Below are 45719 nucleotides of genomic sequence, written 5' to 3'. Positions count from 1 at the left end.
AGTCGCCATCGAAAACTAAGTAACTCATTGAATTTCAAGGAGTTTTCCGTTTCGACTGCGCCGGAAGTGGGGCGAATTATAGACACCTGAAATCTGCCGTCAACCCTTAATTACGCTTTTGTTGCAGAAGATACTTTCCTGCCCTTTAAACGCGGGATCCGCCGGGCAATTGGCGGGAGCCGCAACACTAATAGCGCAGCACCTATAAACGCATATATCGCCCACTCCTGTAGATCCGCCCGCACAATCCACAGCATATGCAGCAACCCGAGACCCAGTATCAGATACACCAGGCGATGCAATTTCTTCCAGCGTCCGCCCAAGCGACGCTGGCTATAACGATTGGACGTGAGCGCCAAAGCCAGTAATCCTAGAAACCCCAGCGCTCCGACAATGATATAAGGTCGCTTGCTCAGCTCTACACCCAATTGCGACCAATCGAACCCCAATATGAAAGCGGTATACCCACTCAGGTGCAGGACCACATAGGCAAAACACCACAATCCCAACTGGCGCCTGACCGCGATCCATCCCGCCCACCCCGTCAATTTCTGTAGCGGTGTCATGCTCAACGTGATCAGCAACAGGATCAGCGTTCCCAACCCAAGCCGATCCACGAGCACCTTGCCAGGGTCAGGTCCCAGCGCGTTCGTCAGCGCCTGATAGAGCCAGAGCATCGGCCAGATTGCTGCGGCAATGAAGACGCCAATCCGCCACAGAGGAAAACGCATCAGTAATCCTTCCTCAAATCCATTCCCGCATATAAGGAAGCGACTTCATCCTGGTACCCGTTGAACATCAGGGTATCGCGGACATTGGGGCTGAACAGGCCGCTTGGCAAACGACGTTCATGGGCCTGGGTCCAGCGCGGATGATCGACTGTTGGATTGACGTTGGCATAAAAGCCGTACTCATCAGCTGCAATGCTCTGCCAGGTGGTTCTCGGCTGTTCGCTGACCAGGCTGATACGCACGATGGACTTCACGCTCTTGAACCCGTATTTCCACGGCACCACCAGTCGCAACGGCGCGCCGTTCTGGTTCGGCAGCTCGCGCCCGTACATGCCTACCGCCAGAATCGCCAAGGGATTCATTGCCTCGTCCAATCGCAGGCCCTCTACATAAGGCCAGTCGATCAAGGCGAACCCCGAGCGCTGTCCCGGCATGACCTTGGGATCCTGTAAGGTTTCAAAACGAATGTATTTGGCCTTCGAGGTGGGTTCGACGTGTTTGAGCAGCGCGGAGACAGGAAAACCGATCCAGGGGACGACCATCGACCAGGCTTCAACACAGCGCAGTCGGTAAATTCGCTCTTCCAACTGATAAGGCTTCATGAAGTCTTCCAGGCCGTAGCGTCCCGGCTTACTCACTTCACCATCGACCACTACGCTCCAGGGTTCGGTTTTCAGGGAGCCGGCATTCGCGGCCGGATCCCCCTTGTCAGTCCCGAATTCATAGAAGTTGTTGTAGTGGGTGGCGTCCTTGAACGGTGTAATGGGCTCATTAACCGTAATAGCGCCCCATTGAGTCGATGGTAGCTTCTCGGTAAACCAGGACGGCGCCTTGCCCGGCTCGACATCGGCGTACCGCGCTGCATCGGCAGCACCGGCCCAGCGCGGCAGGCTACTGATCGCCACTCCAGCCACGCTGGCGCCAAGCAGCTGACGACGAGAGAAATAGAGGGACTCAGGCGTGACGTCCGATTCTGAGCAGTCGGACGACTTGGGGATCTTGATCAGCATGACAACTCCGCAGCATTGGAGGGCAGATGCACCAATAGACTGCGGAGTATGGGGGAAATTACATTAAGGCAACATTTAGCGGCGACGAAGACGCAGCAAATATTGCACCGGTCCGGAAGCGGCATACGCGAGGAACACCAGCAGCAGGATACGTGGCGGATCGCTGAACACCACTGCAAATACCAGCACCACCGCCAGGATCGCAACGAACGGCACTCGCCCTTTCAAGTCCAGCTCCTTGAAGCTGTTGTACTTGATATTGCTGACCATCAACATCCCGGCTGCCGCCACCAGCAGCGCCACCAGGAACGACATCTTCGAACCCTGGATACCGTAGTCACTGAACGCCCAGACGACCCCGGCCACGACACCCGCCGCAGCCGGACTGGCCAAGCCGATGAAGTAGCGCTTGTCCGCCTTGCCGACCTGGGTATTGAAACGCGCCAGGCGCAACGCCGCACCTGCGACATAGATAAAGGCAACCATCCAGCCAACCTTGCCCATATCCCCCAGTGCCCAACCGAACGCCAACAAGGCAGGCGCCACGCCGAAGGCGACCATATCGGACAACGAATCGTATTCGGCACCGAATGCGCTCTGGGTGTTGGTCATGCGGGCAACGCGCCCGTCCAGGCCGTCGAGCACCATGGCGACGAAGATTGCAATGGCGGCGAAGGCAAAGTAACGACTCGCTCCTGCGCTATCGCCGGCACTCAATGCAGCCTGGGCACTCATGGAACTGATGATGGAATAGAAGCCGGCGAACAGGTTCGCGGTGGTGAACAGGTTTGGCAGCAGATAAATGCCACGATGCCGGACCTTACGGCCTTCAGCGTCATGACCTTCTTCGACATGCTCATCGATGGGCAGCAGGCTTTCGGCGTCAGGAGCCTGATTCGGCTCTTCGGGACGTTCGCTCATGGACAGTACCTTGCAACGGTGTGAAAAAATTCGACAGACGCCTGGGACGACGGTTCGGCCGCAAACGATGCAGCTTTATACCAGAAGCCGCCCACCAAACGAAAAAACGCGGCCAGGGCCGCGTTTTTCGATCAAGCTTGCGACTCAGTTCTTGGCCTTGTCGACAATCTTGTTGGCGCTGATCCAAGGCATCATGGAGCGCAGTTGCTCACCGATGATTTCGATGCCGTGGGCAGCGTTATTACGACGCTTGGCGGTCATCGAAGGATAGCCGGTGGCGCCTTCGCTGATGAACATCTTGGCGTATTCACCGTCCTGAATACGTTTCAGGGCGTTGCGCATGGCCTGACGGGATTCGGCGTTGATCACTTCCGGGCCGGTCACGTATTCGCCGTACTCAGCGTTGTTGGAGATCGAGTAGTTCATGTTGGCGATACCGCCTTCGTACATGAGGTCAACGATCAGTTTCAGTTCGTGCAGGCATTCGAAGTAAGCCATTTCTGGCGCGTAGCCGGCTTCAACCAGGGTTTCGAAACCGGCTTTCACCAGTTCGACGGTACCGCCGCACAGAACAGCTTGCTCGCCGAACAGGTCGGTTTCGGTCTCGTCCTTGAAGGTGGTTTCGATGATGCCGGTACGACCGCCGCCAACACCGGCAGCGTAGGACAGGGCCACGTTCTTGGCGTTGCCCGATGCGTCCTGGTAGATCGCGATCAGGTCAGGGATACCGCCGCCCTTGACGAATTCGGAACGCACGGTGTGGCCTGGAGCCTTGGGCGCGATCATGATCACGTCCAGGTCAGCACGTGGCACGACCTGATTGTAGTGGATCGAGAAGCCGTGGGAGAAAGCCAGGGTTGCGCCCTTCTTGATGTTCGGCTCGATCTCGTCGCGGTACAGAGCACCCTGGAATTCGTCCGGAGTCAGGATCATGACCAGGTCGGCTGCGGCAACAGCGGAAGCCACGTCAGCCACTTTCAGGCCATGGGCTTCTGCCTTGGCAACGGTGGACGAGCCTTTACGCAGACCGACGGTCACGTCAACGCCGGAGTCTTTCAGGTTGCACGCCTGGGCGTGACCTTGGGAGCCGTAGCCAATGATGGCGACTTTCTTGCCCTGGATGATCGACAGGTCGCAGTCTTTATCGTAGAAAACTTTCATGAATTACCCCTATATCCGGCCGTTCAGGCCATTCGCTAATTTGATTTAGATGCTCAGTACTTTGTCGCCACGGGCAATGCCGGTGACGCCACTGCGTACGGTTTCCAGGATCGAGGCAGTACCGATCGATTGGATGAAGCTGTCGAGCTTGTCGCTGGTACCGGTCAGCTGAACGGTATAGACGCTGGCGCTGACATCGACGATCTGCCCACGATAAATATCGGTAGTACGTTTGATCTCGGCGCGCTGGGCGCCGGTGGCCTTGACCTTGACCAGCATCAGTTCACGCTCGATATGAGCGCTTTCCGACAGGTCCACCAGCTTGACCACCTCGATCAGCTTGTTCAGGTTCTTGGTGATCTGCTCGATGATTTCATCGTGACCTACCGTGGTCAGCGTCAGACGCGACAGGGTCGGGTCCTCGGTTGGCGCCACGGTCAGGCTTTCGATGTTGTAGTTACGCTGCGAGAACAGGCCTACAACACGAGACAGAGCGCCCGGTTCGTTTTCCAGAAGCAAGGAAATAATATGTCGCATGATTAGGTACGCTCCGTCTTGCTCAGCCACATATCGCGCATGGAGCCGTCTTTGATCTGCATCGGATAGACGTGCTCGCTGGTGTCAACCGCAATGTCGATTACCACCAGGCGATCCTTCATGGCGAACGCCTCCTCCATCTTCGACTTCAAATCCTTCGATTCGGTGATGCGCACGCCCACGTGACCGTAGGCTTCGGCCAGCTTGACGAAATCAGGCAGGGATTCCATGTAGGAATGCGAGTGGCGACTGCCGTAGCTCATGTCCTGCCACTGGCGAACCATCCCCAGCACACCGTTGTTCAGGATCACGATCTTCACCGGCAGACCGTACTGCAGGCAGGTGGACAGCTCCTGGATGTTCATCTGGATGCTGCCCTCGCCCGTAACGCAGGCGACGTCGGCATCCGGGAAGTTCAACTGGATGCCCATGGCCGCCGGCAGACCGAAGCCCATGGTGCCCAGGCCACCGGAATTGATCCAGCGGTTGGGCTTGTTGAACTTGTAGTACTGCGCGGCGAACATCTGGTGCTGACCCACATCGGAGGTCACGAAGGCATCGCCTTTGGTCACTTCGCACAAGGTTTCGATCACGGTCTGCGGCTTGATCATGCTGCCGTCACCCTTGTCGTAAGGGAACAGGCCGCGATCGCCACGCCATTCATCCACCTGTTTCCACCAACTGGTCACCGCGTCCTTGTTCGGGGTTTCTCCGATCTCCTTGAGGATGGCGACCATTTCGGTCAGCACGCTCTCGACAGGACCGACAATCGGCACGTCTGCCTTGATCGTCTTGGAGATGGAAGCCGGGTCGATGTCGATATGGATGATCTTGGCGTTCGGGCAGAATTTCGCCGCACCGTTGATCACACGATCGTCGAAACGTGCGCCGACTGCCAGTATCACGTCCGCATGGTGCATCGCCAGGTTGGCCGTGTAGCTGCCGTGCATGCCGAGCATGCCGATGAACTGACGGTCGGTACCCGGATAGGCACCCAGGCCCATCAGGGTATTGGTGACCGGCAGGTTAAGCATTCTCGCCAGTTCGGTCAGTTGCGCGGAGCCGCCACCGAGGATCACGCCACCGCCCGAGTACAGCACCGGGCGCTTGGCGGCCAGCAGCATTTCGGCGGCCTTGCGGATTTGTCCCGAATGACCGCGTACAGCCGGACTGTAGGAACGCAGCTTGGCTTTTTTCGGGAAGATGTATTCGAACTTCTCGGCCGGGTTGGTCATGTCTTTCGGGACGTCGACCACGACCGGGCCCGGACGACCGGATTCAGCCAGGTAAAAGGCCTTCTTCATCACTTCCGGGATTTCCGACGCGTGCTTGATCATGAAGCTGTGCTTCACGATCGGCCGGGAGATACCGATCATGTCGGTTTCCTGGAACGCATCGGTACCGACCATGGTGCTGGGCACCTGACCAGAAATGATCACCATCGGGATCGAGTCCATGTACGCGGTGGCGATACCGGTGATGGCGTTCGTGGCGCCCGGGCCGGATGTCACCAGCACCACGCCGGCCTTGCCGGTGGCGCGGGCATAGCCGTCAGCCATGTGGGTCGCGGCCTGTTCGTGACGAACCAGGATGTGGGTCACTTCCGGTTCTTTGAACAGGGCATCATAGACATGAAGAAGAGCACCACCTGGGTACCCATAGATATATTTGACGCCTTCGTCACGCAAAAAGCGGACGAGCATCTCACCGCCAGATAAAAGCTCCACGTTGTTCACCTCTAAAACGCCAGAATACCGACCCACGAAAGGGGACGGGTCTTAATAGGTTTACTTCTCGGCAGAGCATGAGCGACGGTGGTCGCCGACTACGTCAGCACTGACTGAGCAAGTATTGGGATCGTCCCAAGTGTTGCGGGCCTTTCCCACCCAGCGCGAGGTAACGCGTTGCGGGTGTAACAGGTCGGCGCGGATATGCGCCTCATGATCTGCCGAGTGGGCCTGCTTCTGGCAGTCCCTCTACAGCGGACTTTGGATTCTTCTGTTTCGCCTTCTGCAAGTCAAGTCGTCAATGTGCTTTATTGAAGTAAGCGCAGGAGAACGCAAGAAAAAACCTTTAAAGCCCAACTGTGTTAGCTTCAATTGCGCAACCCAGGACAAGGAAACAGCATGCGAATGTTCTTATTGACGGCCAGCCTGCTCGTTGGCCTGAGCCCGATGTGCATGGCCGGCCAGGTCTACAAATGGGTGGACGCCCAGGGCGTTACCCACTTCGGCGCCCAGCCGCCGCAAGGTGCAGAAGCCACGACCGTGATCAAATCCGCCTCGCCCCCGACAAAGCCACAGGCACTGCCGTCCGGCAAGGCCGTTGGCGATCAGAAGGCAATCGATCAACAGGTCAAGAAGCAGGTGGCCGAGCAGGAAGCTCAGCTCAAGGCGTTCTGCGAACAGGCCCGGACCAACCTGGCCCAACTGCAGAACAACCCGCGAGTCCGCGAGGATGTGGAGGGAGAAATGCGCCGCCTCACTGACGAACAGCGGCGCCAGCGGATCGATGAGACCCGCAAGCAGATCGAGGAAAACTGCCAGTGAAGGCCGTCACCCGGCTTCGCTGATCAGCTGGTCGAACTGCGCCAGCAGCCGCTGCAACCCGATGCCCTGCCCTGGCCGTTGTGCATAGACCATTTCGGCCATGGCAAGGATACCCGAGGCATTGGGCAGCGGCAGATCGTTTTCCAGGATCGACTTCATCCGTGGCAGGAAAATCCATTGCAGCCATTGCTCGAAGTCCAGGGTATCGACCGCGAACGGCTCGACGCTGGCCAGCGCTTCTGCCGATGGCGAAACGCTGCTCCACCAGCCCTGGACTCGCAACTCGCGCTCGATCAGCAGCAATTGATCGGCAATCTGAGGAAACCGCGTGTCCATCAGAGCGCAACCTTGGCTTTCTGACGGGCCAGTGCCGCGCCGGCAGCGTCGCCTTGTTTCTCACGGGCCTGGGCGATCAATTCCCACAGGCTGGCCTGAAGTGCCGGACGCCCGCTGGTGAAAGTCAGGCCGCGACGGGCGAGCTGTTCGGCTTGCGGCGCGTCGCCCTGGGCCATGCGCACCTGGGCCAGGCGATAAAGCACCTGCGGCTCGCGCGGTGCGACACGCTGGGCACGCTCCAGGCTGGAGGACGCACCATTGAGGTCGCCACCGGCCTGTTGCTGTTGGGCCGTGGTCAGTAACGCCAGGACCGGGCCATCGAGTTGCTCATCGGCGGACAAGCCACCCGAACTGGCGGGCGGGATACTGCTCGGCGTCGATGGCATGCTGTAGCTGCCTTGATCGATCGGCGAGGTCTCGATCGGTCCCGGGGTGATCGGGCCAGGCGTGATCGGGCCCGGAGTAATCGGTGTGCTGCTGATCGGTGCCGACGTCGCGGCACCGCCGCCAGGCACCATCACCACTACACCGCTGTCGCCCTGCGGGATCGCCTGGGCCTGGTTTTGCGCCGGGCGTTTCACGGTCGTCTGGCGGAAACCGCCATTGGCCGAGATCCACTCGCTATTGGAAACCGCGGTACCGGAATCAACGACCGGAATCGACCCGCGCTGTACGGTAGAGCAGCCACTGAGCAAAGCCACGGCCGTTACCGCTGGAATCAACCACTTGTTCACGTGAAACCCTCTTTGCTTAATTCATCCAGTCCTTGACCCAATCCATCACCGACTCGGCGGGATTCTGGCCCCCGCAGGCTGCGCCGGGAGGTGGCTCGCTGCCGCGAATATACGGCATCTGCACGGCGCCCGGGCAGTTGGCGTCGGAACCTTGTCCGGTGCGCGAGTCGACCCAGGCCTGGACGATGTTGTCCGGTTGCGGCATGTCCAGTGGCAACGGGTCGGCCTTGCGCATGAAACTGGTCCAGACCTGCAGCGCTCCGGTGGCGCCGGTGAACGGGGTCTTGCCATTGTCATCACGTCCAAGCCAGACCACCGCCAGCAGATCCTGGCTGAAACCGGCGAACCAGCTGTCGCGCGAGTCGTTACTGGTACCGGTCTTGCCCGCCAGGGTCAGGGTCCGGGGCAGCACGTTATAGACCGAGCTGCCGGTGCCCTCACGCATGACGCGCTGCATGGCACTCTGGATCAAATAGATGGAGCCAGGATCGAAACGCTGCTGGATCTGGAACGGGTAACGCTTGAGCGGCTCGCCGTCGGCAGTGAGCACGCTACGGATCCCGCGCATCGGCGTATTGAATCCGCCGTTGGCCAGGGTCTGGTACATGGCCGCCACTTCAATCGGCGTAAGGCCTCCGGCCCCCAGGAGCATTGATGGGAACGCCGGCAGCTCGCGGCTTACCCCCAGGCGCGCCACGGTCTTGAGCACATTCGGCACGCCGACTTCCAGCCCGAGGCGGGCCGTTGAGAGGTTGTAGGAATGCGCCAACCCCTGGTACAGGAACACCGTGCCGTGGGAGCGACGATCATAGTTCTGCGGCTTCCACACCTGGCCGTCCGCGCCCTTGACCGAGAACATCTCGTCCGAAAGCCAACTGGTCAGTGTGTACTGGCTGGGTTTTTCCAGTGCGGTGAGGTACACCGCCGGCTTGATCAGCGAGCCGATCGGGCGGACGGCATCCAGGGCCCGGTTGAAGCCGGCGAAACTGGCCTGGCGACTGCCGATCATGGCCTGGACTTCACCGGTTTCGGGATTGGTCACCACCATGGCGGCTTCGACTTCATCGGCGCCTTTGCGTGCGCCGAGGCGCTTGAAAGTGTCCTCGACCGAGGCCTCGGCCTTCATTTGCAGGATCGGATCGAAGCTGGTGAAGATCCGCAGGCCTTCTTCGGTCAAGTCTTCGTCGCGATAGTCTTCACGCAACTGGCGCTTGACCAGGTCCATGAAACCCGGAAACGAGCTGTCCGCCAGGCTGCCCCGCTTGGTCACGCCCAGCGGCATCTTCTTCGCCGCTTCGACTTGCTCGGCAGTCGCCACGCCTTGCTGTTGCAGCAGGTCGAGCACCAGATTGCGCCGTTCGAGGGCACGCTCCGGATAACGCCGTGGATTATAGGAAGACGGCCCCTTGACCATGCCCACCAGCAACGCCACTTGATGCAGCTTGAGTTCCGACAGCGGCTGGCTGAAGAAGAACTGGCTGGCGAGGCCGAAACCGTGCACGGCGCGCTGGCCGTCCTGGCCGATAAAGACCTCGTTGAGGTACGCCTCCAGGATCTCCTGCTTGTCGTAGTGCAGTTCCAGCAGCAGCGCCATCATGGCTTCGGTGAGCTTGCGGGTGAGGCTGCGTTCGTTGGTCAGGTAGAAGTTCTTGACCAACTGTTGGGTCAGGGTACTGCCGCCCTGGCGCATATGACCGGAGGACGTATTGACCCAGACCGCCCGGGCAATCGACTTGGGCGAAACACCGAAGTGATGATAGAAGTCGCGGTCTTCGACGGTGATTAGCGTATCGAGCAGGAACGGCGGTACCTGGTCGATCTTGATCAGGATCCGGTCCTCGAGGTTCTTGGGGTACAGGCCACCGATCAACAGTGGTTCGAGGCGCACCACCGACAGGCTGGCGTTGTTGGCGCCCGTCAGCGCCGCCACGTAATCACCGGAAAAACGCACTCGCACCTGCTGCGCCTGTTCCATGCCTTCATAGAACTGGAAGCCGCGGGTATTGAGATCGACGGTATTGCCATTGACCGAAGCTGCACCGGGACCATTGGCCACGCTTTCACGGCGATAGCCCAAGGCATCGAGTTCGGTCAGGAAATCGTCGCGGCTCAGCTTTTGTCCGACGAACAGCTCCAACGGCCTGGCATAGACCTTGGCCGGAATCGTCCAGCGCTTGCCGGAGAATTTTTCCTGGACCACCGCATCGAGGTAGACCGCAAATCCGGCGAGCACGACAAGGCCAACCAGGCTCAGTTTAAGGGCCCAGCCCAACCAGGGCCGCAGGCGGCTGGCGGGTGGTTTCTTGGGGGTACGGGGGGATCGGGTACGAGTCATGGCGGCGGATTATACGCACTTTGTCGTGGTTCAACATGAGGCGGGCAAGGTTTGCGTTAACCTCGCTTGTCGCCATAATGACCGCCTCGAATTCTCCAGACTCTGAAGGACCGCCCGTGAGCCAATCCCTGATCGCTGCCCTGCAAAACCCGGCCCTCTACCCGCATCCCGTAGAAGGGTTCCAGGTCATCGAAACCCATATTTCCTGGGTGGTGCTCACCGGACCCTACGCTTATAAAATCAAGAAGCCGGCCAACTTCGGCTTTCTCGATTTCACCAGTCTGGAGGCGCGCCGGCATTTCTGTGGCGAAGAGCTGCGCCTGAACCAGCGCCTGACCCAGGACCTGTATCTGGAGGTGTTACCGATCACCGGCAGTGTCGAAGCGCCGCAACTGGGTGGCGACGGGCCGGCCATCGAATACGCGCTGAAGATGCGGCAATTTCCGCAGAGCCAGATGCTCAGCACGCTTCAGGCTAATGGCGAGCTGACCACCGCGCATGTCGACGAGATGGCCGAGCAGATCGCCCGATTCCACCTCGCCACGCCCCAGGTACCCGCCGAGCATGCCGCCGGCACGCCGCAAAGCGTGATGGCGCCGGTGCTGCAGAACTTCGAACAGATTCTTCCGTTTCTCAGCGACAAGGCCGACCTGTTGCAGCTCGAAGCGCTGCAAGCCTGGGCCGAGAGCAGTTTTGAACGCCTCAAGCCACTCTTCAACCAACGCAAGGCTGAAGGATTTATCCGCGAATGCCACGGCGATATCCACTTGGGCAATATCACCGTGATCGACGGCAAGGTGGTCATTTTTGACTGCATCGAGTTCAACGAACCGTTCCGCTTCACCGACGTCTACGCCGATACCGCATTCCTGGCGATGGACCTGGAAGACCGTGGCCTCAAATCCCTGGCCCGGCGCTTCGTCAGCCAGTACCTGGAACTGACCGGGGACTACCAGGGCCTGGAACTGCTGAACTTCTATAAAGCCTATCGCGCCCTCGTCCGCGCCAAGATCGCGCTGTTCAGCATGCCCGCCGAGGCCGATCCGGTGCAGCGCGCCACGACCCTGCGCCAGTACCGCAACTACGCCAACCTCGCGGAAAGCTACAGCACCATCCCTTCACGCCTGCTGGCGATCACCCACGGCGTTTCGGCCGTCGGTAAAAGCCATGTCGCGATGCGCCTGGTGGAAGCACTGGGCGCAATCCGCCTGCGTTCGGACGTGGAACGCAAGCGCCTGTTCGGTGAACAACAGGTGGCTAACGAGCCACAAGCCGGCATTTATAGCAACGATGCCAGCAGCGCCACCTACGCTCGCCTGCATGAAGTCGCCGAGGTGATTCTGCGCGCCGGGTTTCCGGTGGTGATCGATGCCACCTACCTCAAGCGAGACCAACGCGACGCCGCCGCGAAGATCGCCGAAGCCACGGGGGCTCCGTTCCTTATCCTGGATTGCGACGCTCCACAAGCCGTCATCGAAAGCCGTCTCGCGCAGCGCCAGGCTGATCAGAAAGACCCGTCCGATGCGAATCTGGCTGTGATCGCCGCCCAACAGTCCAGCCGCGAAGCCCTCACGCCGGCGGAGATCCTTTGCAGTAAACGTGTGCAGACCAATGAAAGCGGGACTCTCGACGTGGTCGTCGCGCAAATCCGTCAACGCCTGCCGGGCCTGTAGATAAATATCTCGACCGTGAAGCGACGCCCGGCTTCACGGTCGCCAAATAGTGGCACTATACTGGCGTCATAAAACCAACAGGTGCTATGACATGAGCCATCCCAAGAATCTCAACACTCCGCTTTACGCCTTGCTGCGCAAAGACGATATCGCAGGCTTCAACAGTGAACGCCCCCAAGGCCCGGTCGACCTGAGCGGCGGCGATTTCCGTGGCCTCGATCTGCGGGAACTGAACGCAGACGATGTCGATTTCAGCGACGCCTACTTCCGTTCCGCCGACCTGCGTGGCATCGATTTTCGCAAGTCATCCCTGGAAGGCGCGAGTCTGGCCCATGCACAGATCTCCGGCGCTTACTTCCCGCCGGAGCTATCGGCCGACGAGATCCTGATGTCGATGAACTTCGGCACCCGGCTGCGCTACCGCACCCGCTAACGTCACACGGGACCACCCAAGGCTGACTTGGCGTCGTACACACCGATCTCCAGCGCCCCCGCCTGCGCTGGATGATGAGTGCTGTCGCCCTCTGCTTCTCCATCGTGCGTAATGCATTAGAAGCTTTTGCGTTAAATCCCACCAAAGAATCACGCTTTTCCTACTGACCGCTACACTGCTCAGAGGCTTGCCCATTGCACCAGTCGGCCGTCGCAAGGAGGCTCGATGAATGATGAACTGCAACACCTGAAAAACCTGGGCAAGACGTCGGCCCAGTGGCTGCACGCCGTGGGTATCCACAGCGCTTCGGATTTGCGCCGCCTCGGTGCCGTTGACGCCTACCGCGCCGTGCGTACCCGCGGTTTCCGGGCGTCCAAGGTTTTGCTGTACGCAATCGAAGGCGCGTTGATGGATGTGCACTGGAACGACATTCCCGCTGAACGCAAGGAAGCCTTGAACAAACAGTTGGAAGCTATTTCAACGCGGCACAAAGCCTGACACAGCGGGTTGCGCCGCTGATGTTTCGAATAAATCACCAAACAATGTTTGACATGGAAATGAGAATCGCTATGATTACCACATCCGGTCGCGAGACTGGTCGATATTTGAACAGGCCTTGGTTCGGACTTTCAGATATCTCCTCATCAGGCTAATCACGGTTATTCGACCCGGCTCTTGCCGGGTCTTTTTTTGCTTGCAGGAAATCTTTGTAAGAAACCTTTGTAAGAAACCAGGGGGGGGCACGGAATCGCCAGGACGGATATCCTCCACCAGCGTATCCATTTTTTTGACCTTCAGGCCTGCCTCTGGGGGGCGAGCCTGCTCGCGCCATAGCGCAGTTCCAATCACTGTGTTGTCGGTTGCCCCACCGCCTTCGCGAGCCGGCTCGCTCCCGGAGAGGGTTCATTCAACATAAGCACGAGACACCTATGAAATTTCTGTGCACCAGCGCCGAACTGCCCGACAACAAAAGTCGCGGTTTCGACTTGGATGGGCGCAAGGTGCTGGCCGTACGGCGCGCAGGCCAGGCCTACGTCTATCTCAATCGCTGCCCGCACCGTGGCGTACCGCTGGAGTGGCAGCCCGACCAATTCCTCGACCCCAGCGCCAGCCTGATCCAGTGCGCTACCCATGGCGCCCTGTTTTTGATCGGAAACGGTGAATGCGTGGCCGGCCCCTGTGCCGGTCAGTTTTTGGCTGTGCTAGACAGTCGGGAGGACGAGCAAGGCATCTGGGTCGAGCTGTAGCGGTTCGAGCAGCACTGGCAGCGGACGGTCCACCCGCATTTGCTCGGGCGTCAACGTCACCCCGTAGGCCAGCACCTCAACGCCCGCCGCCACCGCTTCGCGCAGCGCGGCCGCGTACATCGGGTCGATCTCTTCTGCCGGGCGAACCGCGTCGATGCCGCTCAGATTCACACAGTACAACTGCACTGCCCGCACGCCCTCCCGCGCCAGGCAGGCAAGCTCCCTCAGATGCCTGGCGCCGCGCAGAGTCACCGCATCAGGAAACGCCGCCACGTTGGTGCCATCAAAGCCCAGGGTGACGCTTTTGACTTCGACCCAGGCCGACCCATGCGGGTAATCCAGGCGAAAATCGATACGACTGTTTTCCTGACCGTAAGCCACTTCTCGCTTGAGCAAGGTGAACCCGTTCAGCTCACTGATGACCCCATTGCGCAACGCTTCCTCGACCAGCGCATTAGCCCGTGCGGTGTTGATGCACGCCAGGCGCCCTTGAGGGGTCTGGCCTATTTCCCAGGTGCCGGGCAACTTGCGCTTGGGGTCGTTGGAGCGGCTGAACCAGACGCGTGCGCCCTCTGCCATGCAATTGAGCATCGAACCGGTGTTCGGACAGTGAATAGTGAGCAATTCGCCATGAACGGTCTCGATATCCGCTAGAAAACGCTTGTAACGGCGAATCAGGCGGCCTTCCTCCAACTCGGGTGAGAAACGCATCAGCCTTTCCAACTCCGCAGCCCGCGCTCGATTCGCCCCACCGCTTCCTGTAGCCGCGCCAGGTTCTGGGTATAGGCGAAACGCACATGATGGCTGGCCTGATGGCGGCCAAAGTCCAGGCCTGGGGTGAAGGCCACATGTTCGGTTTCCAGGAAATGCTGGCAAAACGCAAAGGCGTCGCCGCCGAACGCACTGATGTCGGCATACAGGTAGAACGCCCCTTCCGGCTCCACCGCGATGCCGAAGCCCAACTCACGCAACGCCGGCAGCAGAAAATCGCGACGCAGGGCGAACTCGGCCCGGCGCTGCTCGAAGATTTCAATGGTGGCGGGTTCGAAACAGGCCAATGCCGCATGCTGGGCCATGCTCGGTGCGCTGATATAAAGGTTCTGCGCCAGCTTCTCCAGCTCGCCGACGGCGGCCGAAGGGGCCACCAGCCAGCCAAGCCGCCAGCCGGTCATGCCGAAATATTTGGAAAAGCTGTTGAGGACAAAGGCGTCGTTATCGACCTCCAGCACGCTGGTGGCGTCGGTGCCGTAGGTCAGGCCATGGTAGATCTCATCCACCACCAGGTGGCCGTTGTGCCCCCTGATGGCCCTGGACAGGCCCGCCAGCTCGTCCCGGCTCAGAATCGTCCCGGTCGGGTTGGCCGGCGACGCCACCAGCGCGCCGACGGTGTCCTGGTCCCAGTAGCGGTTCACCAAGTCCGGCGTCAGTTGATAGCGCACGTCCGGCCCCACTGGCACCAGTTGCGCCGCGCCTTCCACCAGGCGCAGGAAATGTCGGTTGCATGGGTAACCGGGGTCGGCCAGTAGCCAATGTTTGCCCGGGTCCACCAGCAGCGCACTGGCCAGCAGCAGTGCACCGGAACCGCCGGGCGTCACCAGAATGCGCCGGGGATCGATGTCGACGCCATAGCGTTGCTGGTAGAAGCCGGCGATGGCCTCGCGCAGCTCCGGAATGCCGCGAGCCGCGGTGTAACGGGTCTTGCCCGCTGCCAGCGCCGCCTGGCCGGCCCGGATGATCGGCTCGGCGGTGGTGAAGTCCGGCTCGCCGATCTCTAGGTGGATGACGTCATGCCCCGCCGCCTGCAGTTCATTGGCCCGGGCCAGCAGCGCCATCACATGGAAAGGTTCGATGGCGCGGCTACGCGCGCTGTAGGGCTGAGCCATTGGCCTTCCTTCAACATAAAAAGAATCGATTCTACCCAACTCAGTGGCCGGTGCGGGAACGAGCGCGAACCTTGGGAGGTCTGAGCCGGTGGATTACTGGAAATGACTCCGGCGATTGACCCAGGCTTGACTAGAATCAAGCATTGAGCACGGTTGCATCCACACCGAACCAGACCCGGCCATGTGTCACAAAGCCCCGCCCGCCGCAGGCTCGACAACCGGGAGTAGCGCGGCCCGATTTGATCTGGTAAGTTCGCCCGCTTGCAGCCGCAGGGCCGGCAGGTGTCGGTGATGGAGCAATCCTGCGTTGGATTACAAGAGTAGAGGCGGTCCATTCATGCCCACCCAAGCAAAGCAGAATCAAAATCAGTCGCTCAGCGGGTTTGAGCCTTACGTCCCGCAAGCCGGCGAAGAATACATGGGCGCCCCCATGCGCGCGCACTTCACCAAGATCCTGAACAAGTGGAAACAGGACTTGATGCAGGAAGTCGACCGCACCGTGGATCACATGAAAGACGAAGCGGCCAACTTCCCTGACCCGGCCGACCGTGCCAGCCAGGAAGAGGAGTTCAGCCTCGAACTGCGCGCCCGTGACCGTGAGCGCAAGCTCATCAAGAAAATCGACAAGACCCTGCAACTGATCGAAGACGAAGAATACGGTTGGTGCGAGTCCTGCGGCATCGAAATCGGCATCCGCCGCCTCGAAGCCCGTCCAACCTCCGACCTGTGCATCGACTGCAAGACCCTGGCGGAAATCAAGGAAAAACAGGTCGGCAAGTAAATCGCCTGGGCTGTCACGAAAACGGAGCGTTCATACGCTCCGTTTTTTGTTTACAGGACTTGGCACATCCTCTGAATGCCAACCCCTGTGGGAGCGAGCTTGCTCGCGATTACGCAGTATCAGCCAGCATTGTTGGGACTGACACACCGCTATCGCGAGCAAGCTCGCTCCCACAGGAATCTGTCTCGTCATCGACGTTCTGTGTATCCGTTGCCCTGAACCAGTAACATTCTTCCTATGACCGCAACCTCCTCCTATATCGGCCGCTTCGCCCCCACCCCCAGTGGCCACCTGCATTTCGGCTCGCTGGTCGCCGCGCTGGCGTCGTACCTGGATGCCCGAGCCGTAGGTGGGCGTTGGTTGCTGCGCATGGAAGACCTCGACCCGCCTCGGGAAGAACCGGGTGCGCAAGCGGCGATCCTCAAAGCCCTGGAGAGCTACGGGTTTGAATGGGATGGCGAGATGGTGCGCCAGAGCGATCGTCATGAGGCGTACGCTCAAGTCATCGACCGGCTGCTCAGCCAGGGCCTGGCCTACGCCTGCACCTGTTCGCGCAAGCAACTGGAAGCGTACCAGGGAGTTTATCCGGGGCTGTGCCGCAACGCCGGGCACAGTACCGAAGACGCAGCCATCCGCCTGCGGGTGCCTGAACTGCAATACCACTTTAAAGACCGGGTCCAGGGTGAATATCGCCAGCACCTGGGCCGCGAGGCCGGGGATTTCGTGATCCGCCGGCGCGACGGGCTCTATGCTTACCAACTGGCGGTGGTACTGGACGACGCCTGGCAAGGGGTGACCGATATCGTGCGCGGCGCCGACCTGCTGGATTCCACGCCGCGTCAGCTATACCTGCAAGAACTGCTCGGGCTGCCACAACCGCGCTACCTGCACGTGCCATTGATCACCCAGCCGGACGGGCAAAAACTGGGCAAGTCCTATCGCTCGCCACCGCTGCAAGCCGATCAGGCAACGCCCCTGCTGCTGCGGGCCTTGCGTGCGCTGGGGCAGCAACCGGGCCCGGAACTGGCCGACGCCAGCCCGCCGGAGCTGCTGGCCTGGGGCATCCACCACTGGGATGTGGCCGGGATCCCGCGCACACTGAGCCTGCCCGAGGCGCAAATACGTTGACGGCCCTTGCAGCTTGGCGCCCATCCGTTACCATCGCCGCACGTTTTCGGGCACGTGCATAAACAAGAGAGGCCGGGATGTACATCTATCGCTTGGTCCTGCTCCTGGTAGTGGGGATTTACCTGTTCTCCCCGGCCATCATGGACTGGTGGATCGATGCCACGGGTGCCTGGTACCGCCCGTATCTGCTCTGGCTGATCCTGATTGTCGTGACCTTCATCCTGCAGAGCCAAAAAGATGCCGATGAGCTTTAGCCTGACCCAGATGATCCTGATCAGCGCCGCCTACCTGGCGGTGCTGTTCAGCGTGGCCTGGATCAGCGAACGAGGCATGATCCCCCGGGCGATCATCCGTCACCCGCTGACCTACACCCTGTCGCTGGGGGTCTACGCCAGCGCCTGGGCGTTCTACGGCACGGTCGGGCTGGCCTATCAGTACGGTTATGGCTTCCTGTCCAGTTACCTCGGGGTGTCGGGCGCGTTCCTGCTGGCACCAGTGCTGCTCTACCCGATCCTGAAAATCACTCGCACTTACCAGCTGTCGTCCCTGGCCGACCTGTTCGCGTTCCGCTTTCGCAGCACCTGGGCCGGCGCGCTGACCACGATTTTCATGCTGGTCGGAGTATTGCCTTTGCTGGCTCTGCAAATCCAGGCCGTGGCCGACTCCATCAGCATCCTGACCCGCGAACCGGTACAGCACCGAGTGGCCCTGAGCTTCTGCGCGCTGATCATCCTGTTCACGATCTTCTTCGGTTCCCGGCACATTGCTACCCGGGAAAAGCACGAAGGCCTGGTGTTCGCCATTGCGTTTGAATCGGTGATCAAGTTGATCGCCATTGGCGGCGTCGGCCTTTATGCCTTGTACGGCGTATTCGACGGCCCGCAGCAACTGGAATTGTGGCTACTGCAAAACCAGACCGCCCTCGCCGCCCTGCACACACCCTTACAGGAAGGCCCGTGGCGTACGTTGCTGCTGGTGTTCTTCGCCTCGGCGATCGTCATGCCGCACATGTACCACATGACGTTCACCGAAAACCTCAACCCGCGCTCGCTGGTGAGCGCGAGCTGGGGCTTGCCGCTGTTCCTGCTGCTGATGAGCCTGGCGGTGCCACTGATTCTGTGGGCCGGCCTGAAGCTGGGGGCCAGTACCAATCCGGAATACTTCACCTTGGGCATCGGCATCGCCGCCAACAGCCAGGCATTGGCGTTGCTCGCCTACGTTGGCGGCCTTTCGGCGGCCAGCGGGCTGATCATCGTCACCACCCTGGCGCTGTCGGGCATGGCCCTCAACCACCTGGTGCTGCCGCTCTATCAGCCACCGGCCGAGGGCAATATCTATCGCTGGTTGAAATGGACCCGGCGGGCGCTGATCGTCGCGATCATCATGGCCGGCTACGGGTTCTACCTGATGCTGGGTGACGGCCAGGACCTGGCCAACCTGGGCATCGTCGCGTTCGTTGCCACCTTGCAATTTCTCCCTGGTGTGCTGTCAGTGCTGTATTGGCCGACTGCCAACCGCCGCGGCTTCATCGCCGGCCTGTTGGCGGGAATCCTGGTGTGGCTGGTGGCGATGCTGTTGCCGCTGATGGGCAATCTGCAGGGTTTCTATATTCCGCTGTTGAACATGATCTACGTGCTCGACGACACCAGCTGGCACATGGCAGCCATCGCCTCGCTGGCGGCGAACGTGCTGATGTTCACGCTGATTTCGCTGTTCACCAACGCCAGCAGCGAGGAGGCCAGCGCTGCCGAGGCTTGCGCGGTGGACAACGTCCGTCGCCCACAGCGCCGCGAGCTGCACGCCGCCTCGCCCCAGGAGTTCGCCACGCAACTGGCCAAGCCATTGGGTGCCAAGGCCGCGCAAAAGGAAGTCGAACAGGCCCTGCGCGACCTCTACCTGCCCTTCGATGAACGCCGCCCCTATGCCCTGCGTCGCCTGCGCGACCGGATCGAAGCCAACCTGTCCGGCCTGATGGGCCCCAGCGTGGCCCAGGACATGGTCGAGACATTCCTGCCGTACAAAGCCGGAGGTGAGAACTATGTCACCGAAGACATCCATTTCATCGAAAGCCGTCTCGAGGACTATCACTCGCGCCTCACCGGCCTGGCCGCCGAACTCGATGCCTTGCGCCGCTACCATCGCCAGACGTTGCAGGAACTGCCAATGGGCGTCTGCTCCCTGGCCAAGGACCAGGAAATCCTGATGTGGAACAAGGCCATGGAAGAGCTGACCGGGATCGCCGCCCAGCGTGTGGTCGGTTCGCGCCTGAGCACCCTGGGCGAACCATGGAAAGGCCTGCTGCAAGGCTTCATCAATCTGCCGGACGAGCACTTGCACAAACAACACCTGGCCATCGACGGCCAGACGCGCTGGCTCAACCTGCACAAGGCCGCCATCGACGAGCCGCTGGCGCCGGGTAACAGCGGCCTGGTGCTGCTGGTCGAGGACCTGACCGATACTCAGATGCTCGAAGACAAGCTGGTGCATTCCGAGCGCCTGGCGAGCATCGGCCGGCTGGCCGCCGGGGTGGCTCATGAAATCGGCAACCCGATCACCGGCATCGCCTGCCTGGCGCAGAACCTGCGCGAAGAGCGCGAAGACGACGGCGAGCTGACGGAAATCAGCAGCCAGATCCTTGAGCAGACTCGCCGGGTATCGCGCATTGTTCAGTCGCTGATGAGCTTTGCCCACGCCGGCGGCCACCAGCACAACGACGAGCCCGTCTGTCTGGCCGAGGTGGCCCAGGATGCCATTGGTCTGCTGGCCCTTAACCGGCGCAATTTCGAGGTGCAATTCTTCAACCTGTGCGACCCGGAGCATTGGGTCGACGGCGACCCCCAGCGGCTCGCCCAGGTGCTGATCAACCTGCTCTCCAATGCCCGCGATGCCTCGCCGGCCGGCAGCGCGGTACGGGTCAGGAGCGAAGCCAGCGAACACACGATCGACCTGATCGTGGAGGACGAAGGCAGCGGTATTCCACAGAACATCATGGACCGACTGTTCGAACCTTTCTTTACCACCAAGGATCCTGGCGAAGGCACCGGTCTGGGCCTCGCACTGGTCTATTCCATCGTTGAAGAGCATTATGGACAAATCACCATCGACAGCCCGGCCGATGTTCAGGGCCAACGCGGCACCCGTATACGGGTCACCTTGCCGCGTCATGTCGAAGCGACGTCCGCTGTGAACTGAGACCGTCGAGAGAATCGAATCAATGCCGCACATTTTGATCGTCGAAGACGAAACAATTATCCGCTCCGCCTTGCGCCGCCTGCTGGAACGCAACCAGTATCAGGTCAGCGAAGCTGGATCCGTGCAGGAAGCACAAGAGCGTTTCAGCATCCCAACGTTTGACCTGATCGTCAGTGACCTGCGCCTGCCCGGCGCGCCCGGGACCGAGCTGATCAAGCTCGGCCAGGGCACACCGGTGCTGATCATGACCAGTTACGCCAGCCTGCGCTCGGCGGTCGACTCCATGAAAATGGGCGCTGTTGACTACATCGCCAAACCGTTCGACCACGACGAGATGCTCCAGGCAGTAGCTCGCATCCTGCGTGATCGCCAGACGGCGGTAAGCAGCCCGATGGAACCGACGAACGGTAAGGTTGCGGTTGCTACAAAAGCCGGCGCCGGTAACAACAATGGCGAGATCGGCATCATTGGTTCCTGCCCGCCCATGCAGGACCTCTATGGCAAGATCCGCAAGGTCGCTCCGACCGATTCCAATGTGCTGATCCAGGGTGAATCAGGGACCGGTAAAGAGCTGGTCGCACGCGCCCTGCACAACCTGTCGCGCCGAGCCAAGGCGCCGATGATCTCGGTGAACTGCGCGGCCATCCCGGAAAGCCTGATCGAGTCCGAACTGTTCGGCCACGAGAAAGGCGCTTTCACCGGTGCCAGCGCCGGACGCGCCGGGCTGGTGGAGGCGGCGGACGGCGGCACGCTGTTTCTCGATGAGATCGGCGAGTTGCCGCTGGAAGCCCAGGCGCGTTTGCTGCGGGTACTCCAGGAAGGTGAAATCCGTCGGGTCGGGTCGGTGCAGTCGCAGAAAGTCGACGTCCGTCTGATTGCGGCGACCCACCGCGATCTCAAGAACCTGGCGAAGATCGGCCAGTTCCGCGAAGACTTGTACTACCGCCTGCACGTGATTGCCTTGAAACTCCCGGCCCTGCGCGAGCGTGGCGCGGACGTCAACGAAATCGCCCAGGCCTTCCTTGCGCGCCAGAGCGCAAGGGTCAACCGCACCGACCTCAAATTCGCCCCGGACGCCGAGCAGGCGATTCGGCATTACAGCTGGCCGGGTAACGTCCGGGAGTTGGAGAACGCGGTGGAACGGGCGGTTATCCTGTGCGAGAGCCCGGAAATTTCCGCCGACCTGCTGGGCATCGATATCGAGCTGGGCGACCTGGACGACGAAGAATTCATCGGCCTGGCTCCGCAACAGGCTGGCAGCGCCAACAACACCAGCCACGAACCCACCGAGGACTTGTCCCTGGAGGATTACTTCCAACATTTCGTCCTGGAACATCAGGACCACATGACCGAGACCGAACTGGCCCGCAAGCTGGGCGTGAGCCGCAAGTGCCTGTGGGAGCGTCGCCAACGCCTGGGCATCCCTCGGCGTAAGACCGGCGTCGCCAGCGAAAGCTGAGATTACTGTGGGAGCGAGCCTGCTCGCGATGACGCCAGATCAGTCACACCTGCTGTGACAGGTACACCGCTATCGCGAGCAGGCTCGCTCCCACAGGGTTACCAGGTCGTAACGTCATCAATGTGAAAAAACTGTTACCTCAGTTTTTTCACGTAACAGAAGCCGGGGTTTACGGTAACGAAACCCCGGCTTTTTTTCGCCTCGGAAAAATGGCTATAACGATAGAACCCCCGGTTTTGCGGGGCCGGGCAAAAGTTGGCACGCACCCTGCTATAGCTTTGGTACAAGAACAATAACAAGCAATGCAAAAGACAATAAAAATAAGACGAATCGACTCACGCACAATAAAAACAAGACGGCGAGAGGCGCAGCTAACTGATTCTTTTGGAGAGGCGTTGTATTTGGGGCTTGCCCCACGACCAGGCCGAGAACAATAAAACTGTCTTAAGACAGGTGCCTGAACTGGTTGGATCGATTGATCACTGCAACACAGCGACCAAAGCAATCCGTTTGCTCTTGGCTCCCGATTGGGAGGGTCACGTAGGAAACTTCGTGGCGCGGGCACTCAACAAAAACAAGAAGCCCGAAAACCATAATAAAAACAGAGCACGCAACTAATTCTGGGGGAGCTTCGGCTCCCCTTGTGGTTTCTGCGATTCCAGCCTGCAGTCCTACAAGGCTTGCCGCTTAAAGCTTGCAGCTCAAAGCTGCCGTGTCCTACACCATCCCTCCACTAAATGCTAGAATCCCCGCCCATCATGCGGTCATTCTTCGTTTTGGCCGAACATTCCTTCAAACAGTGCATCCCATGCTGAAGAAGCTGTTCCAGTCATTCCGTTCTCCCTTGCGTCGTACGCAACACATTCGCAGCACGCCTGAAGTGCTCAACAGCGGCCAGCATTCCCTGCAAAAGGCCCAGTTCAGCCGTTATGCGGTGAACATCGTCGAACGCCTGCAGAGCGCCGGCTACCAGGCGTACCTGGTCGGCGGATGCGTGCGCGACATGCTGCTCAACATCACCCCTAAGGATTTCGACGTCGCCACCAGCGCCACGCCGGAGCAGATACGGGCCGAATTTCGCAACGCACGGATTATTGGCCGGCGCTTCAAGCTGGTCCACATCCACTTCGGTCGTGAAATCATCGAAGTGGCTACCTTCCGCGCCAATCATCCGCAAAACGATGAAGAGGAAGACAGCAACCAGTCTTCGCGCAACGAGAGCGGCCGTATCCTGCGCGACAACGTCTACGGCACGCTGGAAGAGGACGCGCAGCGCCGCGACTTCACCATCAACGCGCTGTATTACGATCCAGTGAGCGAGCGTATTCTCGATTACGCCAATGGCGTACACGACATCCGTAATCACTTGATCCGCCTGATCGGCGATCCCAAGCAGCGTTACCAGGAAGACCCGGTGCGGATGCTGCGGGCCGTGCGCTTTGCCGCCAAGCTGGACTTCGGCATCGAAAAACACAGCGCCGCGCCGATTCGCGAACTGGCACCGATGCTGCGGGAAATCCCTTCGGCACGGCTGTTCGAGGAAGTGCTCAAGCTGTTCCTGTCGGGCAACGCAGCGGACACCTTCGAAATGCTGGTCGATCTGCAACTGTTCGACCCGCTGTTCCCGGCCAGTGCCGAGGCGCTGGAGCACAACCCGACCTACACCCACACCCTGATCAGCGAAGCGCTGATCAACACCGACCTGCGCATCAAGCAGAACAAGCCGGTGACCCCGGCGTTCCTGTTTGCCGCCCTGCTCTGGCCGGCCCTGCCAGCCCGGGTGCTGCGCCTGCAGGACCGAGGCATGCCGCCGATCCCGGCGATGCAGGAAGCCGCCCACGAATTGATCGCAGAACAGTGCCAGCGCATCGCAATTCCAAAGCGCTTCACAATGCCGATCCGCGAGATCTGGGACATGCAGGAGCGCCTGCCACGGCGCAGCGGCAAGCGCGCCGACCTGCTGCTGGACAACCCACGTTTCCGTGCCGGCTATGACTTCCTGCTGCTGCGCGAAAGCGCCGGCGAACAGACCGACGGCCTGGGCGAATGGTGGACCGATTACCAGGACGCCAACGACAGCGAGCGCCGCGAGATGATTCGTGAACTCAGCGGCAAGGACGACGGTGCCAGCGGCCCGCGCAAGCGCCGTCGCAGCAGCGGAGCCAAGCGCAAACGTGCCGGTGCATCGAGCGATTCGGGCGAATAACCGATGGAACGCGTCTACATCGGCATGGGCAGCAACCTGGCCGAACCCGCCGAACAACTGCGCAGCGCCCTCCAGGCCTTGGCGCAATTGCCCGACACCCGACTGGCGGGCGTTTCGGCGTTTTATCAAAGCGACTCCCTGCTGCCGGGTCAACCGCGCTATACCAATGCCGTAGCGGCATTGGACAGTCAACTGGCCCCCCTGGCCCTGCTCGATGCGCTGCAAGCCATCGAAACCGGACAAGGCCGCGAGCGCCTGGAGCGCTGGGGCCCACGGACCCTGGACCTGGACATCCTGCTGTTCGGCGAGCGCCTGATCGATGAACCGCGCCTGAAAGTCCCGCATTACCACATGCAGGCCCGGGCTTTCGTACTCTATCCACTGGCGGAACTGGCCCCCGCCGGCCTGCGCCTGGCCGATGGGCGCCTGCTCAAGGACATGCTGGCCGCGTGCCCGTTCGAAGGCCTGGAGCGCCTGCCCCCTCTCTGACGCAGTCCATCCCTTGTGGGAGCGAGCCTGCTCGCGATAGCGGTATATCAGTCGACATTCACGTTGACTGGCCTACCGCTACCGCGAGCAGGCTCGCTCCCACAAGCTCCAGTACCGGACGGTCATCTTTAAGACGCCCCCACGGCTGAAACGCATCAGTAACCTCGGTAACACCCGCCGGTAACACATCCAATTGACTTCCCCCGTACTCCTCACGACTATAGGCGTCCCGTTGCCGCCAACGCGGCGTTGAAGGGCGCCATCCAGGCCTTACAAGCACTACACATAGAAGGTGCGCCTGTATACGAACGCCCAATGAGGACTTTTTCATGCCAGCTATTACCCTGACCACGCTGCAAGGTCTCAAGCAAAAAGGTGAAAAGATCACCATGCTGACCTGCTATGACGCAACGTTCGCCCACGCCTGCAACGAGGCGGGTGTCGAAGTGTTGCTGGTGGGCGATTCCCTCGGCATGGTGCTGCAAGGTCACGACAGTACGCTGCCGGTGACCACCGCCGACATGGCCTACCACGTGGCCGCGGTCAAACGCGGTAACACCGATGCACTGATCCTCGCCGACCTGCCATTCATGGCCTACGCCACCCTCGAACAGACCATGAGCAACAGCGCCCAATTGATGCAGGCCGGCGCGCACATGCTCAAGATAGAAGGTGCCTTGTGGCTCGCCGACTCGATCCGGCTGCTGGCCGAGCGCGGCATCCCGGTCTGCGCGCACCTGGGCCTGACGCCGCAAGCGGTGAACGTCCTCGGCGGCTACAAGGTCCAGGGCCGCAATGAAAATCAGGCACGCCAGATGCGCGCCGATGCGATTGCCCTGGAGCAGGCCGGGGCGGCGATGTTGCTGCTCGAATGCGTACCCAGCGAGCTGGCGGAAGAAATTACCCAGGCGGTGAACATCCCGGTGATCGGGATTGGCGCGGGCAGCGCCACCGACGGGCAGGTCCTGGTGCTGCATGACATGCTCGGGCTCTCGATCACCGGTCGCGTGCCCAAGTTCGTGAAGAACTTCATGGCAGGCCAAACCAGCATCCAGGGAGCCCTGGGCGCGTACGTGGCCGAAGTGAAAGCGGCCACCTTCCCTGGCGTCGAACACGGATTTTCCGCATGAACACCGTCAAAACCGTACGCGAACTGCGCGCCGCCGTGGCCCGCGCCCGCGGCGAAGGCAAGCGCATCGCCTTTGTCCCGACCATGGGCAACCTACACAGCGGCCACGTGGCACTGGTGACCAAGGCGGCGCAACGGGCCGACTTCGTGGTGGCGAGCATTTTCGTCAATCCGCTGCAATTCGGTGCCGGCGAAGACCTGGACAAATACCCCCGGACCTTGCCAGCCGACCAGGAGAAACTGCTTCAGGCCGGCTGCCACCTGTTGTTCGCGCCCAGTGTCGAGGAGATGTACCCCGACGGTATGGCCGGGCAAACCCGGGTCAGCGTCCCGCAATTATCCGAAGGCCTGTGCGGCGCCAGCCGACCAGGGCATTTCGAAGGTGTGGCGACGGTGGTCAGCAAGCTGTTCAACATGGTCCAGCCAGACCTGGCGGTGTTCGGTCAGAAAGATTTCCAGCAACTGGCGGTGATCCGCGCACTGGTCCATGACCTGAACATGCCGATCCAGATCATCGGCGAGCCGACCGTACGCGCCGAAGACGGCCTGGCATTATCGTCGCGCAACGGTTTCCTCAGCCAGCAAGAACGCGCCGCCGCACCCGTGCTCTATCGCGGCCTGAGCCAAATCGCCGAAGCCATCCGTCAGGGCCGAAGGGACTTCCCGGCACTGATTGCCGAGCAGCTCAAACAACTGCAAGCCGCCGGCCTGCGTCCCGACTATCTGGAGATCCGTCACGCCCGGACCCTGCGCCCGGCTACGGGCGAGGACCGGGACTTGGTAATCCTGGTGGCAGCCTTCCTGGGCACCACGCGGTTGATCGATAACCTGCATCTGGATCTCGACGCACCCGCCTGACCCCTGCCATCTCCCTGTGGGAGCGAGCCTGCTCCCGATAGCGTCCGCACATTCAAGATGAATGTGACAGACACACCGCCATCGCGAGCAGGCTCGCTCCCACAATTGAAGCAAGTACATCTGCAAGTTACAGGTCGGCTTCAAGGCGCCGCTGCTAACAGCGCCCCGCCCGTCGCCCCCCTTCCAACCCCAATGTATAAAAAAGTACCGGCTTGCGGTCTGACAAAGTCAAGACAGATCGCCACGCGAGGTTTACTGTAGTCGCCCTGCGTGCGGCGATCGTGTCGACGCAGTCTCCGGACGCCCGCCGCAAGCCGCGCCGGAATTTTCGTGTACAAAAAGGTCGTTCAAGTAAAAAGGAAACCCGCAGCGATGGCGTATTACCGAACCCCTCATGACGTGACCGCTCTGCCCGCCTGGCAAGCGCTGAATGACCACCGCAAAGCCATGCAGGATTTCAGCATGCGCGAAGCGTTCAATGCCGATCCGCAGCGTTTCAACCAATTCACCCTGTCGAGCTGTGGCCTGTTTCTCGATTACTCGAAGAACCTGATCACCACCCAGACCCGCGACCTGCTGGTGGGTCTTGCCAACGAAGTCGACCTCAAGGGCGCGATCAAGGCACTGCTCGAAGGCGAGATCATCAACGCCTCGGAGAACCGCCCGGCCCTGCACACCGCCCTGCGCCGTCCAGTGGGGGACAAGCTGCTGGTCAACGGCGTCAACGTGATGCCGGATGTACACAAGGTCCTGAATCAGATCACCGACCTGGTGGGCCGCATTCACGACGGTTTGTGGCGCGGCTACACCGAGAAGCCGATCACCGACGTGGTGAACATCGGCATCGGCGGTTCCTTCCTCGGCCCCGAGCTGGTGTCCGAAGCGCTGTTGTCCTATGCGCAAAAAGGCGTGCGCTGCCATTACCTGGCCAACATCGACGGCAGTGAGTTCCACGAACTGACCATGAAGCTGCGCGCCGAGACCACGCTGTTCATCGTCTCGTCGAAGTCCTTCAACACCCTCGAAACCCTGAAGAACGCCCAGGCCGCCCGCGCCTGGTACCTTGCCCAGGGTGGCTCCGAAGCCGAGCTGTACCGCCACTTCATCGCCGTATCGAGCAATAACGCCGCCGCCGTGGCGTTCGGCATCCGCGAAGAGAACATCTTCCCGATGTGGGACTGGGTTGGCGGGCGTTACTCGCTGTGGTCGGCCATCGGGCTGCCGATCGCGCTCGCCATCGGTATGTCGAACTTCAAGGAATTGCTCTCTGGCGCCTACTCGATGGACCAGCACTTCCAGAGCGCGCCGTTCGAGCAGAACATGCCGGTGCTGCTCGCGCTGCTGGGCGTGTGGTACGGCAATTTCTGGGGCGCGCAAAGCCACGCGATCCTGCCGTACGACCATTACCTGCGCAACATCACCAAGCATTTGCAACAGCTGGACATGGAATCCAACGGCAAGAGCGTGCGCCAGGACGGTACGCCGGTATCCACCGACACCGGTCCGGTGATCTGGGGTGGCGTCGGTTGCAACGGTCAGCACGCTTACCACCAACTGCTGCACCAAGGCACCCAACTGATCCCGGCGGACTTCATCGTGCCGGTCGTCAGCTTCAACCCGGTGGCCGACCACCATCAGTGGCTGTACGCCAACTGCCTGTCCCAGAGCCAGGCACTGATGCTCGGCAAGACCCGCGCCGAAGCCGAAGCCGAGCTTCGCGACAAAGGTGCGAGCGAAGAAGACGTGCAGAAATTGGCCACCCACAAGGTGATCCCCGGCAACCGTCCGAGCAATACGCTGGTGGTCGAGCGCATCAGTCCGCGCCGTCTCGGCGCACTGGTGGCATTGTATGAACACAAAGTGTTTGTGCAGAGCGTCATCTGGGGGATCAACGCTTTCGACCAATGGGGCGTGGAGCTGGGCAAGGAACTGGGCAAAGGCGTCTACAACCGACTGGTGGGCAGTGAAGAAAGCCCGGCGGAAGACGCTTCGACCCAGGGTCTGATCAGCTACTTCCGCGGGCGTCATCGCGGCTGATTTCATCACCCTGAGCATGCCTCCTGTGGGAGCGAGCTTGCTCGCGATAGCGGTCTGTCAATCAATAGAAATGTTGAATGTACCGACGCCATCGCGAACGGGCTCGCTCCCACAGTTGTTTGGTGCATGGCTTGAACCCTTTGGCTACTCGGAGCATCTTTATGTCTTGTCGCAAAACAAGAATAAGGAGCCGTCATGTTCGATATCAGCCAGTACCCACAAGCCGATGCCGTCCGCCAGGCTGCGCAACTGACTCAGGACGAGTACCAGCGGCTCTACAAGGAATCCATTGAGCACCCCAGCGCTTTCTGGGGCGCGCAGGCCAAGCGTTTTCTCGACTGGATGACGCCCTGGCAGACCGTCCAGCGCTATGACCTCAAGAATGGCGATGCCACTTGGTTCGCCGGGGGCAAGCTGAATGTCAGCGCCAATTGCATCGACCGCCACCTGGACAGTCGAGGCGACCAGATTGCGATTATCTGGGAAGGCGACAACCCTGCCGAATCGGCGCAGATCACTTACAAGAAACTCCACAATCACGTATGCCGCTTGGCCAACGTGCTGAAGAGCCGTGGCGTGAAGAAAGGCGACCGGGTCTGCATTTACATGCCGATGATTCCGGAAGCGGCCTACGCCATGCTTGCCTGTACCCGCATTGGCGCGGTGCATTCAGTGGTGTTCGGTGGCTTCTCGCCGGATTCGTTGCGCGATCGGATTCTCGATGCCGACTGCCGCACCGTCATCACCGCAGATGAAGGTGTGCGCGGCGGGCGCTTCATTGCACTCAAGCGCAATGTCGACAAAGCGCTGGAAAGCTGTCCGGACGTCAGTACCGTGCTGGTAGTCGAGCGCACCCAGGGCGAGGTGAACTGGGTTGAAGGTCGTGACCTGTGGTACCACCAGGCCATGCACGACATGAGCGACGACTGCCCGCCCGAGCCGATGGACGCCGAGGACCCACTGTTTATCCTCTATACCTCTGGCAGCACCGGCAAACCCAAGGGCGTGTTGCACACCACCGGCGGCTATCTGTTGCAAGCGGCGATGACCTTCAAGTACGTACTCGATTACCGCGACAACGAAGTGTTCTGGTGCACCGCCGACGTCGGTTGGGTCACCGGCCACAGCTACATCGTCTACGGCCCCTTGGCCAACGGCGCCACGACGCTGATTTTCGAAGGCGTGCCCAGCTATCCCAGCAGTTCGCGCTTCTGGCAGGTCATCGACAAACATCAGGTCAACATTTTCTACACCGCACCCACCGCCCTGCGTGCGTTGATGCGCGAAGGCGCCGCGCCACTGCAAGAAACCTCGCGCAAGAGCCTGCGCTTGCTCGGCAGTGTCGGTGAGCCGATCAACCCCGAGGCGTGGGAATGGTATTTCAATGCAGTCGGCGAACAGCGCTGCCCGATTGTCGACACCTGGTGGCAGACCGAGACCGGCGGCATCATGCTCAGCCCGCTGGTGAGCGCGCCGCGGCTCAAGCCGGGCTGCGCCACCCGGCCGATGTTTGGCGTACAACCGGTGCTGCTGGATGAAACCGGCAAGGAAATCCAGGGTGCCGGGAGCGGCGTGCTGGCGATCAAGTCCAGCTGGCCGGCGCAGATCCGGAGTGTCTATGGCGATCATCAACGCATGGTCGACACCTACTTCAAGCCCTACCCCGGCTACTACTTCACGGGCGACGGAGCCCGCCGCGACGAAGACGGCGATTACTGGATCACCGGGCGCATCGACGACGTGATCAACGTCTCCGGCCATCGCATCGGCACCGCCGAGGTGGAGAGCGCCCTGGTGTTGCACGACAGCATCGCCGAGGCCGCGGTGGTCGGTTATCCGCACGATCTCAAAGGCCAGGGCATCTACGCCTTTGTCACGCCAATGAACGGCGTGGAGGCCAATGACGAATTGAAGAAAGAACTGCTGGCTCATGTCAGCAAGGAAATCGGCAGCTTCGCCAAACCGGAGCTGATCCAATGGGCACCGGCACTGCCCAAGACTCGCTCGGGCAAGATCATGCGCCGCATCCTGCGCAAGATCGCCTGCAACGAACTCGACAACCTGGGCGACACCTCGACCCTGGCCGATCCGAGCGTGGTTGAGGGATTGATCGAGAAGCGCCTGAATCGCTGAATCCCCCCGTGGCGAGAGAGCTTGCTCCCTCGCCACGGTCAGTGCTCGGCTCTGAACCGCATACACTGTCCATAACTGTTAAACTCCCGCGCCTCATTTCTCTAAGGCGCGCACGGCATGTCCTCTTTGAATCAGGCGCTGCGCGCCGCCCTCGACCAGCGTCACGACCTGCTCGGCCAATTGCACCAGCAAGACACCGATTGCTATCGCCTGTTCCATGGCAGCCAGGAAGGCGCACCCGGCCTTACCGTCGACCGCTACGGGCCGCAATTGCTGGTGCAAAGCTTCCACCAGTCGCTGGAGCGCGAGGCGTTGCTGCAGCTGCATGGCATTGTCAACGAACACCTGGGCCTGGACACGCTGCTGGTGTACAACGACCGCGCCCGAGGCAATTCGCGCATCGATCGCCAGGACACGGTCTACCAGGCCGAAGAAGCCGCCCTACAAGACCTGATCGGCCATGAGTGGGGCCTGAACTACCGTGTTCGCGGACGCCACGCCGGGCAGGATCCGTTGTTGTTCCTCGACCTGCGCAACGCCCGCGGCTGGGTCAAGGCGCATAGCCGCAACAAAAGCGTGCTCAACCTGTTTGCCTACACCTGCGGCGTCGGCCTGAGCGCCGCAGCCGGTGGCGCGCGGGAAGTGTGTAACCTGGACTTCGCCGAAGGCAACCTGGCGGTGGGACGCGAAAACGGCCTGCTCAACCCCGGGCTGCCGACCATGGAATTCGTGCAATCGGATTACTTCCCGGCCATCCGCCAGTTGGCCGGCTTGCCTATCAGCCAGCGCCGCGGGCAGAAACTGCCAAGCTACGTGCGCCTGGAGCAACGCCAGTATGATCTGGTGCTGCTCGACCCACCGGCCTGGGCCAAGAGCGCCTTCGGCACTGTCGACCTGCTACGCGACTATCAGAGCCTGCTCAAACCGGCGCTGCTCACCACCGCCGAAAACGGCGTGCTGATCTGCTGCAACAACCTGGCGAAAGTCCCCATGGATGACTGGCGCGAGCAAGTGCTGCGCTGCGCGGAAAAGGTCGGCCGCCCAGTGCGCGAGTGGAGTGTACTGACGCCCGCCAGCGACTTCCCCTCAATGGACCACCAACCACCGCTCAAGACTTTGATCCTGCAACTGTGAATCTGTCGGGGAACTCCTACTCGAAAAACGGACAAATCTCATAAATCACAGTGGCTTCGGAACCGTAAACGCGTGCCATACTCCAAGGCACTCCGATTCACACCAGATGAAACCGAACATGTCCAAAGGATTGATCCGCGCACTTGGCGCCCTGTTGACCGCACTGGCCCTCTACAGCCTGTTGGGGTTCCTGATCCTGCCGGGCATCGCCTTGCGGATCGCCAATCAGCAGTTGGCCGAGCACGCTACGGTGCCGGCCCGGATCCAGCGCCTTGAACTCAATCCTTTCAGCCTCGAGGTCACTCTATGGGGCCTGAACATCGGCGAACCGGGCAAGGAACAAGTCGGCTTCGAACGACTCTACGCCAACCTGCAACTCGACAGCCTGTGGACGGGGGCGTTGCACCTGGCCGACATCGAACTGGACAAACCCAAGACCGAGGTGGTGTTCGCCAAGGACGGCCAGCTGAACCTGCTGGGCCTGTTCAAGCTGCCAGCCAGCGAACCCAAGCCGGCCGATCCCGATGCCAAGCCATTCCCCCTGCGGGTCGACCGCATCAAGCTCGTCAGCGGCTATGTGCACTTCCAGGACCTGCGCCCCAGCGAGCCCATCGAATTTCTCTATGACGCCCTCGATTTCGAGCTCAAAAACCTTAGCACCCTGCCCGACGACAGCGCCGACATGACCCTGGTGGCTGCCGGTCCAGCGGGCGGCCAGATCGACTGGACCGGTAATTTCAGCCTTTCTCCCATCGCCTCCGAAGGCAAGCTCAAGGTCACCGACGGCCAGATGAAAGCCTGGTGGCCCTACGTGCGCGATGCGGTGCCCCTGGTGCTTGAAGACGGCGTGCTCAACCTGAGTACCGACTACAAGCTCAACCTGGCCAAGGAAACCGAACTGCTGCTCAGCAACGTAGCGGTCAGCGTCGCGCCCTTCGCCATCAAGGCACCGGACGGCCGTCCGCTGGCGAAACTCGAACGCCTGGACGTCAGCGAAACCACGGTCGACCTTGCCAAACAGCAAGTGGTGGTAGGCAAGATCCGCAGCCAGAAGCTGGAAACCTGGGCGGCCCGCGAAGCCGACGGACAACTGGACTGGCAGAAACTCTTCGCTAGCCAGCCGGCCAAGCCGCAAGTCAAGGTCGAGCCGGCATCGGCCCCGGCCGCGGCCGATTCGCCGCCCGCCACGCCGCCAGCGCCAGGCAAGCCGTGGCAGGTACTGCTCAAAGATGTCCAATTGCGCAATTACCAGGTGCATCTGGCCGACCGCCAGGCGCAACCCAACGTGGCGCTGGAAGTCGGCCCGTTGAACCTGGATTTGCAGAACTATGACACCCTCAACGGCTCACCGTTTACCCTCAAGCTGGACACTGGCGTGGGTAAACAAGGCAAAATCCTGGCCGATGGCGAGGTCAACCTGAACCCGATCAGCGCCCGGCTCAAGGTCAAGACGCAAGACATCGACCTGCGCGTCGCCCAGTCCTATATCAACCCATTCATTCGCCTGGAGCTGCGCTCCGGGATGCTCGGCAGTGACCTGGCGGTCGACCTCAAGAGCACCGAGCCGCTGGCCTTTGCCGTCACTGGCCGCGCCCAGGTCGATCAATTGCACACCCTCGACACCCTCAAGACCCGGGATTTCGTGAAGTGGCAGAGCCTGGTCCTCGAAGGCCTCAGCTATCAGCATGGCGACAGCCTGTCCATCGACAAGGTCAACCTGTTCCAGCCCTACGCGCGATTCATGATCAACGACGACCGCACCACCAATGTCGACGACCTGCTGATCCCGCAACCGGTCGACGGTGGTGCGAAGAGCGCTGCGGCAAAACCGGCGTCCCAGGACAAGCCATTGGGTATCCACATCGGCGGGATCGCCATCAATGACGGCTCGGCCAACTTCGCCGACTTCAGCCTGACGCCTAATTTCGCCACGGCCATCCAGCAGCTCAACGGCCAGATCGGCACCATTGACAGTCGCCAGGCCAAGCCGGCCAGCGTCGACGTCAAAGGCAAGGTCGATCGCTATGCGCCAGTTACCATCAAAGGTGCCCTCACCCCCTTCGATCCGATGGCAAGCCTGGATATCGCCACCAGCTTCAAACGGGTCGAGCTGACCACCCTGACGCCCTACTCCGGCAAGTTCGCCGGCTATCGCATCCGCAAGGGCCGGCTCAATCTCGATCTGCATTACCGCATCACCAAGGGTCAGCTCCAGGCCGAAAACAAAGTGGTCGTCGAGCAGCTGCAATTGGGTGAAAAAGTCGACAGCCCGGACGCCGTGAGCTTGCCGCTGAAACTGGCCGTCGCGCTGCTCAAGGATTCCGAAGGCAAGATTTCCATTGAACTGCCGGTAACCGGCAACCTCAACGATCCGCAGTTCAGCGTCATGCCGATTGTCTGGCAGACCCTGCGCAACCTGGTGGTGCGTGCAGCCCAGGCACCATTCAAGCTCATCGGGGGGTTGGTGTCCGGTGGCGGTTCCGAGGACCTGGGCAGCGTAGCGTTCGCTCCGGGCTCCAGTGACCTGAGCAAGGAAAACGAAAGCATGCTCCTCAAGCTCTCCGAAGCCTTGGGCAAGCGCCCTGAGCTGCGTCTGGAGATCGAAGGCACCGCCGCCGAAAGCAGCGACGGCCCGCTGCTCGCCGCCCAGCGCCTGGAACGTGAATACCAGTACAACTACTACAAGATGCTGCAACGTCGCGGCGACAAAGTCCCGGCCCAGGCCTCGCTGCTGCAAGTGCCGGAGGATGAGAAAGCGCCGCTGCTCGAAGGCATCTATCGCACCCGTCTCAAGGCCCAGCCGCCGGCCGAATGGGCGCAGTTGGACAAAAAGGCCCGCACCGAAAAACTGCGCGAAGAGGTGATTAAGTTCTGGAGTGGCAGCGACGTACTGCTGCGTCAACTGGGCCAGGAGCGCGCCGGCAGCATCAAGGACTTCCTGGTGGACAAGGGCCGCCTGGCTGATGACCGCGTGTACTTCATCGATGCCAACCTCGGCCAGGCCGAGAGCGACGGCCGCGTGATCACCCCCATGCACCTGGATGCCGAATGAATATGAAATACCTGTACGGGCTGGGCCTGGGTCTGCTGCTCGCCACTCATCAAGCGTTCGCCGCCAATACGCTGCGTTGCGGCAGCCAGTTGATCAGCCTGGGCGATCGCGCCAGCGAAGTGCTGCAAAAATGCGGTGAACCAACGGGGCGGGATGACCTGGGCTACAAGCGCAGTGTCAATCGCCGGGAGGAATACCCGGTGGAAGAATGGACCTACGGGCCCAACAGCGGCATGTACCAGTACCTGCGTTTCGAAGGGAATCGGCTGGTGGAGATTACCAGCAAGCGTGGGCGCTGAAGGTCCGCGCTAGTCAATTGAAATGATGTTGTCGGTACCGGCGCCATCGCGAGCAGGCTCGCTCCCACAGGGTTCGGGTGGTCTCAGCGCAATTCCCTGTGGGAGCGAGCCTGCTCGCGATAGGGGCACTTCAATCCCACAGGCAGTCCTGCAAAATCCCTTTCCAAAATAGAACAGGCCCCCCGACAGAAATGCCGGGGGGCCTGTGATGACCACATCCGTATGGTCTTTTGCATGGACCAGAGCAACGGCCCGCGTATGACTCAGCCCGCGTGCCGTGCCTTCTCCCGGTCCAGGCGAGAAGCTTGAGACTTACTCGGCTTTCAGGCCGTCAGCCGACACGGCCTTGACGCCTTTGATTTTCTTGGCAATCGAGACGGCCAGTTCTTTCTGCGTCTCAGTCACCGCCACGGTCGAGGACAGCGACACGACACCTTTGTTGGTTTCAACTTTGATGTCGGAGCCTGGAACACCGTCTTCGGTCATCAGGTCAGCCTTGACCTTGGTGGTGATCCAAGTATCGGAGGTGGCTTCCTTCGCCTCGGTCACTTCGCCTGCGGCCAGCATCATTGGAGCCTGAGTTGCTTGAGTGGTCTCGGCGAAAGCGCTAGCCATGGACAGGGTCAGTGCAGTAGCAGCGGCGGCAGTGATAGCGAACTTCTTCATACGAGTAACTCCTGTTTTTCTCAGAAAACCGCCGGAAGTGCGTCCCGGCAGGGGTAACAGGAGTAGTGCGAAGGCTGTGCCAGTTTATAGATTAAAAATAATATCTTTCAAATCAAGGAGTTAAGCGAAGCGGCAATTTTTGGAATCATGCAAAATGCAAGACCGACCGATTTTTCAACATGCAACTTGCCGATTCCAGGCCTGCTCTAAGCTTATGAATTACGAAGTTTTTTGCGGCGGGGGAGCTGACTCCCCCGCCTCTGCAGCATCAGACGCCAGGGCAGCCGGTCGGCAGAAATTCCTTGGCGGCGTTGGAGGCGCAAGTCCATGCTCCGTTGGCATCACGGCTGAGGGTGATGGTCTTACCTGCCACGGCAGCTGGGGCGTTCTGGAGCGTACACACAATGGTGCCAGTACCCGCCGAGGCGGTCCCTGTGACGGCAACTGCGCAATTGCTGGTAGGCGTTGTGATGTTCATGTTGGTCGCTGTCGGGTTGACCCCCTGATTCATCTGATCCTCGTACGGTACCTTCAGCGCCGATATCTCACCGAGCCCGGCGGTAGCCTTCGCTCGCGCCTGGTACTTGGAATATTGCGGCAACGCAAAAGTCGCCAGGATGCCAATGATCGCTACAACGATCAGCAGCTCGATCAGGGTAAAACCATTTTGCTTGCTCATAGACATCTCCATAGCATGAGTCGAAGTCTCATGTCCTGAAGCGGCCGTTGCACGGCACATGCCAACCCTCCTCGGCCCCGCCGGCAGGGGGTTTCAGGACGCTTGAGGCCGATATCCCATACCTGCAACCGCACTATCTGACACTTTTTGTCACCCGGCCCCGCTGGTTTGGCGTCGACGCTTGACTACGCTATAAGTCATGAACTGTCCGCCGCCGGTATTCCCATGAATGACATCGCCCTCAGCGGCCTGACCAAGCAATTGGTACTGGCCGAACTGATCACCGAGCAGACTGCACAACAGGCCAATCAGCAAGCCCAACGCAGTCGCCTGCCCCTGGTCAGCTACCTGGTGCAGAACAAACTGGTGCAGAGCAGCCGGGTGGCGGAAATTGCCTCGGAGCATTTCGGCGTTGCCCTGTTGGACCTCAACAGCCTCGACAAGGAATCCCAACCCACGGGCCTGGTCAGCGAGAAACTGGTGCGCCAGCACCATGCCCTGCCGCTGTGGCGGCGCGGTAACAAGCTGTTCGTCGGCATCTCCGACCCCACCAATCATCAGGCCATCAATGACATCCAGTTCAGTACCGGGCTGACCACCGAAGCCATCCTGGTGGAGGATGACAAGCTCAGCGATGCCATCGAGAAATTCTTCGAGTCCAGTAGCACCGGCCTGGAAGGCATGGGCGACGTCGACCTCGACGGCCTGGACATCGAGTCGATCGACGACCACAAGCAAGACGCCATTGCCGGCCAGGATTCCGACGATGCGCCGGTGGTGCGCTTCGTCAACAAGATGCTGCTGGACGCGATCAAGGGCGGCTCCTCCGACCTGCACTTCGAGCCCTATGAAAAATCCTACCGGGTGCGGGTGCGTACCGACGGCATGCTGCGAGAAGTCGCCAGGCCGCCGATCCAACTGGCCACCCGTATTGCGGCGCGGCTGAAAGTCATGGCCAGCCTGGATATTTCCGAACGACGCAAGCCCCAGGACGGGCGCCTGAAAATGCGCCTGTCGAAAACCAAATCCATCGATTTCCGGGTCAACACCCTGCCCACGCTCTGGGGCGAGAAGGTGGTGATCCGGATCCTTGACCCCTCCAGTGCGCAAATGGGTATCGACGCCCTGGGCTACGAACCGGATCAGAAAGAGTTGTACGTCGCCGCCCTCAAACAGCCACAGGGGCTGATCCTGGTTACCGGGCCAACCGGCTCGGGCAAGACCGTCTCGCTCTACACCGGCCTGAATATCCTCAACACTGTGGACATCAATATCTCCACCGCCGAAGACCCGGTGGAAATCAACATGGAAGGCATCAACCAGGTCAACGTCAACCCACGCCAGGGGCTGGACTTTGCCCAGGCCCTGCGCTCGTTCCTGCGCCAGGACCCGGACGTGATCATGGTCGGCGAGATCCGTGACCTGGAAACCGCCGAGATCGCGATCAAGGCCGCCCAGACCGGGCATCTGGTGCTCTCCACACTGCACACCAACAGTGCCGCCGAAACCCTGATCCGCCTGCAGAACATGGGCATCCCAGGGTTCAACATCGCCACCGCGGTGCACCTGATCATCGCCCAACGGCTGGCGCGCAAACTCTGCCCCCACTGCAAGAAGGCCATCCAGATCCCCGAGGAAACCCAGCTCAAGGAAGGCTTCCCCCGGGAACGCATCGGCTCCTTCACGATCTATGAGCCGGTCGGTTGCGATCAATGCAATCACGGCTACAAGGGGCGCGTGGGGGTCTACGAAGTGGTCAAGAACACACCCGAGCTGCAACGACTGATCATGGCCGAAGGCAATTCGCTGGAAATCGACCTGCAGATGCGCAAGGACGGTTTCAACGACCTTCGTACTTCCGGGCTGTTCAAAGTCATGCAGGGCCTCACCAGCCTCGAAGAAATCAACCGGGTCACCAAGGATTGAACATGGCGGTCAAGGCAGTCAAAACCGATGTCTACACTTGGGAAGGCAAGGATCGCAAAGGCACGAAAATGACCGGCGAGCTGGCGGGCCAGAGCCCGGCGCTGGTCAAGGCACAACTGCGCAAACAAGGGATCAATCCGGAGAAAGTCCGCAAGAAATCCACGTCGATATTCAGCAAGGGCAAGCGCATCAAACCGCTGGATATCGCCCTCTTCACCCGCCAGATGGCAACCATGCTCAAGGCTGGCGTGCCGCTGTTGCAGGCGTTCGACATCATCGGCGAAGGCTTCGACAACGCCAACATGCGCAAGCTGGTGGACGAGGTCAAACAGGAGGTCGCGGCGGGCAACAGCTTTGCCGCGTCACTGCGCAAGTGCCCGCAGTATTTCGACGAGTTGTACTGCAACCTGGTGGACGCCGGCGAGCAGGCGGGAGCCCTGGACACCCTGCTGGACCGGGTCGCGACCTATAAGGAAAAAAGCGAAGCGCTCAAGGCCAAGATCAAGAAAGCCATGACCTACCCCACCGCCGTGATAGTGGTCGCAGCGGTGGTGACCGGTATCCTGCTGGTCAAGGTGGTGCCGCAATTCGAGTCGGTGTTCTCGGGGTTCGGCGCAGAGCTTCCCGCGTTCACGGTGATGGTCATCGGCCTGTCGGAGTTCATGCAGCAGTGGTGGTACCTGCTGCTTGGCACGCTGGTCGGGGCGTTTTTCGCAGTGAAGTATGCGCTCAAGCGCTCCCAGCGTTTTCGTGACTGGCGCGATAAATGGCTGCTCAAGCTGCCGCTGGTAGGCGCGTTGATGTACAAGTCCGCCGTGGCCCGCTACGCCCGTACGCTCTCTACTACATTTGCCGCCGGCGTGCCCTTGGTCGAAGCCCTGGACTCGGTGTCCGGCGCCACTGGTAACGTAGTGTTCAAGCGGGCGGTGCAGCGTATCCGGCAGGATGTCTCGACCGGCATGCAGTTGAATTTCTCCATGCGTGCATCAGGGATCTTCCCGAACCTGGCGATCCAGATGACCGCCATTGGCGAAGAATCCGGTGCGCTGGACGACATGCTCGACAAAGTGGCGAGTTTTTATGAGGCCGAAGTGGACAATCTGGTGGACAACCTCACCAGCCTGATGGAACCCTTCATCATGGTGATCCTTGGCGTAGTCGTCGGTGGTCTGGTGGTTGCCATGTACCTGCCCATCTTCCAACTCGGCTCTGCGATCTGACATGCCCTTGAGCGAATTTTTCCTGCTCTATCCCCTGGCCTTCGTGCTCGCTGCGTTATTGCTCGGACTGATCGTCGGCAGTTTCCTCAACGTGCTGGCGTGGCGCCTGCCGAAAATGCTCGACCGCGAATGGCGCCTGCAAGCCCACGACCTGCTCGGCCTGCCGCCCGAGGCCCCAGGCCCGGTGTACAACCTGATGCTGCCCCACTCCGAGTGCCCACACTGCGGCCATCGCATCCGGGCCTGGGAAAACATCCCGCTGCTCAGCTACCTGATGCTGCGCGGGCGCTGCTCCAGCTGCGCAACCCCCATCGGCAAGCGTTATCCGCTGACCGAACTGGCCTGCGGCGCGTTGTCGGCGTTCGTCGCCTGGCATTTCGGTTTTGGCTGGCAGGCCGCAATGGTGCTGGTGCTGACCTGGGGCCTGCTGGGCATGAGCCTGATCGACATCGAGCACCAGTTGCTGCCGGATTCGCTGGTGTTGCCCCTGCTGTGGCTGGGCCTGATCGTCAACAGCTTCGGGCTGTTCGTCACCCTGGACCAGGCGATGTGGGGCGCGGTGGCCGGCTACCTGGCGCTATGGTCGGTGTTCTGGGTGTTCAAATTGATCACCGGCAAGGAAGGCATGGGCTATGGCGACTTCAAACTACTGGCGATGCTGGGCGCCTGGGGTGGCTGGCAACTGCTGCCGCTGACATTGCTCTTGTCATCGCTAGTGGGGGCGCTGATCGGAGTCGTTGTGCTGCGGTTGCGCAACGCCCCGGGTTCGACGCAGATCCCTTTCGGGCCTTATCTGGCTATTGCCGGCTGGATTGCCTTGCTCTGGGGTGGTCAAATAACCGACTTCTATTGGCAGTCTGTCGGTTTCTGATGTCGATTCCCCAAGACCTTTTTTATGAGTAGCCCCGTGGAAAAACCCTGGATTCTCGGCCTGACCGGTGGCATTGGCAGCGGCAAGAGCGCGGCGGCCCAGCATTTCATCGACCTGGGTGTGCATGTCATCGATGCCGATCACGCGGCGCGCTGGGTGGTCGAACCCGGGCGCCCGGCGCTGGCGAAAATCGTCGGGCACTTTGGCCCCGGTGCGCTGCAGGCCGATGGCGCGCTGGATCGAGCGGCGTTGCGCAAGCTGATCTTCGAGAACGCCGATGAACGCCGCTGGCTGGAAGCACTGCTGCATCCGCTGATCGCCGAGGAAATTGCCCATCATCTGGCCCAGGCACAATCGGCCTACGCGATTCTGGTTTCGCCGCTGCTGATCGAGTCAGGGCAGTACGCCATGACCCAGCGGATCCTGGTGATCGATGCGCCGGAACAATTGCAGATCGAACGCACCTTGCAGCGCGACCAGACCAGCGAACAGCAGGTCCAGGCGATCCTCAAGGCCCAGTCCAGCCGCCAGGACCGCCTGAGCCATGCCGACGACGTGGTGGTCAACGACCGCGACCTCGCCTGGCTGCACAGCGAGGTCGAGCGCCTGCATCACTTTTACCTTACTTTGCGTGGAGGCCAGTCATGAGCCAGACCCCAATCGTCAATTGCCCGACCTGCGGCGCCCCTGTGGAATGGAGCCCGGAAAGCAAATTCCGACCGTTCTGTTCCGATCGCTGCAAACTGATCGACCTGGGCGCCTGGGCGTCGGAAGAACACAAGATCCCGGTCAGCCCGGAGGCCGAGGATGAGCTGTTCAGCGAGGATTTCAATCCCCGCTCGCACCACTAAGGCCGCATGAAACCGTAGTCCTGCTCGTCGTCGAGGTTTTCCGCCAGGAAGCTCAACTCATCGGCCAGGTCTTCGACGCTGCGCACTGTCTTGCTCTGTTGCACGATGGCACTGAGCAAGGCACGCAGGCTAAGGCCCGGGTCGAAGCCGATCTCCATGGCCGCGTCGTGACTACGCCTGATCTCTTGTCTCGCCCACTCATAAACACTCATGGCTGTGCTCCTGGAAGTTTTCCAGAGCATGAGGGGCGGGTGGCGATGCGACCTTGATGTGAATCAAGGCTTGTCATCATCCTTCCAGGGTGCCGACAGATAGCGCGTACGGTTGAAGGTCTCCAGCCAGTCGGGACTGAATACCACCAGCGCACTGACCACCATGCCATTGATGAACGCCTCGGGGAAAATGATCAGCCACAGGTAACCAATGAAATCTCCCAGCCAGTAGGGCATGGTGAAAACCCCGTCGTACCAGAGCAGACCCAACCCCAACAGCAGACACAAAAGCGCCGAAAGCGCGGCCGCGAGAAATCCCGAGCAGAAGATATACACGAACAGGTTACGCGGCTGGGCCCGCTCCACCAGGATCGCGCAACACTCGGTGACCAGCACCGGCAGCAGGATCAGCAGCGCACCGTTGATGCCCAGCGCCGCCATGTCCTGGCGCCCCAGCAACACCAGGGCGAGCTGGGCAATGAGCCCACCGAGGATCGCCAGCGGCCAATCCAGCAGCAGGGTCACCGCGGTCATGCCAATGAAGTGATACGACACGCCCGTATCGAAATCCCGTCGCACCAGCCACAGCAGGAACAGCGCCAGGACGGTGCCGAACAACAGATGCTGGCGACGGCTGTCAGTGAACAGTTCGACCCACGGCGCCCGCCACACAGCCCAGGCCAATACCGGCACATAGATCAGCCAGCCGACCGTCAGTGTCTGCGGCGATAGCAGCTCGGCACCGATCATGGGACTACTCCTTTTGCTTGTCCTTGCATAAACAGCCTGGTGTGGCGAGGAAGCTTGCTCCCGCTGGGCTGCGAAGCAGACCTAAAGAATTTGCGACCGCTTCGCGCTCGAACGTGAGCAAGCTCCCTCGCCACGGTGACTTCAGACCAGCAGTCTACCCCCTCATAACGTCCATTAATCACCGCGACGCTTTCAGCTTGTCGCAATTGAACGCTAAGCTTGGGCTCATGGATGATTCCGATTATTTACGCCTGCTGACCATCGCGGCCGAGCAAGCCAACGCCTTTCTCTCCAATGCCCGCAAATGGGAGCGTGAGCGTTGGGTCTGCCAGCGACTGCTGCAAGGGCTTAACGTGCCTTATCGCGCCGATGAGTTTGCCCCGGCGGGCGAGCCCCCGGACGTCCTGTTTCGCGACGCCAATTTCGAGGTGTTCTTCGTACTCGATGAAGGCCGGCGCCTCAATGACGAATGGCGCGATGAGCTGCAACGCCGCCGCAGTGCGTTTTCCCTGAGCCAGCTGGTGCGCCGCGAAGCCAAGCCGCGACGGATCCCGGCCAATGAGTTCCTGCTGCGCCTGGCCCCGACCCTGCGCAAGAAGGCCCACAACTACACCGAGCGCGGCATGGACCTGGGCGATCTGGACATCATTGCCTTCGCCAGCCTCAAGCGCGAAGTACTGGACCTCAACAGTCATTTTCCACCGCCCACCGAGTACTTGCGCCAGGGCTGGCGGTCCCTGTCGCTGGTCGGCCCGACCTTTGCCCGGGTGCTGTTCGCCCACCCCGACGCACCGGACTTCCTGCGCAGCAACCTGGGCCGCAGCATTGTGTTCGACGTCGGGATCAGCCTGTAGACTTGCGACAGACACCGGCACGTGTACGCTCACCTGATGAACGGCTACGCTGCATTAATGCCACGGAGCGGACGTTGTAGCGTCTGCACCTTTCGCAACGTCTACCTGACGAGGCCTTTATGACCAGCCGCCTGAACCCGGATGACCAGAAGCATGTCGAAGAGTACCTGCAACTGTCCCAGCACCAAGTCGAGCGCCGGCCTTTCCGGCCGTGGATGCTCCTGGTGGTGGTAGTGGCCGTGACCATCGGCCTGGGCCTGTTGAGCCGACTGATCAGTTACCTGACGCTATGAGCGGGTGTCGTACTTCACAGATACGTTTCTTTTTGTGCAGCACGACACCCAGGCTCGCGGGGGTAACGGCACCGATTTCCTTTAGCCTTGCGGGATATCCCCATGACTCACCGTATTGTTATCGTCGGCGGCGGCGCCGGCGGCCTGGAGTTGGCTACCCGTCTGGGTAAGACTCTGGGCAAGCGCGGCACGGCCAGTGTGATGCTGGTCGACGCGAACCTGACCCACATCTGGAAACCCCTGCTGCACGAAGTGGCCGCCGGTTCCCTGAACTCTTCCGAAGACGAACTCAACTATGTCGCCCAGGCCAAATGGAACCACTTCGAGTTCCAGCTCGGGCGCATGAGCGGACTGGATCGGCAACTGAAGAAAATCCAGCTGGCCGCCACTTATGACGAAGCGGGCGTCGAGCTGTTGCCGGCCCGGGAGCTGGCCTACGACACCTTGGTCATTGCCGTCGGCAGCACCACCAATGACTTTGGCACCGAAGGCGCGGCACAACATTGCCTGTTCCTCGACACCCGCAAACAGGCCGAGCGCTTCCACCAGCAGTTGCTCAACCATTACCTGCGCGCCCACGCCGGCCAGACCGATGCGGTAGAGCGCATCAGCGTTGCCATTGTCGGTGCCGGCGCGACCGGCGTCGAACTGGCCGCCGAGCTACATAACGCGGCCCATGAACTGGCGGCCTACGGGCTGGACCGGATCAAGCCGGAAAACATGCACATCACCCTGATCGAAGCCGGGCCGCGCGTCCTGCCGGCATTGCCCGAGCGCATCAGTGGACCTGTGCACAAGACCCTGGAGAAACTCGGGGTCAATGTCATGACCAACGCCGCCGTAAGCCAGGTGACCGCCGACAGCCTGATCACCGCTGACGGCAAAGTGATCGATGCGAGCCTCAAGGTCTGGGCGGCTGGAATTCGTGCACCGGGGTTCCTCAAGGACATCGACGGACTGGAGACCAATCGCATCAATCAGTTGCAGGTGCTGCCTACGTTGCAGGCCACCCGCGACGAGAACATCTTCGCCTTCGGCGACTGCGCCGCTTGCCCGCAACCGGGCAGCGACCGCAACGTACCGCCCCGCGCCCAGGCCGCGCACCAGCAGGCATCGCTGCTGGCCAGATCCCTGAAGCTGCGAATCGAGGGCAAGGCCCTGCCGCATTACAAATACACCGACTACGGTTCGCTGATCTCGCTGTCGCGCTTCTCCGCAGTGGGCAACCTGATGGGCAACCTTACCGGCAGCGTAATGCTCGAAGGCTGGCTGGCGCGGATGTTCTACGTGTCGCTGTACCGCATGCACCAGATGGCGCTGTACGGCACGTTCCGCACGGCGATGCTGATGCTGGGGAGCAAGATCGGACGCGGGACCGAGCCTCGGCTGAAGTTGCACTGAACGTGACGCACCGCTATCGCGAGCAGGCTCGCAGTGAGCCGAGTACCCACAGGAGAATGCACTCTCTGTGGGAGCGAGCCTGCTCGTGATGACGGCAGTACAGTCATATCCAGTCTCGGGCAGAATCACTGCCCGAGCCCGCCATCGATCACACCTGAAACCGCTGCACCATGGTGCGCAACGAATTCGCCAGTTTCGACAGTTCATGGCTGGACGCACTGGTCTGGTCTGCGCCGGTGGCCGAGCGCACCGACAGATCACGGATGTTCACCAGGTTGCGATCGACCTCACGGGCCACCTGAGCCTGTTCTTCCGCTGCGCTGGCGATCACCAGATTGCGCTCATGGATTTCACTGACCGAGGCGGTGATGGTCTGCAATGCCTCTCCTGCCCGCTCCGCCATCGCCAGGGTGCTGGCGGCGCGCGTCGAGCTGGCCTGCATCGAGTTCAGCGCCTGGGTTGCGCCGCTGCGCATGCCCTGGACCATCTGTTCGATTTCCTGGGTCGATTGCTGCGTGCGATAAGCCAGCGCTCGCACTTCATCCGCCA

General features: G+C 60.8%; 43 protein-coding genes (1 of these 43 only partly in view). 27 read left to right on the top strand and 16 right to left on the bottom strand.

All coding sequences use genetic code 11. From position 1 onward, the window contains the following. Positions 1–110 precede the first annotated feature (110 nt). The 6 genes from msrQ to ACLEJR_RS19850 form a co-directional block, all read right to left on the bottom strand. A complete protein-coding gene (gene msrQ, locus ACLEJR_RS19875; protein WP_440797668.1) occupies positions 111–731 on the bottom strand; it encodes a protein-methionine-sulfoxide reductase heme-binding subunit MsrQ in 621 nt (206 codons plus the stop codon). After that, positions 731–1741: a protein-methionine-sulfoxide reductase catalytic subunit MsrP gene (gene msrP / locus ACLEJR_RS19870; protein WP_440815954.1), complete on the bottom strand. Its 1011-nt coding sequence runs from the start codon at positions 1739–1741 to the stop codon at positions 731–733. The genes msrQ and msrP overlap by 1 nt, the downstream gene beginning before the upstream one ends. A gap of 75 nt (positions 1742–1816) precedes the next feature. Then, positions 1817–2662, bottom strand: coding sequence for a CDP-diacylglycerol--serine O-phosphatidyltransferase (gene pssA / locus ACLEJR_RS19865; RefSeq protein ID WP_440815953.1), 846 nt, complete (start codon positions 2660–2662; stop codon positions 1817–1819). Positions 2663–2806: 144 nt separating this feature from the next. Beyond that, entirely contained in the window at positions 2807–3823 is a 1017-nt protein-coding gene (gene ilvC, locus ACLEJR_RS19860; protein WP_042728776.1) for a ketol-acid reductoisomerase, read from the bottom strand. Between the two features lie 45 nt (positions 3824–3868). Continuing rightward, positions 3869–4360 (bottom strand): acetolactate synthase small subunit, encoded by a 492-nt coding sequence (gene ilvN / locus ACLEJR_RS19855; RefSeq protein ID WP_003205610.1) that lies wholly within the window; start codon positions 4358–4360, stop codon positions 3869–3871. Between the two features lie 2 nt (positions 4361–4362). After that, positions 4363–6087 carry an acetolactate synthase 3 large subunit gene (locus ACLEJR_RS19850; RefSeq protein WP_440815951.1) on the bottom strand — a complete coding sequence of 575 codons (1725 nt, stop codon included), beginning with the start codon at positions 6085–6087 and terminating at the stop codon, positions 4363–4365. Positions 6088–6486: 399 nt separating this feature from the next. On the opposite strand from ACLEJR_RS19850, the gene ACLEJR_RS19845 reads away from it, so the two are divergent. Next, positions 6487–6909 (top strand): DUF4124 domain-containing protein, encoded by a 423-nt coding sequence (locus ACLEJR_RS19845; RefSeq protein ID WP_440815948.1) that lies wholly within the window; start codon positions 6487–6489, stop codon positions 6907–6909. Between the two features lie 6 nt (positions 6910–6915). Here ACLEJR_RS19845 and ACLEJR_RS19840 read toward each other — a convergent pair whose 3' ends face one another. The 3 genes from ACLEJR_RS19840 to mrcB are packed head-to-tail and all read right to left on the bottom strand — an operon-like array spanning position 6916 to position 10314. After that, on the bottom strand, positions 6916–7245 hold the full coding sequence (locus tag ACLEJR_RS19840) for a YqcC family protein (RefSeq protein WP_440797678.1): 330 nt from the start codon (positions 7243–7245) through the stop codon (positions 6916–6918). Then, entirely contained in the window at positions 7245–7979 is a 735-nt protein-coding gene (locus ACLEJR_RS19835) for a tetratricopeptide repeat protein (protein WP_440815947.1), read from the bottom strand. Before ACLEJR_RS19835 ends, ACLEJR_RS19840 begins: the two co-directional genes overlap by 1 nt. A gap of 16 nt (positions 7980–7995) precedes the next feature. Beyond that, positions 7996–10314, bottom strand: coding sequence for a penicillin-binding protein 1B (gene mrcB / locus ACLEJR_RS19830; RefSeq protein ID WP_440797682.1), 2319 nt, complete (start codon positions 10312–10314; stop codon positions 7996–7998). A gap of 116 nt (positions 10315–10430) precedes the next feature. Here mrcB and ACLEJR_RS19825 point away from each other — a divergent pair, with 116 nt between their 5' ends. The 4 genes from ACLEJR_RS19825 to ACLEJR_RS19810 all read left to right on the top strand — a co-directional run bounded on the left by ACLEJR_RS19825 (position 10431) and on the right by ACLEJR_RS19810 (position 13667). Next, entirely contained in the window at positions 10431–11987 is a 1557-nt protein-coding gene (locus ACLEJR_RS19825; protein WP_440815945.1) for an AAA family ATPase, read from the top strand. Between the two features lie 91 nt (positions 11988–12078). After that, on the top strand, positions 12079–12420 hold the full coding sequence (locus tag ACLEJR_RS19820; RefSeq protein WP_440797686.1) for a pentapeptide repeat-containing protein: 342 nt from the start codon (positions 12079–12081) through the stop codon (positions 12418–12420). Between the two features lie 225 nt (positions 12421–12645). Continuing rightward, entirely contained in the window at positions 12646–12918 is a 273-nt protein-coding gene (locus ACLEJR_RS19815) for a TfoX/Sxy family protein (protein WP_245139182.1), read from the top strand. A gap of 431 nt (positions 12919–13349) precedes the next feature. Next, a complete protein-coding gene (locus tag ACLEJR_RS19810; protein WP_440815942.1) occupies positions 13350–13667 on the top strand; it encodes a Rieske (2Fe-2S) protein in 318 nt (105 codons plus the stop codon). Here the strand turns inward: ACLEJR_RS19810 and sfsA are convergent. Both sfsA and ACLEJR_RS19800 read right to left on the bottom strand, forming a co-directional pair. Further along, positions 13623–14378 (bottom strand): DNA/RNA nuclease SfsA, encoded by a 756-nt coding sequence (sfsA, locus tag ACLEJR_RS19805; protein WP_440815939.1) that lies wholly within the window; start codon positions 14376–14378, stop codon positions 13623–13625. The two genes, ACLEJR_RS19810 and sfsA, sit on opposite strands and share 45 nt — an antisense overlap. After that, a complete protein-coding gene (locus ACLEJR_RS19800) occupies positions 14378–15550 on the bottom strand; it encodes a pyridoxal phosphate-dependent aminotransferase (protein WP_440815938.1) in 1173 nt (390 codons plus the stop codon). The genes sfsA and ACLEJR_RS19800 overlap by 1 nt, the downstream gene beginning before the upstream one ends. 337 nt (positions 15551–15887) lie before the next feature. On the opposite strand from ACLEJR_RS19800, the gene dksA reads away from it, so the two are divergent. The 14 genes from dksA to ACLEJR_RS19730 all read left to right on the top strand — a co-directional run bounded on the left by dksA (position 15888) and on the right by ACLEJR_RS19730 (position 35447). After that, entirely contained in the window at positions 15888–16331 is a 444-nt protein-coding gene (dksA, locus tag ACLEJR_RS19795) for an RNA polymerase-binding protein DksA (RefSeq protein WP_440815935.1), read from the top strand. Positions 16332–16568: 237 nt separating this feature from the next. Beyond that, positions 16569–17459, top strand: a complete 891-nt coding sequence (gene gluQRS / locus ACLEJR_RS19790) for a tRNA glutamyl-Q(34) synthetase GluQRS (protein ID WP_440815932.1) — start codon at positions 16569–16571, stop codon at positions 17457–17459. A 77-nt stretch (positions 17460–17536) separates the two neighbouring features. Beyond that, positions 17537–17713 carry a hypothetical protein gene (locus tag ACLEJR_RS19785; protein WP_003176118.1) on the top strand — a complete coding sequence of 59 codons (177 nt, stop codon included), beginning with the start codon at positions 17537–17539 and terminating at the stop codon, positions 17711–17713. Beyond that, positions 17697–20651, top strand: a complete 2955-nt coding sequence (locus ACLEJR_RS19780) for a sensor histidine kinase (protein ID WP_440797697.1) — start codon at positions 17697–17699, stop codon at positions 20649–20651. The genes ACLEJR_RS19785 and ACLEJR_RS19780 overlap by 17 nt, the downstream gene beginning before the upstream one ends. A 22-nt stretch (positions 20652–20673) precedes the next feature. Beyond that, positions 20674–22110, top strand: coding sequence for a sigma-54-dependent transcriptional regulator (locus tag ACLEJR_RS19775; protein ID WP_440797699.1), 1437 nt, complete (start codon positions 20674–20676; stop codon positions 22108–22110). 808 nt (positions 22111–22918) lie between these two features. Beyond that, entirely contained in the window at positions 22919–24316 is a 1398-nt protein-coding gene (locus ACLEJR_RS19770; protein WP_440797701.1) for a polynucleotide adenylyltransferase PcnB, read from the top strand. A gap of 3 nt (positions 24317–24319) precedes the next feature. Beyond that, positions 24320–24805 carry a 2-amino-4-hydroxy-6-hydroxymethyldihydropteridine diphosphokinase gene (gene folK, locus ACLEJR_RS19765; RefSeq protein ID WP_440815929.1) on the top strand — a complete coding sequence of 162 codons (486 nt, stop codon included), beginning with the start codon at positions 24320–24322 and terminating at the stop codon, positions 24803–24805. A gap of 329 nt (positions 24806–25134) precedes the next feature. Beyond that, positions 25135–25935 carry a 3-methyl-2-oxobutanoate hydroxymethyltransferase gene (gene panB, locus ACLEJR_RS19760; RefSeq protein WP_440797705.1) on the top strand — a complete coding sequence of 267 codons (801 nt, stop codon included), beginning with the start codon at positions 25135–25137 and terminating at the stop codon, positions 25933–25935. Next, the gene (gene panC, locus ACLEJR_RS19755) at positions 25932–26792 is read left to right on the top strand and encodes a pantoate--beta-alanine ligase (RefSeq protein WP_440797707.1); all 861 of its coding nucleotides are present in this window, start codon (positions 25932–25934) and stop codon (positions 26790–26792) included. Before panB ends, panC begins: the two co-directional genes overlap by 4 nt. 372 nt (positions 26793–27164) lie before the next feature. Continuing rightward, a complete protein-coding gene (gene pgi, locus ACLEJR_RS19750) occupies positions 27165–28829 on the top strand; it encodes a glucose-6-phosphate isomerase (protein ID WP_440815928.1) in 1665 nt (554 codons plus the stop codon). A 195-nt stretch (positions 28830–29024) separates the two neighbouring features. Beyond that, entirely contained in the window at positions 29025–30962 is a 1938-nt protein-coding gene (acs, locus tag ACLEJR_RS19745; RefSeq protein ID WP_440815927.1) for an acetate--CoA ligase, read from the top strand. A 117-nt stretch (positions 30963–31079) separates the two neighbouring features. Further along, positions 31080–32096 carry a class I SAM-dependent rRNA methyltransferase gene (locus ACLEJR_RS19740; protein ID WP_440815925.1) on the top strand — a complete coding sequence of 339 codons (1017 nt, stop codon included), beginning with the start codon at positions 31080–31082 and terminating at the stop codon, positions 32094–32096. Positions 32097–32214: 118 nt separating this feature from the next. Beyond that, a complete protein-coding gene (locus tag ACLEJR_RS19735) occupies positions 32215–35148 on the top strand; it encodes a DUF748 domain-containing protein (protein ID WP_440815923.1) in 2934 nt (977 codons plus the stop codon). A gap of 2 nt (positions 35149–35150) precedes the next feature. Next, positions 35151–35447: a DUF2845 domain-containing protein gene (locus ACLEJR_RS19730; RefSeq protein WP_440797815.1), complete on the top strand. Its 297-nt coding sequence runs from the start codon at positions 35151–35153 to the stop codon at positions 35445–35447. Between the two features lie 312 nt (positions 35448–35759). On the opposite strand, the gene ACLEJR_RS19725 is transcribed toward ACLEJR_RS19730, so the two are convergent. Both ACLEJR_RS19725 and ACLEJR_RS19720 read right to left on the bottom strand, forming a co-directional pair. Beyond that, positions 35760–36113: a BON domain-containing protein gene (locus tag ACLEJR_RS19725; protein WP_440815921.1), complete on the bottom strand. Its 354-nt coding sequence runs from the start codon at positions 36111–36113 to the stop codon at positions 35760–35762. 268 nt (positions 36114–36381) lie between these two features. Next, a complete protein-coding gene (locus ACLEJR_RS19720; protein WP_440797719.1) occupies positions 36382–36792 on the bottom strand; it encodes a pilin in 411 nt (136 codons plus the stop codon). A 225-nt stretch (positions 36793–37017) separates the two neighbouring features. On the opposite strand from ACLEJR_RS19720, the gene pilB reads away from it, so the two are divergent. Genes pilB through yacG form a run of 5 tightly spaced genes read left to right on the top strand, consistent with a single transcriptional unit; the run spans position 37018 to position 41660 of the window. After that, positions 37018–38718, top strand: a complete 1701-nt coding sequence (gene pilB / locus ACLEJR_RS19715) for a type IV-A pilus assembly ATPase PilB (RefSeq protein ID WP_440797720.1) — start codon at positions 37018–37020, stop codon at positions 38716–38718. A gap of 2 nt (positions 38719–38720) precedes the next feature. Beyond that, the gene (locus tag ACLEJR_RS19710; RefSeq protein ID WP_440815919.1) at positions 38721–39938 is read left to right on the top strand and encodes a type II secretion system F family protein; all 1218 of its coding nucleotides are present in this window, start codon (positions 38721–38723) and stop codon (positions 39936–39938) included. A 1-nt stretch (position 39939) separates the two neighbouring features. Beyond that, positions 39940–40809 carry a prepilin peptidase gene (locus tag ACLEJR_RS19705; RefSeq protein ID WP_440815917.1) on the top strand — a complete coding sequence of 290 codons (870 nt, stop codon included), beginning with the start codon at positions 39940–39942 and terminating at the stop codon, positions 40807–40809. Positions 40810–40833: 24 nt separating this feature from the next. Beyond that, positions 40834–41457 carry a dephospho-CoA kinase gene (gene coaE, locus ACLEJR_RS19700; RefSeq protein WP_440815915.1) on the top strand — a complete coding sequence of 208 codons (624 nt, stop codon included), beginning with the start codon at positions 40834–40836 and terminating at the stop codon, positions 41455–41457. Further along, positions 41454–41660 (top strand): DNA gyrase inhibitor YacG, encoded by a 207-nt coding sequence (gene yacG, locus ACLEJR_RS19695; protein ID WP_440797728.1) that lies wholly within the window; start codon positions 41454–41456, stop codon positions 41658–41660. The genes coaE and yacG overlap by 4 nt, the downstream gene beginning before the upstream one ends. On the opposite strand, the gene ACLEJR_RS19690 is transcribed toward yacG, so the two are convergent. Beyond that, positions 41657–41872: a hypothetical protein gene (locus tag ACLEJR_RS19690; RefSeq protein ID WP_003185533.1), complete on the bottom strand. Its 216-nt coding sequence runs from the start codon at positions 41870–41872 to the stop codon at positions 41657–41659. The genes yacG and ACLEJR_RS19690 overlap by 4 nt on opposite strands. A gap of 63 nt (positions 41873–41935) precedes the next feature. Then, the gene (locus tag ACLEJR_RS19685; protein ID WP_440797731.1) at positions 41936–42622 is read right to left on the bottom strand and encodes an energy-coupling factor ABC transporter permease; all 687 of its coding nucleotides are present in this window, start codon (positions 42620–42622) and stop codon (positions 41936–41938) included. A gap of 227 nt (positions 42623–42849) precedes the next feature. Between ACLEJR_RS19685 and ACLEJR_RS19680 the strand changes: the two genes are divergently transcribed. The 3 genes from ACLEJR_RS19680 to ACLEJR_RS19670 all read left to right on the top strand — a co-directional run bounded on the left by ACLEJR_RS19680 (position 42850) and on the right by ACLEJR_RS19670 (position 45170). Further along, positions 42850–43476, top strand: a complete 627-nt coding sequence (locus tag ACLEJR_RS19680; protein ID WP_245140946.1) for a DUF1780 domain-containing protein — start codon at positions 42850–42852, stop codon at positions 43474–43476. A 119-nt stretch (positions 43477–43595) separates the two neighbouring features. Continuing rightward, positions 43596–43769: a DUF3094 domain-containing protein gene (locus ACLEJR_RS19675; protein ID WP_440797733.1), complete on the top strand. Its 174-nt coding sequence runs from the start codon at positions 43596–43598 to the stop codon at positions 43767–43769. A gap of 102 nt (positions 43770–43871) precedes the next feature. Beyond that, a complete protein-coding gene (locus ACLEJR_RS19670; protein ID WP_440815912.1) occupies positions 43872–45170 on the top strand; it encodes an NAD(P)/FAD-dependent oxidoreductase in 1299 nt (432 codons plus the stop codon). A 148-nt stretch (positions 45171–45318) separates the two neighbouring features. Here the strand turns inward: ACLEJR_RS19670 and ACLEJR_RS19665 are convergent, their stop codons facing one another. Continuing rightward, positions 45319–45719 carry the 3' end of a methyl-accepting chemotaxis protein gene (locus tag ACLEJR_RS19665; protein ID WP_440815911.1) on the bottom strand. The gene runs 1225 nt beyond the window's last position, so 401 of the gene's 1626 nt are visible here — the last part of the coding sequence; the start codon falls outside the window, past its right edge; the stop codon is at positions 45319–45321.

Origin of the sequence: Pseudomonas sp. SMN5, assembly GCF_052041925.1 — a bacterium.
Lineage (GTDB): Bacteria > Pseudomonadota > Gammaproteobacteria > Pseudomonadales > Pseudomonadaceae > Aquipseudomonas.
The sequence above is the reverse complement of the archived record's forward strand: the minus strand, read 5'-3'. Positions and strand labels throughout refer to the sequence as shown.

Bases quoted from the DNA above. Each gene is read 5' to 3' on its own strand.
- msrQ (WP_440797668.1), bottom strand. From the start codon at position 731: ATGCGTTTTCCTCTGTGGCGGATTGGCGTCTTCATTGCCGCAGCAATC.
- msrP (WP_440815954.1), bottom strand. From the start codon at position 1,741: ATGCTGATCAAGATCCCCAAGTCGTCCGACTGCTCAGAATCGGACGTC.
- pssA (WP_440815953.1), bottom strand. From the start codon at position 2,662: ATGAGCGAACGTCCCGAAGAGCCGAATCAGGCTCCTGACGCCGAAAGC.
- ilvC (WP_042728776.1), bottom strand. From the start codon at position 3,823: ATGAAAGTTTTCTACGATAAAGACTGCGACCTGTCGATCATCCAGGGC.
- ilvN (WP_003205610.1), bottom strand. From the start codon at position 4,360: ATGCGACATATTATTTCCTTGCTTCTGGAAAACGAACCGGGCGCTCTG.
- ACLEJR_RS19845 (WP_440815948.1), top strand. From the start codon at position 6,487: ATGCGAATGTTCTTATTGACGGCCAGCCTGCTCGTTGGCCTGAGCCCG.
- ACLEJR_RS19840 (WP_440797678.1), bottom strand. From the start codon at position 7,245: ATGGACACGCGGTTTCCTCAGATTGCCGATCAATTGCTGCTGATCGAG.
- mrcB (WP_440797682.1), bottom strand. From the start codon at position 10,314: ATGACTCGTACCCGATCCCCCCGTACCCCCAAGAAACCACCCGCCAGC.
- ACLEJR_RS19820 (WP_440797686.1), top strand. From the start codon at position 12,079: ATGAGCCATCCCAAGAATCTCAACACTCCGCTTTACGCCTTGCTGCGC.
- ACLEJR_RS19815 (WP_245139182.1), top strand. From the start codon at position 12,646: ATGAATGATGAACTGCAACACCTGAAAAACCTGGGCAAGACGTCGGCC.
- ACLEJR_RS19810 (WP_440815942.1), top strand. From the start codon at position 13,350: ATGAAATTTCTGTGCACCAGCGCCGAACTGCCCGACAACAAAAGTCGC.
- sfsA (WP_440815939.1), bottom strand. From the start codon at position 14,378: ATGCGTTTCTCACCCGAGTTGGAGGAAGGCCGCCTGATTCGCCGTTAC.
- ACLEJR_RS19800 (WP_440815938.1), bottom strand. From the start codon at position 15,550: ATGGCTCAGCCCTACAGCGCGCGTAGCCGCGCCATCGAACCTTTCCAT.
- dksA (WP_440815935.1), top strand. From the start codon at position 15,888: ATGCCCACCCAAGCAAAGCAGAATCAAAATCAGTCGCTCAGCGGGTTT.
- gluQRS (WP_440815932.1), top strand. From the start codon at position 16,569: ATGACCGCAACCTCCTCCTATATCGGCCGCTTCGCCCCCACCCCCAGT.
- ACLEJR_RS19785 (WP_003176118.1), top strand. From the start codon at position 17,537: ATGTACATCTATCGCTTGGTCCTGCTCCTGGTAGTGGGGATTTACCTG.
- ACLEJR_RS19780 (WP_440797697.1), top strand. From the start codon at position 17,697: ATGCCGATGAGCTTTAGCCTGACCCAGATGATCCTGATCAGCGCCGCC.
- ACLEJR_RS19775 (WP_440797699.1), top strand. From the start codon at position 20,674: ATGCCGCACATTTTGATCGTCGAAGACGAAACAATTATCCGCTCCGCC.
- ACLEJR_RS19770 (WP_440797701.1), top strand. From the start codon at position 22,919: ATGCTGAAGAAGCTGTTCCAGTCATTCCGTTCTCCCTTGCGTCGTACG.
- folK (WP_440815929.1), top strand. From the start codon at position 24,320: ATGGAACGCGTCTACATCGGCATGGGCAGCAACCTGGCCGAACCCGCC.
- panB (WP_440797705.1), top strand. From the start codon at position 25,135: ATGCCAGCTATTACCCTGACCACGCTGCAAGGTCTCAAGCAAAAAGGT.
- panC (WP_440797707.1), top strand. From the start codon at position 25,932: ATGAACACCGTCAAAACCGTACGCGAACTGCGCGCCGCCGTGGCCCGC.
- pgi (WP_440815928.1), top strand. From the start codon at position 27,165: ATGGCGTATTACCGAACCCCTCATGACGTGACCGCTCTGCCCGCCTGG.
- acs (WP_440815927.1), top strand. From the start codon at position 29,025: ATGTTCGATATCAGCCAGTACCCACAAGCCGATGCCGTCCGCCAGGCT.
- ACLEJR_RS19740 (WP_440815925.1), top strand. From the start codon at position 31,080: ATGTCCTCTTTGAATCAGGCGCTGCGCGCCGCCCTCGACCAGCGTCAC.
- ACLEJR_RS19735 (WP_440815923.1), top strand. From the start codon at position 32,215: ATGTCCAAAGGATTGATCCGCGCACTTGGCGCCCTGTTGACCGCACTG.
- ACLEJR_RS19730 (WP_440797815.1), top strand. From the start codon at position 35,151: ATGAAATACCTGTACGGGCTGGGCCTGGGTCTGCTGCTCGCCACTCAT.
- ACLEJR_RS19725 (WP_440815921.1), bottom strand. From the start codon at position 36,113: ATGAAGAAGTTCGCTATCACTGCCGCCGCTGCTACTGCACTGACCCTG.
- ACLEJR_RS19720 (WP_440797719.1), bottom strand. From the start codon at position 36,792: ATGAGCAAGCAAAATGGTTTTACCCTGATCGAGCTGCTGATCGTTGTA.
- pilB (WP_440797720.1), top strand. From the start codon at position 37,018: ATGAATGACATCGCCCTCAGCGGCCTGACCAAGCAATTGGTACTGGCC.
- ACLEJR_RS19710 (WP_440815919.1), top strand. From the start codon at position 38,721: ATGGCGGTCAAGGCAGTCAAAACCGATGTCTACACTTGGGAAGGCAAG.
- ACLEJR_RS19705 (WP_440815917.1), top strand. From the start codon at position 39,940: ATGCCCTTGAGCGAATTTTTCCTGCTCTATCCCCTGGCCTTCGTGCTC.
- coaE (WP_440815915.1), top strand. From the start codon at position 40,834: ATGAGTAGCCCCGTGGAAAAACCCTGGATTCTCGGCCTGACCGGTGGC.
- yacG (WP_440797728.1), top strand. From the start codon at position 41,454: ATGAGCCAGACCCCAATCGTCAATTGCCCGACCTGCGGCGCCCCTGTG.
- ACLEJR_RS19690 (WP_003185533.1), bottom strand. From the start codon at position 41,872: ATGAGTGTTTATGAGTGGGCGAGACAAGAGATCAGGCGTAGTCACGAC.
- ACLEJR_RS19685 (WP_440797731.1), bottom strand. From the start codon at position 42,622: ATGATCGGTGCCGAGCTGCTATCGCCGCAGACACTGACGGTCGGCTGG.
- ACLEJR_RS19680 (WP_245140946.1), top strand. From the start codon at position 42,850: ATGGATGATTCCGATTATTTACGCCTGCTGACCATCGCGGCCGAGCAA.
- ACLEJR_RS19675 (WP_440797733.1), top strand. From the start codon at position 43,596: ATGACCAGCCGCCTGAACCCGGATGACCAGAAGCATGTCGAAGAGTAC.
- ACLEJR_RS19670 (WP_440815912.1), top strand. From the start codon at position 43,872: ATGACTCACCGTATTGTTATCGTCGGCGGCGGCGCCGGCGGCCTGGAG.